Genomic DNA, 56,522 nt, shown 5'->3' on the forward strand with positions numbered 1-56,522 from the left:
AGCTCGTAGCTGGCACAGGCCTGGGTTTCCAGCAGCACCTCATGCACCGCTGCGGCGGTGAACTCGAACGCCGCCACCAGGCTGTCGCCCAGCAGCACCCGGGCCAGGAACAGGCCCGAGGTCAGGTCGCCCACCCCCACCGGCTGACGCGGGAACGCCAGCAGCGGACGCCGCAGGTGCCAGCTGCCTTCGGCGGTCACCAGCAGCATTTCGAACCCCTCCGGCAGCTTGCCCGGGTAATCCAGATGCTTGACCAGCACCGCTTTCGGGCCACGGGCCAGCAATGCCCGGGCCATGGCCAGGCAGTCGAACAGCGATTGCGGCTTGCGCCCGGCGAAGCTGTCCAGCTCCAGCTGATTGGGGCAAAGGAAATCCGCCACAGCGGCCGCCTCTTCCAACAGGAAATCGCTGACCTCTTGGGGCACGATGCAGCCCTTCTCCGGGTGCCCCATCACCGGGTCGCACAGGTACAGGGCCTTGGGATTGATCGCCTTGATCCGCGCCACGCCACTGAGGATCGCCCGCCCCTGTGCCGCGCTCCCCAGGTAGCCGGACAACACCGCGTCGCAATTGCCCAGCTCGCCAATCGCGGCAATGCCTTCCACCAGCGCCGGGATCTGCTGGGGCGGCAACACCTCCCCCGCCCACTGGCCGTATTGCGTGTGGTTGGAGAACTGCACGGTATTGAGCGGCCAGACATTCACCCCGACCCGCTGCATGGGGAACACCGCGGCGCTGTTGCCGGCATGGCCGAAGACCACATGGGACTGGATCGCGAGCAGATGAGGCGTGCGTTTCATTCGGGTCATTCCGTAAAACGATTGAAATTCGAGCCGCGCAGTATGCGACTAAACGCAACCTGTACGACAGACCGAAGACGCAGTTAAGCTGGTGCGACTTCGTTGGAGCGCACCTCATGCTGACCCTTGGAAACATTTTCGTGCTGATGCTGCTGGCGACCGGCGCCGCCTGGCTATGGCACAACCACGGCTTGCGCGAGCGGGCGCTGGAACGGGTCAAGCAGCATTGCGCGCGGCTCGACATCGAGCTGCTGGACGGCAACGTGGCATTGAAGCGCATCGGCTTCGTCAGGGACGCCAGCGGTCGCCGGCGCCTGGCCCGGGTCTACAACTTCGAGTTCACCGTCACCGGCGAGACCCGCCACGCCGGGACCATCACCCAGTTCGGCGCCCATAGCGCGCAGATCGAACTGGCGCCCTACCCGATCGAAACCCCTGCACCACCGCCCGCACCGCCCATCCACAGCGCCGAGGTGATCGAGCTGAGCCAGTGGCGCGAAGGGCGCAGCAAATAGCAGCCGCCGCAACCCTGTAGGAGCGAGGCTTGCCCGCGAAGAATCTCGACGATGACACGGAGTGGCAGATAGAGCGCCGCTTCGCGGCTATCGCGGGCAAGCCTCGCTCCTACAAAAGCATGGGTTGGGTTATTGGCAGCAGGCGGCCAGGGATTGTTGCAGGACAGCCGCGTCTTGCGCCTCGCCGAAGATCAGCTCGATCCGCGAATCGCGGCGCCATTCGCTGGGTTGCCATTGCGGCACGGCGTTATCCAGGGCATTGCCCGACACCCAGCCCCGGGCCCCGTGAATCACCAGCTTGGCCCGCCGCCAGTCGAGGGTCGCCAGCCAGCGCGCCACGCGCTCGACGTCGAACACCACGCTCGGATGCCAGCGCCAGCCGACACTCCAGCCTCCCTCCTGGGCCTGGCTCAGGCAGATGGGCAAGGCCGGATCGCTCCAGACCGCGGGCAATTGCGCCAGCCCCTTGGGGACGTCGAAGTCCGGGGCCGGCCCACCGGCGTGCACGTCCATGCCCGGCAAACGCTCCAGCGGCAACGCCCCTCGGCGGGTCCAGAACACCGGGCAGTCCGGCAGCTGTTCGAGAACCCGCTGTCGCTGCGCCGCGGTCAACCCTTCGTCCTTGTTCAACACCAGCAGGCCGGCGCCGGGCAGCGCCTGCTGCTGGGCTGGCGGCAGCGGCTTGCCGGCGGCCAGCGCCTGGGCGTCCAGGACCAGCACGGCAGGCTGCACCGCCAGGACGTTTTGCCAGGGCGCCTCGCGCAATTGCTGGAGCAACTGCGCCGGATGCCCCAGCCCGGAGGGTTCGATAAACAGGCGGTCGGGCCTGGCCTTGCGCAGCAGCCGCCCGAGGCCGACCTGGAACGGCGCGCCGTTCACACAGCACAGGCAACCACCGGCCACTTCGCCCAGGGCGATACCGTCCGCGTCCCGGGTCAGCAGCGCCGCGTCCAGGCCGATCTGGCCGAACTCGTTGATCAGCACCGCCCAGCGCTCGGCGGCCGGGCGCTGGGCCAGCAGGTGCTGGATCAGGCTGGTCTTGCCGGCGCCCAGGGGGCCGGCGATGACGTGGGTGGGAATGTTCTGCAACATGCCGAGACAGTGGTCCTGAGGGAGAAGGCTATTCATCCTACGCTAAGCGGCCTCTGTAGGAGCGAAGCTTGCTCGCGATAGCCACAAGGCGGCGGTCTTTCCACCACACCGCGTTATCGTTGACGTCGGGCAAGCCGGATCGCCCGCCCGCTTCTACGGAAGAGCACGTGGAATCAGGCCAGCCAGTCCAGGGTGAGGATCAGCCGGCGCTCGCCGGGGGCAAGCTGCGGCGAGCGATGGATCAGGCCGAAACCTTCGTTGCCCAGCCATTTCTCGCCCTTGAACAAGGCCACTTCGCCACTGGCGATCTGCTCGATCGCCGCGGCAGCCGCGGGTTCGGCCGCAGCCTGGCCCAACTGCCGGCGATCCATGGCGCCCTCACGCAACCACTCGCTGCCCACACCGGCATAGGTGGTGATCAGGCGCACCGGCACATGATCGACATGAAAACGCGGGCACATGGCCTTATCCAGCACCCGCAGGCGCAGGCCGATACGCCGGGCGCCCAGCAGGCAGGAAAACGCGCTGACCAGCCAGGCGACATCGGCGATGAAGCCATCGTAACCCTGCAGGTCGCCGAACCCCGACGCCAGGCCGCGCAAATCCGGCTCGTCGTCTTCCGATTCGAGCTCCAGCGACAGCGACTCGGCCAAAGGCTCGTTCAGCGACAGCAGCAAGGCGCCAAAATCGGCGATATGCGCCGGCAGGCGGCGCTGCCACAAGGCCAGGTTGACCTCGTCGTTCAACACCTCGGCGAGGACGATCGGGGCCGTGCCGACAGACTGGCGCCGGCCGCCCTGCGGCCTCGGCGGCAGAAGGATGGTTTCTTGCCCGATCGAACGACGGCCAGCCGCCCGCGCCGGGCTCAGGGGTGGGTAGAGCATCAGGCGGCCGCCTCTTCGTGCCAGGGGCCGAACGGGTCGTGCAGCAGGCGCCAGCCTTCCACGCCCTGGGCCATTTCATCGTCGTTCAACAGGCACGCGTCGAGTTCGGCGGTCAGCCGGGCGAAGTCGATGTTCTGGCCGATGAACACCAGTTCCTGGCGGCAGTCGCCGGTGGCGGCGGTCCAGTTCTGCATGATCGCCGCAGTGCTTTCCTGATCCTGCGGCCAATGCTGTTTCGGCACGAAGCGCCACCAGCGCCCGGCAAAACCGTGGCGCATCAGGCCGCCGGCCTGGGACCAGCTGCCCGCTTCCTGATACTTGCTCGCCAGCCAGAAAAAGCCCTTGGAGCGCAGCAGCTTGCCGTTGCTCCAGGGACGATTGATGAAGTCGAAGAAGCGCTGGGGGTGGAACGGCCGCCGCGCCCGGTAGGCCGTGGAGGCGATACCGTATTCCTCGGTTTCCGGCACGTGTTCGCCCCGCAGTTCCTGCAACCAGCCGGGGGCCTGGGCGGCCCGCTCGAAATCGAAACGGCCGGTGTTGAGGATCTGCTCCAGGGGCACCTCGCCCATCACCATGGGGATGATCCTGGCCTGGGAATTGAGGCGCTCGAGGATCGCGATCAGCTCCTGGCGCTGGTCGCTGCCGATCAGGTCGATCTTGCTGATCAGGATCACGTCGGCGAACTCGACCTGCTCGATCAGCAGGTCGGTGATCGAACGCTCGTCCTCCTCGCCCAGGGTTTCGCCGCGTGAAGCCAGGCTTTCCGCCGCCTGGTAGTCGAGCAGGAAATTCATCCCGTCGACCACCGTGACCATGGTGTCCAGGCGGGCGATATCGGCCAGGCTCTGCCCCGCTTCGTCGCGAAAGGTGAAGGTCTCGGCCACCGGCAGCGGCTCGGAAATCCCCGTGGACTCGATCAGCAGGTAATCGAAACGCCCGTCCCTGGCCAGCTTGCCGACTTCCTCCAGCAGGTCTTCGCGCAGGGTGCAGCAGATGCAGCCGTTGCTCATTTCCACCAGCTTTTCTTCGGCGCGGTTGAGGCTGACATCGCGCTGCACTTCGCTGCCATCGATGTTGATTTCGCTCATGTCGTTGACGATCACCGCCACCCGCAGGTTGTCGCGGTTGCGCAGGACGTAGTTGAGCAGCGTGCTTTTGCCGGCGCCGAGAAAGCCGGACAGCACGGTAACGGGAAGACGGTCGGTCATGGGTGGGTCCTCATCGGGGGCTGGGGGCTGAGTCGGATCGCCGTTGATGGCGTTCGCGCAGCTCTTGGCGTTCTTTGGCTTCGATACACAGGGAGGCGGTGGGCCGCAGCAGCAGGCGCTTGAGGCCGATGGGCTCGCCGGTTTCACGGCACCAGCCGTATTCGCCACGGGCCAGGCGCTCGAGGGCTTCGTCGATCTTGTCCAGCAGCTTCTTTTCCCGCTCCAGCAGGCGCAGCTGCCACTGGCGCTGCTCTTCGGCGCTGCCGATGTCGGCGGGGTCGCTGTGGGGCTCCTGCTCACGCAGGACATCGAACTCACCGGCAATGCGCTCTTGCAGTTCAACGCGCTGGGCCAGCAGCAACTCGCGGAAAAAGGCTTGCTGGGCGTCGTTCATGTAGTCCGCCTCGGGCTGGGCGAGCAGTTGCGCTTCGGTCATGGGGTGTCGAGTCATGGCGGGGATCACGGATCGGGCTTTATTTTATGTTATATTATAACAGTCCAAATAAGCCAATCCTCTCTTGCCGCCCGCGACGAAGGGCGGGATGCTTGAGCGTCCGCCGTCGAGAAAATTCCATGCGCAACGCCCTGAACTACACGCTGCTCGGCCTCTCGTTGCTGATGGCCGACGCCGCCATCGCACAAGTGCCGAGCCCGCTGGCCACCTGCACCCGCAGCGCCAACCTGCTGGCCTGCGTGGACGCCGAAGGCAATGCCTACAGTGTCGCGACCGTGGGCAATACCCTGTACCTGCGCGGCTTCGAGGTGGCCGGCAAGCGCTATTGGGCGCAAACCAGCAGCCGCTACGGGCAACTGACGTTTTTCACCGGCCTGGCCTCCGACGGCGAAGCCTGGGTCGGCTACAGCCAGCGCGTCGGCTGGACCACCCGCAACCGGTTTTCCAGCTCCGGCGGCAGCAGCGCCAAGTTCACCTGCAACCGGATCACCGGCTGCTGAGCCGAGCACCACGTATGAGCACAGCTTGCGTGCGATGAAGGCACCGCGGGGTATCTGACCTGCCGCGTGAGCGTTCATCGCGGGCCAGCCTCGCTCCTACGTCAGACCTGACCTTTTTTCTGTTCCTGCAACCAGGCCATATAGCTGTTCACCGGCGGGTTCTTCTGGAAGTAGCTCTGCAAGCCGGCGAACAGCCCATCGGCAATCGCCTGCTGGTGCCGCGCGGTGACCAGGCGCTGGCTGTCGCGGCTGTTGGAAATGAAGCCGGTCTCCACCAGGATCGACGGCACGTCGGGCGACTTGAGCACCGCGAAACCGGCCTGCTCCACGCGTTTCTGATGCAGGGTGGTGATGCCCGCCAGGCTGCCCAGGATCGTGCTGCCCAATTGCAGGCTGGCGGCGATGGTGGCGTTCATCGACATGTCGAGGATCACCCCGGCGAGCATCGGGTCCTTGTCTTTCAGATTGAGCAGGCTGGTGGCGCCCAGCAGATCCACGCCGTTCTCGCGCTGCGCCATGAAACGCGCCGTGGCCGAGGTGGCGCCGCCTTCGGACAGGGCATACACCGACGCCCCGGACGCCGTCAGGCGCGGTGCCGCATCGGCATGCACCGAGATGAACATGTCGGCCTTGTGCTGGCGGGCGATCTCCACCCGTTTGCGCAGCGGGACGAAGAAGTCGTCGTTGCGCACCAGTTTCACGGTGAAGCCCTTCTCGCGCTTGAGCCGCTTGGCCAGCAACTGGGCAATCGACAGCACCACATCCTTCTCCCGCTCGCCTCGCGCGCCGACCGCTCCCGGGTCCTTGCCGCCGTGGCCCGGGTCGACCACGACGACGATGTCGCGCTTGGGGTGCGCACTGTCCGCCGGCGTTTCACGTTGCAGCGCAGGTGCGCTGGCGGCCGCCAACTGCCGTGGAACAACAGCGGCGTTGCTCAAGTCCAGCACCAGGCGATGGCCCTGGCCATCCTGGGGCGGCAGCAGAAAGCTGTTGAGCCGCACCGGCTCGGCCAGATCGAGCACGATCCGCGTATCGCCCTGGCCGAAATGCCCGGAACGGATCGCACGAATCACCGTATTGCCCAGGGCCAGTTGGGAAAAATCGCCACTGAGCCGGGCCCCGCTCAGATCGATGATCAGCCGTTCCGGCGCGCTCAGGGAAAAGGTCTTGTATTGCACCGGTCCGCTCAGGTCGAGCACCAGCCGCAACTTGTCGCTCGAATTCCACAACCGCGCGTTACGGATCTGGGTGGCGGACACCCCCAGGGGCAGGACCAGGGTTGCGCTGGCCAGCAGCAGGTTGAGCAATTGACGTCTGTGCATGACTTACACCGCAGTTTGGGAAACATCCGTACTCGATAGAGGCGCGATAAAAAACCTTGAGGAAAAGGTTTCATCGTTCGCACCGTTATAATATAACATTTGATCTTTTCCAACGACGGACCTGCTCATGAACGCGCTGACTCTGCCGGATATCGCCGCGCAGGCCGCACGCCAGGCCCTGCCCCTTGAGTGGGTGGGCATGTGCGGCATTGCCTTACCTGTGTTGTTCGATGGCCAGCGGATAGGCGCCACCGCGGATGCCGGGGTCAGCCTCGACGATGGCGAAGCCCGCGGCATTCATATGTCGCGCCTGTATCTGGCGCTGGAAATGCTCGAACAGGAAAACCTCACGCCTCAGCTGATGCGGCGCTTGCTGCAACGTTTTCTCGACAGTCACGAGGGCCTGTCCCACAGCGCCTATCTGCGCATTCATGCCGACCTGCTGCTGAAACGCCCGGCCTTGATCAGCCCGCTGGCCGGTTGGAAAACTTACCCGGTGAGCATCGAAGCACGTCTGCAAAACTCGATGTTCCACGTGGAACTAAAAATCGAGGTGCCTTATTCCTCGACGTGCCCTTGCTCCGCAGCGCTTTCTCGCCAACTGATCCAGCAGCAGTTCATCGAGGACTTCGCCAACCAGCCATTGCAGCATGCAGACGTCCTGGCCTGGCTCGGCAGCCCGAAAGGCATAGTCGCCACGCCCCACAGCCAGCGCAGCAGCGCGCAGCTGCAATTGCGCCTGGACGACTTTCTCGACGAGCTGCCTTTGATAGCCGTGATCAACGACGCCGAAGCCGCCCTCGGCACCGCCGTACAGACCGCCGTAAAACGCGCCGACGAACAGGCCTTCGCCCTCGCCAACGGGCAAAACCTGATGTTCTGCGAAGACGCCGCCCGCCGCCTGAACCTGGCCCTGCAACGCTCGCCGGGCATCCGCGCCTTCCAGGTGCGCGTGGTGCACGCCGAAAGCCTGCACGCCCACGACGCCGTGGCTGAAAGCCGCTGGAACTGGGGGAGCGCATGATCGCCCTGCAAGCGTTGCGCTGGGGCCCGCCCGGGCAACCGTTGACCCCGGCGCTCGACCTGCAGCTGCCCGCCGGCAGCCTGACCGCCGTCATCGGCGCCAACGGCTCCGGCAAAAGCAGCCTGCTGAAAGTCATCGCCGGCCTGCAAAAGCCCCTGGCCGGGAAAGTCACGTTGCAGGTGCCACGCCGCGGCGGCCTGTCTTTCCTGCCGCAGCAGCAATACCTCGACCGACAGTTCCCGATCACCCTGCAAGAGCTGGTGGCGGCGGGTTTCTGGGGCAGTCGACAAAGCTCGCAACAGCGAGCCGAACGCTTGCGCCAGGTGCTCGAAGACTGGTGCCTGGGCGGTCTCGAACAACGCCCGTTGATGGCCCTTTCCGGCGGCGAATTGCAGCGCGCCCTGCTCGCCCGCCTGAGCCTCGGCGAAGCACCGCTGTCGCTGCTGGACGAACCTCATGCGGCCCTCGATGAACTGGGCCAGGCGCTGCTGTGGAAACACATCCACGCCTGGCAGCAACAAGGCCGCACGCAGATCGTGGTCTGCCATGACCTGGCCGCCGTTCGCCAACACCTGCCGCAGGCGCTGCTGATCCGCACCAGCGGCTGCGTGTTCGGCGCCAGCCGCGAACTGATCGCCGCACCGCTGCACACGCAGGTGGCCTGATGCTGATCGCCGCCCAGCTCTGGCAACCCTTCCACGAGTTCGTGTTCATGCGCCGGGCGTTGCTCGGCGGCCTGGTGCTGGCGTGCAGCACCGCGCCGCTGGGGGTGTTCCTGATCCTGCGGCGCATGAGCCTGATCGGCGACGCCGTGGCTCACGGCATCCTGCCCGGCGCGGCGCTGGGCTTCTGGTTCGCCGGGGTGAGCCTGCCGGCGCTGACCCTCGGCGGCCTCGGCGCGGGCCTGGGCATGGCCGGCCTGGCCGCCTGGGTCACCCGGCGTACCGGCTTGCGCGAGGACGCCAGCCTGGCCGCGATCTATCCAATTTCCCTGGCCAGCGGCGTGCTGATCCTCGGCCTCGCCGGCAAGCGCCTGGACCTTTTGCACCTGTTGTTCGGCTCGGCGCTGGCAGTGGACGGGCCGACCCTCACGGGCATGCTCTGGGTATCCGGGTTCAGCCTGGTAGCCATGGCGCTGATCTACAAGGCGCTGCTACTGGACACCCTCGACCCGCTGTTCCTCAACAGCGTCAGCCGCCTCGGCCCCCTCGCCCACGGCCTGTTCCTGACCCTGGTGGTGCTCAACCTGGTGATCGGTTTCCAGGCCATCGGCGCGCTGATGGTGGTCGGCCTGATGATGCTGCCGGCCGCCGCCTCGCGCTTCTGGAGCCGGAGCCTGCCGCTGCTGATCGCCATCAGCGCCGCGTTCGGCTGCCTCTCGGTCTGGCTCGGCCTGCTGCTGTCGTTCCACTACTCGCTGCCCAGCGGCCCGGCCATCGTGCTGGTCGCCGGCGGCCTGTACCTGCTGTCCGTGGTGTTCGGTCCGGTGCACGGCCTGTTGCGCCGTCCGCCTTTGCTCACATCCCCATGAGGTGTTTCCCGATGCGCGCCCTACTTGTGCTCTGCAGTCTGTTGCTGTCGTTGTCCACCGCCCAGGCCGCGGACAAACTCGCCGTGGTCACCAGCTTCAGCATCCTCGCCGACATCACCCGGCAGATCGGCGGTGAGCATGTCGAGATCGCCGACATGGTCGGCCCCGACGCCGATGCCCATACCTACGAACCGACCCCGGACGACGCCAAGGCCCTGCTCAAGGCGCGGCTGGTGATCAGGAACGGCCTGGGTTTCGAGCCCTGGCTGGACCGCCTGGTGGCCAGCACCGGCACCCAGGCCACGCTGGTCACCGCCAGCCGCGGCGTGATTCCGCGCTCCCTGGAGGAAGACGGCGAGACCGTGCCCGACCCGCATGCCTGGCACAACCTGGCGAACATCGAGCTCTACGTGAGCAACATCACCAAGGCCCTGGTCGCCGCCGATCCGCCGCACCAGGCCGACTATGCACGCAACAGCCAGGCCTACCTGAAACGCATCCATGCCCTGCTGGCCGAAGCCAAGGCCAAGCTCGGCTCGCTGCCCGCCGGCAATCGCAAGATCGTCACTTCCCACGACGCCTTCGGTTACCTGGGGCAGGCCTATGGAATCGACTTCATGGCGCCCCAGGGTCTGTCCACCGAACGCGAACCCTCGGCCGCCGAGGTCGCGGCGCTGATTACCCAGATCCGCAACGCCAGGGTCAAGGCGGTGTTCATGGAGAACATCAAGGACGCACGCCTGCTCAAGCAGATCGCCGACGAAAGCGGTGCCCGTATCGGCGGCACCCTGTACTCCGATGCCCTGGCCGCCCAGGGCCCGGCCAGCACCTTCACCGGGTTGTTCGAATACAACCTGAACACCCTGTACGACGCCCTGAGCCAGCCATGACGCCGCGCCCGCCCCTGTCGATGCTCGACCTGGAAAGCGCGCCCATCGGCAGCCGCTGGCCTCTCACCGGCGTACTCGATGCCCTGCCCTGGAACGCCGACGGCCTGATCGCCGCCATCGCCCAGCGGCACGACACCGGCGAGGTGCTGATGCTGGCCTGGATGAACCGCAAGGCGCTGGCCGAGACCCTGGCCAGCGGCCAGGTCTGCTACTGGTCGCGCTCGCGCCAGCAACTGTGGCGCAAGGGCGAAAGCTCCGGGCATCGCCAACGCCTGCGCGAAGCCCGCCTGGACTGCGACGGCGACGCGGTCCTGCTGCTGGTGGAGCAGCAGGGCCCGGCCTGCCACACCGGGCGCCCCAACTGTTTCTACAACGCCATTCGCGACGGCGCGGTGCAGATCATCAGCGAACCGATCCAGGAGCCCACCCCATGATTCGCAAGAACCCTTCCGGCGACCTGCCGGTCATCGCCGAGTCGGCCTATGTCGACAAGACCGCCATCATCTGCGGCAAGGTGGTGATCGGCGAAAACGTCTTCGTCGGCCCTTATGCAGTGATCCGCGCCGACGAAGTCAACGAGCACGGCGCCATGGACCCGATCATCATCGGCGCCAACTCGAACATCCAGGACGGCGTGGTGATCCACTCCAAGTCCGGCGCGGCGGTGACCATCGGCGAGTTCACCTCCATCGCCCACCGCTCCATCGTCCATGGCCCGTGCAGCGTCGGCGACCGGGTGTTCATCGGCTTCAACAGCGTGCTGTTCAACTGTGCGGTGGGCAACGGCAGCGTGGTCCGGCACAACTCGGTGGTCGATGGCCGCGACCTGCCACAGGGCTTCTACGTACCCTCCACCACCCGCATCGGGCCCAACACCGATCTCTCGCAGTTCCCGCCGGTCAGCGTCAGCGCATCGGAATTCTCCGAAGACGTGGCGCGCACCAACGTCGACCTGGTGCGCGGTTACAAAGCCCTGCAGAACGAGTTCTGAAGCCATGAACAGCGTGCTGATTCGTAATGCCCGGCTGGTCAACGAAGGACGCGAGTTCGACGCCGACCTGCTGGTGGACCACGGGCGCATCGTGAAGATCGCCAGCGGCATCGAAGGCGAGAATGCCCGCGTCGAGATCGATGCCCGGGGGCAATGGCTGCTGCCGGGGATGATCGACGACCAGGTGCATTTCCGCGATCCCGGCGCGCCGGAAAAAGGCAGCTTCCACAGCGAGTCGCGGGCGGCCGTGGCAGGCGGCATCACCAGCTTCATGGACATGCCCAACACCCAGCCCGCGACCCTGACCCTGGACGCCCTGGCCGACAAGAAACGCCGCGCGGCGATCAACTCGGTGGCCAACTATGGCTTTCACTTCGGTGTCAGCCGCGACAACCTCGACACCGTCGCCGCCCTCGATCCGTGCCAGGTGGCCGGGGTCAAGGTGTTCATGGGCGCCTCCACCGGCAACATGCTGGTGGACGACCCGCAAGTGCTGGAGCGCCTGTTCGCCGAGGTGCCGACCCTGCTCCTGGCGCACTGCGAACACACGCCGAGCATCCAGGCCAACGAACAGCGGATGCGCGAACGTTTCGGCGAAGCGATTCCCGCCGTCGCCCATCCGCTGATTCGCGACGCCGAAGCCTGTTACCGCTCCTCGTCGCTGGCGGTGGATCTGGCCAGGCGGCACGGCACGCGCCTGCATGTCTTGCACCTGACCAGCGCCCGCGAACTGGCGCTGTTTGAAGACAAACCCTTGGCGCAAAAACGCATCACCGCCGAAGTCTGCCTGCACCATCTGCTGTTCGACGACCGCGACTACGCGCGCCTCGGGCACCTGATCAAATGCAACCCGGCGATCAAGACTCGCGCCGACCGCGACGCCCTGCGCCAGGCCTTGCTCGGCAATCGCCTGGACGTGATCGGCAGCGATCATGCGCCCCATACCTGGGCGCAAAAACAGCTGCCCTACCGGCAAGCGCCGTCCGGCCTGCCGCTGTTGCAACACGCCCTGCCCGCCCTGCTGGAACTGGTGGCCGACGGCGTGCTGCCGCTCACCACCCTGGTGGAAAAGACCAGCCATCGGGTCGCCGAGCTGTTCGCCATTCCCGACCGCGGCTACCTGCGCGAGGGGTACTGGGCCGACCTGGTGCTGATCCAGCCGGAACCCGAGGGCCTGGCCGTGGACCGCCAGCCGATCCTCGCCCAATGCGGCTGGACGCCATTCGCCGGGCGCCGTTTTCGCCACAGCGTCGCCACCACCCTGGTGTCGGGGCAGCTCGCCTGGCACGCCGGGCGCCTGCATGACGATTGCCAGGGACTGCCGCTGCGCTTCACCCGCTGAACCTCTTGCACCGATCCCACCCTCGAAACACCAAGGAACACCCAGATGATCCACATCACCCTCCCCGACGGCTCGCGACGCGAGTACGACCAGCCGCTTTCCGTGTACGAGGTGGCCGCGAGCATCGGCCCCGGCCTGGCCAGGGCCACGGTCGCCGGCCGGGTCGACGATCGGCTGGTGGATTGTTCCTTTGTGCTCGAGGGCGATGCCCGGGTCAGCATCGTCACCGCTCGCGAGCCGGAAGGCCTGGAAATCCTGCGCCACTCCTGCGCGCACCTGCTGGCCATGGCGGTGAAGGAGCTGTATCCCACGGCGCAGGTGACCATCGGCCCGGTGATCGAAGACGACTTCTTTTACGACTTCGCCTACGAACGGCCTTTCACCCCCGACGACCTGCAACACATCGAGGCGCGCATGGTGCGCCTGGCCGCCACCAATCACGCCGTCCGCCGACGCGAACTGTCCCGGGACGATGCCCTGGAGTATTTCGCCAGGCTGGGGGAGCACTACAAGGTCGAGCTGATCCGCGACATCCCGCAGGACCAGGTGCTGTCGCTGTATCGCCAGGGCGATTTCGAGGACCTGTGCCGCGGCCCCCACGTGCCGTTCACCGGGATCCTGCAGGCGTTCAAACTGACCAAGGTCGCCGGCGCCTATTGGCGCGGCGATGCCGGCAACGCACCACTGCAACGGATCTACGGCACCTGCTGGGCCACCCAGAAGGACCTCAAGGATTACCTGACCCGCCTGGAAAAAGCCGGCAAACGCGACCACCGCAAGCTCGGGCAACAACTGGACCTGTTCCACTTCGACGACTGCGCGCCGGGCTCGGTGTTCTGGCACGCCAAGGGCTGGACCCTGTTCCAGCAACTGCTCGGCTACATGCGCCAGCGCCAGGAGCAGGCCGGCTACCAGGAAGTGAACACCCCCGATGTGATGGACCGCGGCCTCTGGGAAACCTCCGGGCATTGGCAGAACTACCGCGACCACATGTTCACCACCAGCACCGAAGACCAGCGGATCTTCGCCCTCAAGCCGATGAACTGCCCCGGCGCGGTGTCGATCTTCGCCCGCGGCCTGAAGAGCTACCGCGACCTGCCGCTGCGCATCGCCGAGTTCGGCAAGGTGCATCGCTACGAGCCCTCAGGGGCGTTGCACGGGTTGTTGCGGGTGCGCCATTTCACCCAGGACGACGCGCACATTTTCTGCACCCCCGCGCAGATGCAGGCGGAATGCGCACGCACCATCGCCCTGGTGTTCGACATCTATCGCGACTTCGGCTTTCACGAGGTCGCGGTCAAGCTCTCCACCCGGCCGGCCCACCGCATCGGCAGCGACGCCACCTGGGACCAGCTGGAGGGCGCGCTCCGCGGTGCCCTGGAGACAATGGCCATCGACTATCGGGTCAACCCCGGCGAAGGCGCGTTCTATGGTCCGAAACTGGAGTTCGTGCTGCGCGATGCCATCGGCCGCGACTGGCAATGTGGCACCCTGCAAGTCGACCTCAACCTGCCGGAACGTTTCGCTATCGGTTACATCGACGAACAGGGCGAGCGCCAGCGTCCGGTGATGCTACATCGCGCCCTGTTCGGCTCGCTGGAACGCTTCATCGGCATCCTCATCGAGCATTACAGCGGTGCCCTGCCAACCTGGCTGGCGCCCCAACAGGCCGTGGTGATCAACATCAGCGAAAGCCAGGCCGACTACGCCAGGGCCGTGAGCGACACCCTGCGCCAACACGGCCTGCGCGCCAGCGCCGACCTGCGCAACGAGAAGATCAGCTACAAGATCCGCGAACACAGCCTGCAGAAAGTGCCCTACCTGCTGGTGATCGGCGACAAGGAAAAGGACGGGGGATTTGTCAGTCTGCGCAGCCGCCATGGCGAGGACCTGGGGCGGCTGACGGTCAGCGAGGTGGTGGAGCGCTTGCGGATGGAGTTGTAGCGGCGGGGTTCGAGCGGACGTCATCGCGGGCAAGCCTCGCTCCTACAGGAGCGAGGCTTGTCCGCGGAGCTTTCAGGCCCTTGGTTTGACCGTCCCGCAATCCTGTCCCAGCCACACCGCGCGGGTGTCCATGCTGCCCTTCTGCTGGAAGCCGGTGGCATTGAAGGTGCCGTTGACGTTGGTGGTGAACTCGCGATCGCTGACGAATTTCGCCACGCCCGAACCCTGGGCTCTCGGGCAGCTGAAGCGGAATTTCCACTGGTTGGACGTCCGGTCGGTGACTTCCTGGCGGCAGCCCGATTGCGGGTCCTGCAGGGGAATGGTGTCGGACTTCACCTGCTCCGGCGTCAGGCAGACGCGGATGCCTTTACCGCCCATGGTGACGCCCTGCTTCTCCAGCTGCGCGCGCTGTTCGGGCGTCAGCTGTTGCTGCAACTGGCCGAGGATCAGCGACAGATCCGGCAGGCTCTGATCGTCGACCTTCATGTTGCTGGTGGTCAGCTCCCACAGGCCCGGTTGCAGCATCTGGGCCTGCGCGGTCAGCGGAAGCGAGACAACGGCAGCCATGGCCAAACCCAGTAGACGAAGCTTCATCGAATGACTCCTAGACAATAGTGGCCGTTAGACGCCAAAAACGCAGCGGCGTTGCATGACGAATTAATTAGCGACAACCGCAGTCGAACATGGTCTGTTAGGGTCTGTGCGAACCGTCGGCGCTGCCGCTTTTTGCCAGATCCCCGGCATTGAATCTTCAGGAGCTGGAACTGCCCCATGGATTATTTTGGCCCACATATCTTCGGTTATCTGATTGCCACGCTGCACGCTCTCGGCCTGATCGCCGCCATCCATGCCGTGCTGACCGTACGGACCGCCCAGGGCGCCATCGCCTGGGCCCTGTCGCTGCTGTTCATGCCGTACCTGACCCTCATCCCCTACCTGGTGTTCGGCCGCAGCACCTTCGACGCCTATATCCAGGCCCGGCGCCAGGCCAACCTGGAAATGCGCAAGGCGATCAACGACCTGAACTGGCGGCCCTGGGTCGAGGAAGCCTTGAGCGCGCGCGCCTCCAGGGCCTACACCTCGCTGCGGGCGATGCCCAAGCTGGGGCGCATGCCCTGCCTGGCCAGCAACCATGTGCAATTGCTGGTCAATGGCGAGGCCACGTTCGAGGCGATTTTCACCGCCATCGAGCAAGCGCGCACCGCGGTGCTGATCCAGTTCTTCATCATCCACGACGACGATCTGGGCCGCCGCCTGCAACAGCTGCTGCTGAAAAAAGCCGGCGAAGGCGTGGCGATCCATCTGCTCTACGACCGCATCGGCAGCCATTCCCTGCCACATTCCTATGTACAACCGCTACGAGACGCCGGCATCCAGGTGCATGCCTTCGCCACCCGCAGCGGCTGGCTCAACCGTTTCCAGGTCAACTTTCGCAATCACCGCAAGATCGTGGTCGTGGACGGCCTGCTGGGGTTTGTCGGCGGGCACAACGTAGGCGACGAATACCTGGGCAAGAAACCGCCACTGGCGCCCTGGCGCGATACCCATGTGGCGGTCAGCGGCCCGGTGGTGGCCTGCCTGCAGGAGTCCTTCGCCGAAGACTGGTTCTGGGCTTCGCGGCAATTGCCGCCGCTGATCCTGCCCGACACCTACCCCGACGACGGCGTGCTGTGCCAGTTGCTCGCCAGCGGCCCGGCAGACCCGTACGAGACCTGTTCGCTGTTCTTTGTCGAAGCCATCCACGCGGCCACCGAACGGGTCTGGCTCACCAGCCCCTACTTCGTTCCCGACGAAGCCGTCTTCTCCGCCTTGCGCCTGGCGGTCCTGCGGGGGGTGGACGTGCGCATCCTCCTGCCGTCGCGTGCGGACCACAAGATCGTCTACGCAGCCTCCAGCCTGTACGCCTTCGAAGCGGTGCGCGCCGGCGTGCGGGTGTTTCGTTACCAGCCGGGTTTCCTGCACCAGAAGGTGGTGCTGATCGACAGCGAAATCAGCGCGATCGGCAGCGCCAACCTGGACAACCGCTCGTTCCGCCTGAATTTCGAGGTGATGCTGCTGACCGTGGACGACGCCTTCGCCAGCGAGGTGGAGCACATGCTCAACCTCGATTTCGAGCGCTCTCGCGAAATCGCCAAGGAAGAAAGCCGGGAAACCCACCGCCTGCAACAACTTGGCATGCGAGTCGCCCGGCTTATTTCACCGATTCTCTAGGCACTGCACGCAGCGCCTGGGGCGCTTCATGGGTAGTACAGGTCGTCGCGGGTCCAGGGCAGTTCGTGGCTGCCATCAGCGTGTGGCTTGAGCGCGAGAATCTGGTGCAGGTTGATCCAGCCGCGGGCAAAGGCGTAGGCGCAGCCGGCCAGGTACAGGCGCCAGATCCGCAGGGCCTGTTCCGGCACCATCCGCGCGGCGGCTTCCAGGTTGTCCTCCAGGCGCTCGCTCCAGTGGTCCAGGGTGCGGGCGTAGTGCAGGCGCAGGCTTTCCACGTCGACGATTTCCAGCCCCGCTTCGCTGATCTCGGCAGAAATCATCGCCAGATGCGGCAGCTCGCCGTTGGGGAATACGTATTTCTCGATGAAGTCGCCGGCGCCGCGGCCCACGGGGCGTCCGTCGGTGTGCTTGGCGGTGATCCCGTGGTTCATCACCAGGCCACCTTCGCGCACCGCGCCGAACAGGGTCTTGCAGTACTGCGCCAGGTTGGCGTGGCCCACGTGCTCGAACATGCCGACGCTCACCACCTTGTCGAAACGGCCGTCCTGGGGCAGGTCACGGTAATCCAGTAACTGCAGCTCCACCTGGTCCTGCAAGCCTTCGGCGACTACCCGCTCCCTGGCCAGCGCCAGTTGTTCCTTGCTCAGGGTGATACCGAACACCTTGACCCCGAATTCCCGCGCCGCATACCGCGCCAGGCCGCCCCAGCCACAGCCGACATCCAGCAGGTATTCGCCGGGCTGCAGGCGCAGCTTGCGGCACAGGTGACGGAACTTGGCTTGCTGGGCCTGTTCCAGGCTCTCGCTGCCGGTCTCGAAATAGGCGCAGGAATAGGCCATGTCGCTGTCGAGCCACAGCTGATAGAACTCGTTGGAAAGGTCGTAGTGATAGGAGATGGCCGCCGCGTCGGTGGCCTTGTCGTGCAGGGTGCGCACTGGCAGGGTGTCGTCCTCGCCTTCCAGCAGCGCCTGGCTCAATTCATCGCAGACCCGGATGACTTCGCTGATCGACCCTTCCAGTTCCAGCTTGCCCTCGACGAACGCCGCCCCCAGCGAGTCGAGAGTGGGATGGGTGAGCTGGCTGACCAGTTGCGGGTCCTTGACCACAATGGTGACGCTGGGCGCCGGCCCCAGGTTGAATTCATGGCCGTCCCAGAGCCGCAGGCGTAGTGGCAATTGCAGATTCTGTAAGGCCGGTGGAAGTTGCGCGAGCATGGAATATCCCCCCTTGTTTCAGACGTCTGAGTGAGGTTAGACCATACTGAAAAAATAGCAGGCTATCGATCTGATAGCCGAAATTCATCAATACCGGTCCTGCAACAATCCCTGTCGACCTCCTGCCTGAGCCAGCCAACCCTGTGGTGAGCCGGCCTCTTCTCAGGGGACCACCAACCCGGCGCACAGTTCTACAAAGTTGCAGCCGGGGCGTTTTCCCTGCCGCACGCGGCTAACGGGGATCGCCCTCCTCGAGCTTGAGCAGCGGCTCCTGGAACCGCAACAGCCGGCCGGCATTGCCCAGTACCAGCAAGGTGCTGAGGTTATGCAGCACCGCCGCGATCATCGCCCCCGCCGCGCCGAGCCAGCCGAACGCGGCGAAGGCGACGATGGCCAGGGTCCAGCCAAGGCCGATGATCACATTCACCTGTAGCGTCTGCCGGCACTGGCGGCTCAGGCGCACACAGGTGCCGAGGCGCCGCAGGTCGCTGCCGATCAGCACCACATCGGCCGACGCCAGGGCGATGTCCGCCCCGCCCGCGCCCATCGCCACGCCGACCACGCCGGCCTTGAGCGCCAGGGAATCGTTGATCCCGTCGCCCACCACCATCGGCCGGAAACCCTTGTCGATTTCCCCCAGCACGCGATCGAGCTTGTCTTCCGGCAGCGCCTGGGCCTCGACCTCGGCGATACCGACCTCCTGCGCCAGGTCATCGGCCACGCTCTGGCGGTCGCCGGTCAGCAGCAACTGGCGCCCCAGGCCCAGACCGCGCAATTCGTCGAGGGCCAGGCGCGCCTCCGGCTTGACGCTGTCGGCCAGCAACAGCCAGGCGAGAAATTCGCCGTCCAGCGCCAGCCCGGCAATCGGCCCGCCATGCTCGGGCACCGCCGTGGTGACGATGCCGAGTTGCGCGAACAGCTCGGGCCGCCCCAGGGCCGCCTCGCCTTGTTCGGTACGCGCCACCACGCCCAGCCCCTGGCGCTCGCGGATGTCCGACAGCAGCAGGAACTGGTCCTGGGTCACCAGAGCGGCCAGTGCCCGGCTGACCGGATGGCTGCTGGCCGAACCGAGGCTGGCCGCCAGTTGCAGCAACCGCTGGCGGTCTTCGCGCGGGCCGTCGATGGCTTGCAGGCGCAAGGTGCCGAAGGTCAGGGTGCCGGTCTTGTCCACCACCAGCGAGGTCAGGTCCGCCAGCTCTTCGAGGAAGGCCGAACTGCGGATCAGGATGCCATGGCGCGCCGCCACGGCGATCCCGGCAATCGCCGTGGCCGGCGCCGACAGCACCAGCGCGCAGGGACAGGCCGCCACCAGCACCGCGAGCATGGCCTGGGCATCGTTGGTGATGAACCAGGTCACCGCCGCCAGCAGCAGCACCAGCACCATGTAGCTGCCGGCATATCGCTCCAGCAGCCGGGTGATCGGCGGCTTGGCACGCTCGGCGCTCTGCATCAGCGCAATGACCTTGCCCAGGGTCGATTCGTGGCCGGTGCGGGTCACCTCCAGGCGCAACAGGCCGTCGAGGTTGATCGCCCCGCCGAACACCTGCATGCCCACTTCGGCTTCCAGCGGCACCGATTCGCCGGTGATCGGCGCGGTGTCGAGGCTGGCCTGCCCGGACAGCACCAGGCCGTCGGCGGGCACCCGGTCGCCGGCGCGCACCTCGACGATATCGCCGGCCTTGAGCGTGGCGTTATCCACTTCCAGGACGCTGCCATCGGCCTGCACCAGCCGCGCATGGCTGCGGGTCAGGCGGCCCAGGGCATGGATCGCCTCCTGGGAGCCGATGACGCTGCGCTCTTCCAGCACATGACCGAAGATCATGATGATCGGCAGCAGCGCCGCGGTCAGCAGATCGCCCGTGGCCCAGGCGCCAAGCATGGCCAGGGCGATCAATTGGTCGGTGATGCCGTGCAGGCTCGGGTAACGCAGGCTGTACCAGGCCGAGCGCATCACCGGCAGCGCCACCAGCAGCGAGGCGAAGCCCAGCAGCAACTGGCTGACGCCGGTCTGTTCCGGGGCCAGCCAGCGCCAGACCAGGCCCAGGCCGAGCAGCCCCAGCGCCAGCATGGCCAGGGTCAGCTGGCGCGCGGCGCTGCGTTGTTCGGCAGAGGTCAGCATGCTCGCCGGGGCGGCATGAGTATGGGCAGTCATGGTTGGGCTCCCTGAATGATCAGCCGGGAATCGTCTTGAGGGTTGACCGTGGTCACCGAGCCCGCCTGGCCGAGGATTTTCGGCAGCCGCTCACGATAAAGGCGCAGCAGCATTTCCGGGTCGGTGCCGTTGCGTTGCGCCAGGGCCAGGCTCTGGATGGTCGCGGTGTCGGCCTGGGCCTTGGCTAGGCGTTCGCCGGCCTGGGCATGGGCCACCTGCAAGGTGCGGTCGGCCTGTTCGTTGGCGCTTTGCGTGAGTTTCTCGGCTTCGGTACGGGCGTTGGCCACCGCCTTGTCAGCCTGTTGGCTGGCGGTCAGCACGGCGTTGAAAGCGCTGACCGCCGGCTCCGGCAAACTCGACTGGACGTCGACCCGGGTCACTTCGATACCGATCCCCTGCCCGGTCGCCGCCAGGTCCGCCAGGCGCTGGTTGATGCCCTGCACCAGGTCGCCGCGCAACCGCTCACGGCGCTCGGCCGCCTGGTTGTCGGCACCGATCAGTTCCGGGCGCGCCACCAGGATGGTGTCGAGATCCCGCGCCGCCGTCAGCGCCAGGGCGCTGCGGGTCACTAGCCGATCCAGCGCGGGCAGCACATGCTCGCCCTGCAATACGAAGGCATAGGGTTCGCTGACTTTATAGAAGACCCGCACATCGAGCTGCACCACTCCGGCGTCGCCGGTCAGCAGGTAACCGGAGCCCGCCAGGGCATCGCTCAACGGCACGGCAAAACTCGCCACCTTGTCCCCTTTCAGCGCCGCCTCGGAACGCAGCAGGCTCTCGACCCGCCGTTCGATCACCCGGTCCGCCGCGGGCAACAGCACCACCTGCTCGAACGGTTGCGGCCAGGCCAGCAACAGGCCGGCGTTCTGGATCCGGTCCAGCGCGCCGAAATGCAATACCACCGCGCGATTCTGCGGGTCGATCTGCCGCACATTGGAAAACGCCCAGGCCAATGCTGCCAGCACAGTCACCGCATACAGGGCGAGAAATGCCAGGCGCCCAGCCTGAATCCAGGGGCTGGAAAGTTCATGTGTTCCACGTGGAACCACACTCATGGTTGCGCCCCGCCGGCTTTGTTGCCGAGTGTCGGCGGGCCGTCCACCAGCACCCGGAACGGCGCGGCGTCGGTGCGCAGGATCAGCTTGGTGCCGGGGGTCACCACCGTGCCCAGGGTGTCCAGCGAGCGCAGCAGGTTATACAGCTGCGGGGCACCTGCGTAGGCACGGCCGTAGATCTGTGCCGCCTGCACCCGCGATTGGGCTTCGATATCCGCTGCCTTTACCGTGGCATCGGCCTGGACGATGCGCGCATCGCGCTCGGCGGCGGAGCGAATCTGCGCCGCCTCGCGCTTGCCGATGGCCGTGCGTTCGGTGGCGATGGTTTCCCGCTCGGCGCGCATGCGGTCGACGGTGGCGGTCAGGGTCACCGAAGGCAGGGTCAGGCGTTCCACACCGACTTGCAGCACCCGCACGCCATAGGTGCTGAGCAATTGCTGCTCGATCTGCTTGCGCAATTGGGCTTCGAAGTCGGCGATACGCACTTTGCCGGCATCGGTATTCACCAGGTTGGCCAGGTCGAAACTGCTGGCGGTGGTTTCCAGGGCCGAGCCGACAAAGGTGCGGATCTGCCGCGCCGCTTCGTCCGGCTGGTTCTGCACCGCACGCATGAAGCGCTGCACGTTGGCCGGATCGCCCTGTACCTGCCACGCCACATAGGCCTGGACGATGATGCGCAGGCCGTCGCGGGTGCCGACATCCTGCAAGCCGCTGGAGGTGGTGCGCAGGCGCAGGTCCACCGGGATCGCCGCTTCGAACGGCGCCGGCCAGCGCCAGCCGAGCCCCGGCTCCAGCAGCACTCGCGCCGGGTTGCCGAAACGGGTGATGACCGTGGCTTCGCCGGAGCGCACCTGCACCAGGCTCGCCGCGGCGATGGCGAACAGCACCAGCAGCAGCGCCCAGGCCATGCGCCGCCAGGGGAAAGGCCCCGCCTCTTCAGGCGCACCGTGATGGTGATGATGGTGATGCCCGTGATGGTGATGGCCACCGTGGCCGTGATCGTGATCGTGGCCGGCGTGATCCTGATGATCGTGGGTATGGGACTGGCTCAATGGACGGCTCCTGGCTGAGCGGTTTTACCCGGCACCGAAGGCTCGGTCGGCAAAGTGAAGGTACGCAAGTCGAGGGTTGGCGCACTGGCGCCTCCCAGGCGGTGGTCGAGTATCAGCAACCGGGCGTTGCCGAGGCCCTGGCTCAATTGGCTCAGGTACTGCTCCAGCACGAACGCCTGGCCGGCGCTGGCGTAGGCTTTCTGTTCGGCGCCAAAACGCAGGTCGGCGGCTTGCGCCGTGGCCTGTACTTCATGAGCCGTGGCCTGGGCCTGGTCCTGGGCGACGCTGGCTTGCAGCTGTGCCTGGTTGGTCTGCTCGCTGGCCGCGCCGCGCTCGCGGGCAATCAGCGCCTGGGCGCCGATCTGCGCCGCCTGGACCCCGTGATAGGCATTGGCGGCACCCGCTGGCGGGTGGATGGCCTCGACCACGGTGGCGAGAATTTCCACGCCGCTGTCGAGCTGGCGCAGGTCGGCCTGCACCGCCTGGCCGATGTCTTGTGCCAGGCGGGTGCGGTCCTCGCCCAGCAGGCCGTCGAGGGTCCGCGCGGCGAAGTCGTGCACCAGGATGCGGCTGGCGGTACTGCGAATCAGCATCGCGATATCGGCGCTGTTGTAGGTCGCCGCCAGCGCGGATTCATCGTCCAGGCCGATGCGATAGACGAAACGCACGTCCATGTTGACGATCTGGAAGCTCTGCTTGTCGGCGCTGCCGCTGGCGATCACCTGGGACTTGTCGTTGACATGGCTGGCGTCCCACAAGCGGTTGGCCACCGTGGGCGGCGGACCTTCGGCCGGCGCCGGCTCGACCGCCACAGGCGCCTCGCCGACGCTGGTGGCCAGCTCGTGGACCACGCCGTTCTCGACGCTCAATACACGCCCCAGCGGCCACGGCAGACCGGCATGCAAACCCGGGCCGAAGACCGTCACCGGTTTGCCGAAACGCTCGTAGATACCCCGCCCCTGCAACGGCACTTCGTGCAGGCCGGTCAGCAACCAGCCCACCCCGAGCACCACCAGCAGCACCGGCCAGAAGGCCCGGCGCATATAAGTGAATGCCCAGATCTGCCGCAGATCGATGCCGAAGCGGTTGTGCAGTTCGTGTTGCAGGGCCAGCAAGGGCCGCGGCGGCCAGCGCAACAGATCGGCGATCACGCTGTGGGCCAGCATGCGCGGCTCCAGTTGCTCGCGGCGCGGGCTGAACAGCGACAGCACCGCGCGCAGCAGAAACTCCAGGGCCACCAGCGCCGGCAACGCCCCGATCGCCACACCCAGGCGCACCGGCCACAGCGCCGTATCGCTGCTGAACAACAGGCACAGCGCCGCCAGCACCAGGCCGATGATCGCCACCCGCGCCAACTGCGCCAGCGTCGCGGCTTCCGGCCATTGGGCGGCGAGTTCCTGGCTCAACTGGCGCTCGAACACCAACAGGGCGAACGCCAGCAACAGCGCCAGCACCGCGCCGACATTGCCCGCCAGGCCCAGGGGCGCCGCGGGCAGGCTCAGGTTCCACGCCTGTTCGACCAGCACCAGTACCAGCAGGGCCCAGCCGCCCAGCCACAAGGTCGGCGCGCCGATCTGCGCCAGCAGGGCGGAACCGCGGCGGCCCATCCCTTCCAGCAGACGTTCGTACCAACCGTCATCGGGTGGCGGTTCGTCCGCCACCGGCGCCGGCGTCGGCGCGCTGTCTGGCGCCTGCAACGCATTCGCCCGCCAGCCGCTGACCCAGCCCGCCGCCTGCAACCCGGCGACCAGCACCAGCAAGGCGGCGGCCAGATTGACCAGCAACGCCGGCCATAAGGACAAAGGGGCGAACAGTTCGATGAAGAACGCCATGACCAGCCCTGCCCCGGCCAATCCCGCCAGCCCGATGCCCCAACGCTTCAGGCGGCGCCCATGAAAGGCCGCGCGCTGAAACCTGGGCAAGGCTTCGACCCCCGCCCCTTCTGTCTCAAGATCGACTTGCATACCACCCCGACGCCGGTCGTTAACCCGTTACGGCCTGTGGATAACTCTTCCACCTGGCCGCTGTTTTTTGTCACATATCGTTACGATATAACAATGGTAGTGAAATTTTCGTCTCACACCTATGCCTTTATTTGCCCTGAGCGCGTCACAAAGCCAGGTAAAACCGGCGCGCCGCAGATGCCAGCCAGGGGCATCTGTGACCATAATTCGCTCGCCTCTTTTTGTGACAAGGAAACGTCCAGCCATGCCTTCGATCTACCAGCTCAAACCGCGCTTCCAGAATCTGTTGCGGCCAGGGGTCCAGCGCCTGTACGACAACGGCACCACGGCCAACCAGATCACCGTGCTGGCGGGGGTGGTGTCCGTGCTGGTCGGTGCCCTGATCGCCTGCTTCGCCAGTCATTCCTGGCTGTTTATCCTGATTCCCCTGTGGATGATCCTGCGCATGGCGCTGAATGCCATCGACGGCATGCTGGCCCGGGAATTCGGCCAGCAATCGCATCTGGGCGCCTACCTCAACGAATTGTGCGACGTCGTGGCCGACAGCGCGCTGATCCTGCCTTTCGCGCTGATTCCCGGTGTCAGCCCGCTGCTGGTCGTCGGCGTGGCGCTGCTGGCGCTGTTCAGCGAATACGCCGGCGTGCTGGGGCCGATGGTCGGTGCCTCGCGTCGCTACGATGGGCCCATGGGCAAGAGCGACCGGGCCTTCGTGCTCGGCGTGCTGGCCACCGGCATCGCCCTGGGCTGGCTCGGCGCCGCCTGGATCAACGGCGTGCTGGCGCTGGTCGCCGCGCTGTTGATCTACACCCTGGTCAACCGGGTTCGCCAGGGTCTGCTCCAGGCACAAGGACAAGAACCAGCGGTACGGCAGCCAGAAGCCGTGCAGCCAAACGCCCCCACAGAATAAGGAAGTTGCCATGCGCGAAGCTCTCCACCAGACCTTCACCACCCACGACGGCGTCGAGCTGTTCTATCGCCACTGGCCGGCCACCGCCACCTCGCCGGAGACCCCGCGCCAGGCGGTGCTGCTGTTCCACCGCGGCCACGAGCACTCCGCGCGTATCGCCCATCTGGTGGACGAGCTGGACCTGCCGCAGTTCGACTTCTTCGCCTGGGACGCCCGGGGCCACGGCCAGTCGCCCGGCGCCCGGGGCGACAGCCCGAGCTTCGCCACCAGCGTGCGCGACGTGCAGACCTTCTGCGATCACTTGCGCAGCAGCCACGGTATCGACGAAGAGCACATCGCCGTGGTGGCCCAGAGCGTCGGCGCGGTGATCGCCGCCACCTGGGTCCACGACTACGCACCGCGCATCCGCGCTCTGGTGCTGGCGTCGCCGGCGTTCAAGGTCAAGCTCTACGTGCCTTTCGCCCGTCCGGGCCTGGCGCTGCTGCGGCGTTTTCGCGGCAACTTCTTCGTCAACAGCTACGTCAAGGCACGCTTCCTCAGCCACGACCCGGAACGCGTGGCGTCCTATGACAGCGACCCGCTGATCACCAAGGCGATCTCGGTGAACGTGCTGCTGGGCCTGTACGAAGCCGCCGAACGCGTGGTGGCCGATGCCCAGGCGATCCAGGTGCCGACCCAGTTGCTGATCTCCGGCGCCGACTTCGTCGTGCATCGCAAGCCCCAGGAGCAGTTCTTCGAGCGCCTGGGCAGCCTGCACAAGGAGAAGCACATCCTGCCGGGCTTCTTCCACGACACCCTGGGCGAGAAGGCCCGGGCGCCGGCCGTGGCCAGTGCCCGGCGCTTCATCCTGCAGAATTTCGCCCGGCCGCTGGAGCGCCCCGCCCTGCTCGACGCCGACCGCCTGGGCCCGACCTGCGCCGAGTCCGAAGCGCTGGCCGCGCCGCTGCCACGCAACTCGCCGCGCGACCTGTACTGGCGCCTGACCCGCGCCAGCATGCGCCTGGGCAGCCAGCTCTCGGCCGGGGTCAAGCTGGGCTTCGACACCGGCTTCGACTCCGGCAGCACCCTGGACTACGTGTACCGCAACCAGCCCACCGGCACCTCGGCCGTGGGCCGGATGATCGACCGCAACTACCTGGATTCCATCGGCTGGCGCGGCATCCGCCAGCGCAAGCTGCATGTGGAAGAGTTGCTGCGCCTGGCCATGGAGAAACTCCGCGACCAGCGCCGCGAGGTGCGCATCGTCGATATCGCCGCCGGCCACGGGCGCTACATTCTCGAAGCCTTGCAGGGCGTCAGCCCGCTGCCCGAGTCGATCCTGCTGCGCGACTACAGCGACATCAACGTGCGCGACGGCAGCGCCCTGATCGCGGAGAAGGGGCTGGGCGAGATCGCCCGCTTCGTCAAGGGTGACGCGTTCGACCGCCAGGACCTCGCCGCCCTGGAGCCCAAGCCGACCCTGGCGGTGGTCTCCGGGCTGTACGAGCTGTTCGCCGACAACCAGATGGTCGGCGATTCCCTGGCCGGCCTGGCCGCCGCCGTGGAACCGGGCGGCTACCTGGTCTACACCGGGCAACCGTGGCACCCGCAGCTGGAACTGATCGCCCGCGCCCTGACCAGCCACCGCGCGGGGCAGGCCTGGGTGATGCGCCGCCGCACCCAGGCCGAGATGGACCAGTTGGTGGAAGCCGCGGGCTTTCGCCGGATTACCCTGCGCGTCGATGAGTGGGGTATTTTCAGCGTGTCGCTGGCGCAGCGGGTGCAATGATGGCCACCGCCGCCACCGCCCCTCGCGAGCCGGGGCTGCTGAAACCCGCGGTGCTCTGGCTGCTGCTGTTGGCGCCGCTGTTCTTCGGCACCTATGGCTTCGCCACCTGGGTCACCGCGCAGCGCGCCGACGTCGGCAGCCTGGTGTTCGACTGGGAACGGCAAATGCCGTTCTGGGCCTGGACCATCGTGCCCTACTGGTCGATCGATCTGCTGTACGGCTTTTCCCTGCTGTTGCCCAACAGCCGGCAAGAACTCAAGCGCCATGCCTTGCGCCTGTTGACCGCCCAGGTCATCGCCGTCAGCTGCTTCCTGCTCTGGCCGTTGCGCTTCACCTTCCAGCGGCCGGAGCTGGACGGGGTGTTCGGCTGGCTGTTCGAGGTGCTGGCCGGCTTCGACAAGCCGTTCAACCAGGCACCGTCGCTGCATATCGCGCTGCTGGTGGTGCTCTGGACCTGCTACGCGCGCCACACCCGGGGCGCCTGGCGCTGGCTGGTGCACGGCTGGTTCGCGTTGATCGGGGTTTCGGTGCTGACCACTTATCAACACCACTTCGTCGACGTGCCTACCGGCGCCCTGGCGGGCTGGCTGTGTGTGTGGCTGTGGCCGCTGGAGCGTCCCGGCATGCTCCAGGGCCTGCGCCCCGCGCGCGATCCTCAGCGCTGGCGCCTGGCAGCCCGCTACGCCGTGGGCGCCCTGGCGTTCGCCGCGGTGGCGGACTGCCTCGCCGGGGCCTGGCTGTGGCTGTGGTGGCCGGCGCTGGCCTTGCTACTGCTGGCGCTCAACTACGCCCTGTTCGACGCCCGGGGTTTCCAGAAAGGCCCCGACGGCCGCCTGGGCAGCGCCACCCGCTGGCTGCTGGCACCGTATCTGGCGGCGGCCTGGGGCAACTCCCGCTGGTGGACCCGCAAGCATCCACAGCCCGACGAGGTTGTGGATAACGTCTGGCTGGGGCGCATCCCGCCCCCGGGCGAGCTGCGCGACAGCCCGTTCGGTGCCGTCGTCGACCTGTGCGCCGAGCTGTCCGTGGACAGTCGCCGGGTGGCCTACCGCTGCATACCGGTGCTCGACCTGATCGCTCCCACCACCGCGCAATGCCGCGAGGCCGCCGAAGCCATCGAAAGCCTGCGCGCACAGGGCCCGTTACTGGTCTGCTGCGCCCTGGGCTATTCGCGCAGCGCCACTGCGATCGCCGCCTGGCTGTTGTCCACAGGCCGCGCCGCCAGCGTCGATGCGGCCATCGTGCAGATCCGCCGCGCGCGCCCGCAGATTGTCCTGCAACCCGCGCACCGGCTGGCCCTGGAGCCGTTATCCACAGCCTCGGGAAACCGTCATGAGCACTGACATGGAATTGCATGCGGTGGCGAGCCTGTTGCGCCGCGGGCATTCGCTGGACCTGTTATCCACAGGCCTGGCCTTGCTCGGTGCCCTGCTCGGCCTCGGCCAATGGCTGCTCGGCGCCATCACCCCATGGGCCATCGCGCTGAGTGTTGCGCTGCTGCTCCTGGGGCTGCTGCAAAAATACTGGGCGCTGCGGGTGGCCTTCGACGCCGAGCTGTTCCAGCGGGTCGCCGACAGCCCCCTGCCGCTGGCCGAACGCACTGTCGCCCTGGACCAGGCACTGGCGGCGCTGGGCCTGCAACCGGCGAGCGCCGGTGGCCGGGCCTGGCCCCAGCGCAGCCGCGGCGCCCTCGACCTGCTACGCCGCCAGGCTCTGCTGCTGGCCGCGCAAACCATACTGACACTGGGTTTCATCCTGGCCAGCCCGTGGCTGGCCATCGCCGGATAAGGACTTCTCATGCTCGAACCGCTGGTCGCCACGCTTATCACCTCCGCCGCCCGCACCATCACCGGCGCCCGCAGCCTGTGGCTCGGTTGCGGGCCGCAACCGGTGCAACGCATCTACTACGCCAACCACAGCAGCCACGGCGACTTCGTGCTGCTCTGGGCCTCGCTGCCGCCGGCGCTGCGCCGCATGACACGGCCGGTGGCCGGCGCCGACTACTGGCAAGCCAGCCCGTTGCGGCGCTACCTCATCAACCGGGTGTTCAACGGCGTGCTGATCGACCGCGAGCGCAAGGAGCCTGTGGATAACCCCTTGCAGCCGATGCTCGACGCCCTGGCCGACGGCGATTCGCTGATCATCTTCCCCGAGGGCACGCGCAATCTGCAGGAGGACGGCCTGCTGCCATTCAAGAGCGGCCTCTACCACCTGGCGAAAAGTTACCCACAGGCCCAGGTGATTCCGGTGTGGATCGCCAACCTCAACCGCGTGATGCCCAAGGGCCGTTTCCTGCCTTTGCCATTACTGTGCACCACCAGCTTCGGCACGCCGCTGTTCCTCGAGGACGGCGAAAGCAAGGAGCAATTCCTCGAACGCAGCCGTGTCGCGCTGCTGGCCCTGGCCCCGGAGCATGCCTGAGATGGATAGACAGACCCTGATGTTGTTCGGCGGGATCGGCGCGGTACTGGTACTGGCATCGCTGATCGGCTTCCTGCTCAAGCTGCGCACCCGCGGCGCGGCGAACTCGGTGATCGACAACCTCAACGCGCGCATCAACGCCTGGTGGGTGATGGTGCTGGTGATCGGCCTGGCCTTCTGGCTCGGCACCAGCGCGGTGATCCTGCTGTTCTACGCCGTGTCCTTTTACGCCCTGCGCGAATTCATGACCCTGATGCCGACCCGGCGCAGCGACTACCCGGCACTGGCGGCGGCGTTCTACCTGGCCCTGCCGCTGCAATACCTGCTGATCTACTTCGACTGGTATGGGCTGTTCTCGATCTTCATCCCGGTCTACGTGTTCCTGCTGCTGCCGATCCTCGCGTCCCTGGGCGGCGACAGCACGCACTTCCTGGAGCGCGCCTCCAAGGTGCAGTGGGGCCTGATGATCGCGGTGTTCTGCGTGTCGTTCGTGCCGGCCCTGCTGACCCTGGATATCGCCGGCTACGAAGGGCGCAACCTGCTGTTGATCGCTTACCTGGTGATCGTGGTGCAGATGTCGGACGTGTTGCAGTACGTCTGTGGAAAACTCTTCGGCAAACGCAAGATCGCCCCGCGCCTCTCGCCGTCCAAGACCGTGGAAGGTTTTGTCGGCGGCATCCTGCTGGCGTCGATGATCGGCGGCGCGCTGTGGTGGATCACTCCGTTCAGCCTCTGGCAGTCGTTCTTCATCGCCCTGCTGATCAACCTGCTGGGCTTCGCCGGCGGCATCGTCATGTCGGCGATCAAGCGCGACCGCGGGGTGAAGGACTGGGGCCACATGATCGAAGGCCACGGCGGCATGCTCGACCGCCTGGATTCGGTGTGCTTCGCCGCGCCGATCTTCTTCCACCTGGTGCGCTACTGGTGGACCTGAATCCCCTCTGACACCCGAACCTGTAGGAGCAGCCGGTCGACGCTCGATTGCTCGCGATAGGGCCAACGCGGTTTATCTGCAAGACCGCGTCGATGCCATCGCGAGCAAGCTTCGCTCCTACAGGGGATGTGAACGCCTTTGCTTGACCGCTCGGCTTTCGCACGCTCATATTACGGTCATAATTTTTTGATCGGCTTCCTTTGCACTCTTCTTTCCGACAGCAGGAGAACAAGCCATGAGCAGCTACGACGTCGTCATCCTCGGTGGGGGCCCCGGCGGTTACAACGCCGCCATTCGCGCCGGCCAGCTGGGGCTCAAGGTCGCGTGCGTCGAGGGCCGCGACACCCTCGGCGGCACCTGCCTGAATGTCGGCTGCATGCCGTCCAAGGCCCTGTTGCACGCTTCGGAGCTGTACGAGGCAGCCATGGGCAAAGAGTTCGCCGATCTGGGCATCGAGGTCACGCCGAGCCTCAACCTCGCGCAGATGATGAAGCAGAAGGACGACAGCGTGGCCGGCCTGACCAAAGGCATCGAGTTCCTGTTTCGCAAGAACAAGGTCGACTGGATCAAGGGCTGGGGGCATATCGACGGCCCCGGCCAGGTCACGGTGACCGACAGCAGCGGCGGCCAGACCCGCTTGCAGGCCAGGGACATCGTGATCGCCACCGGCTCCGAGCCGACGCCGCTGCCCGGGGTGGAGATCGACAACCGGCGCATCCTCGACTCCACCGGGGCCCTGTCCCTCGGCGAAGTACCCAAGCACCTGGTGGTGATCGGTGCCGGGGTCATCGGCCTGGAGCTGGGCTCGGTGTGGCGGCGCCTGGGCGCCGAGGTGACGGTGGTCGAATACCTGGACCGGATCTGCCCCGGCGTCGACGCCGAGGCCGGCAAGACCTTGCAGAAGGCCCTGGGCAAACAGGGCATCGCCTTCCACCTCGGGGCCAAGGTCACCCGCGCCACCCCCTCGGAAAGCGGCGTGCAGTTGAGCGTCGAGCCGGCGGCGGGCGGCAACGCCGAGCTGCTGGAGGCCGACTACGTGCTGGTGGCCATCGGGCGCCGCCCCTATACCCGCGGCCTGGGCCTGGAGAATGTCGGCCTGGCCACCGACTCGCGCGGCCTGCTCGCCAACCGCCAGCACCGCACCGAGGCCCCGGGCGTGTGGGTGATTGGCGACGTCACCTCCGGACCGATGCTCGCCCACAAGGCCGAGGACGAGGCCATGGCCTGTATCGAGCAGATCGTCGGCAAGGCCGGCGAGGTCAATTACGCGTTGATTCCCAATGTGATCTACACCCGGCCCGAGCTGGCGAGCGTCGGCAAGACCGAGGAACAGCTCAAGGCCGAAGGCCGCGCCTACAAGGCCGGCAAGTTCCCCTTCACCGCCAACAGCCGGGCCAAGATCAACCATGAGACCGAAGGATTCGCCAAGGTCCTGGCGGACGCCCAGACCGACGAGATCCTCGGCGTGCATCTGGTAGGACCGAGCGTCAGCGAAATGATCGGCGAATACTGCGTGGCCATGGAGTTCTCCGCCTCGGCCGAAGACATCGCCCTGACCTGCCACCCCCATCCGACCCGCTCGGAGGCCTTGCGCCAGGCGGCGATGAATGTGGAAGGGATGGCCACGCAGATTTAGCCTGGCGGCGCCCGCGAGCAAGCTCCAGTTCTTGTAGGAGCGAAGCTTGCTCGCGATGGTCTCGACGCGGTCTTTTCCTTGAACCGGGTTGATCCTATCGCGAGCAAGCTTCGCTCCTACGGGGTCCCTTTCAGGCCGGCAGATGCCCCAGCGGTAGCGCTCCCGGGGTTTTCACCGTGTGGATCGCGAAGTTGCTGCGGATATCGCTGACGCCCGGCAGCTTCAACAGGCTGCCGGTGAGGAAACGGTCGTAGGCGCGCAGGTCCGGCACCACCACTTGCAGCAGGAAGTCCGACTCGCCGGACACCAGGAACGCCGAGATCACCTCCGGCAACGCAGCCACCGCCCGGTGAAAAGCCTCGGAATGCTCGTCGGTGTGGCGTTCGACCCTGACCCCGACGAACACCGTCAGGCCCAGGCCGACCTCATCGCGGTCGAGATTGGCCTGGTAACCGCGAATCACCCCGGCCTCTTCCAGCATCCGTACCCGGCGCAGGCAGGGCGAAGGGGACAGGCCGATCTCTTCCGCCAGCTGCACGTTGCTCAGGCGGCCATCGCGCTGCAGGGCGGCGAGGATCTTGCGGTCGTAGGCATCGAGTTTCATTTTTGGCATATCTCTAGGGAAGTGGCGTCTTCAAATGGAAGATTATGCCAATTTGCGCACCGATACTGGCTGAATACGCAAGCACTTGCCCTGCCCTCCGGCCCTAGAATCACCTCACCGACTCGACAACGAAAGGGCTGGCAAGGTGACGCAACTCTGGCTGTTTTTCCTGGCATTGGCGGTGGTCTATCTGCTGCCCGGCCCCGACATGATCCTCCTGCTGCAAACCGGCGCCCGCCAGGGACGGGCCCTGGCGCTGGCCACGGCGGTGGGCCTGGCGATCGCCCGCGGCTGCCATGTGGCCCTGGCGGCGCTGGGCCTGGCCACGCTGTTCAAGGTCGCGCCCTGGACCTTCGAGGTGGTGCGCCTGGGCGGCGCGGCCTACCTGTTGTGGCTCGGGGTGCAGTGCCTGCGGGCCAACCTGTTGCCCAGCCTGCAGGCGGGCGAAACCGTGACGGCCCTGCCCTGGAGCGCGGCCATCCGCCGCGGCCTGCTGACCAACCTGCTCAATCCCAAGGCGCTGCTGTTCTGCTCGGTGCTGCTGCCGCAGTTCATCGACCCGCAGGCCGGCCCCGTGGCGGTGCAGTTCGCCAGCCTGGGCCTGCTGCTGGTGTTGGTGGGGTTGCTGTTCGACAGCGCCTACGCCCTGGCCGGCGCCTGGATCGGCCGCTGGCTGGCGCACAGCCACACCGCCCAACGGGTCCAGCAATGGCTGTTCGGCAGCCTGCTGATCGGCTTCGCCCTGCGCCTGACCTTCGTGCAACAGGCCTGAAGCCCCAGCTTCAAGCCGGCTTACGGGCGATGATGACCTGGCTCTTGGCGACCACGGCGTCCAACGCGTGCTTGATCTGCACCCCGCGCGGCGAGTTGAGGATGGTCTGCCAGGTGTTGGCCCACTGATCGAGCAACGGGTGGTCGGGGTTGCTGAATTCGACCTTGGCTTCCCAGAACAGCAGCATCCACAGCGACCAGTAGAAGCCGTATTGGCTATGGCTGAGCACTTCCAGCCCGGCATCGCCGACCATCTGCTTGAACTGCTCTTCGCTGATGATGCGGATGTGGTTGGGCTTCTGGAAATACTCGGGCGCGGCGATGTCCTTCTGCAGGTCCTCGGAGCTCGGGTGCGGCACGCTCAGCAGGTACAACGCGCCCGGCTGGCCGACCCGCACCAGCTCGGAAAGAAACTGCGCCGGATCGTCCACGTGCTCGATGACCTCGGTGGACACCACGCGGCTGGCGGTGCCATCGGCGATCGGCAGCGGATTGCAGTCGGTGACATGGCATTCGACGCTGCGCGCCGGGGTGTCGCTCAGGCGCTGGCGCGTGGCCTCGACCTTGGCCGCGTCGATATCGGCAATGATGATCTTCGCCCCGCGCATCGCGCAGTAATGCACGTTGCCGCCATCGCCGCAGCCGACGTCGAGCAAGGTGTCCTCGGCCGTCACCGGGAAGCCGGTGAACAGCTCGCCGTTTTCCTGGTTGAACCAGCCGCTGAGCATCGCGTCCTGCAGGCCCAGCATGTATGGGTCGACCTTGGCCGGCGGCGGTGTATCGGGCGTTACGGCCGCAGGAGCGCTCGCCGTGAGTTTTTTCAGAAGGCTCAGCATGAAGTGACTCCAGTGGAAGGAACGGGAGAACGGGATGACCCCAGGCGTTGCACCAGCTCGGCACCCCGATTGCGCAGGGGCAGCTCGACGATCCGGTAATTGAGTTCGCTCAGCAACAGCAGCAGGCCCGCGGCGCAGCCCAGCGCCAGCAGCGGTTGCTCGGCCAGCCCGGGCGTGCCCGAAGGCGCCAGGCGGAACCAGGCTTCGCGCACCAGCAGGAACACCGGGATGTGGATCAGGTAGAGCCCGTAGGAACGGCTGCCGACCCAGGCCAGCAGGCTTTTCAGCGGACCGCGGGGCAACAGGTAGTCGCGGTTGTAGGAGGCGATCCACACCAGCAGCGCGCACAGCACAGCCAGCGCGCCGACCCGGTAATGGGTGATCGCGAAGCCGTCGGTGGCCAGCCAGCCCAGGCCCAGGCCAGCCAGGAGCAACAGCAGCGGGCCGAGCCCCGGATGGCGCCCCAGCCACTTCGGTTCGCAGTACCGGTAGCTGGCGCGGGCCGTCCACAGCGCCAGCAGCACGCCCAGGGCCATGGCATCGGTGCGGATGACCATCAGCAGCGGCGTGCGCATCGTCAGGACTTGCACCAGCACCAACGCCAGCAACACCCAGGCCAGGTATTTGCGACACAGCAGTACCAGCAGCGGCAGCAACAGGTAGAACTGCTCCTCCAGCGCCAGGCTCCAGTAGACGAAGCTGGCGCCGTACTCGTAGTGGAAGAAGCTGTCGGCAAAACGCAGATTGGCGAACTGCAACAGACCGGCCACGGTGGCCCACAGGTTGGCGTGCAGGCTGCCGAAGGCCCCCGAGCGATTGAGCGCCAGGCTCGCCAGCAACGTCAGCAGCAGCCACAGCCACGCCGAAGGCAGCAGGCGAAAGGCGCGGCGAATCCAGAAGTCGCGGGTCCGTTGCCAGGCCTGCGCGGTGTTGCTGCAGGCGCGCAATTGCGGGATCAGGCTGCGGGCGATGACAAAGCCGGAGATGGCGAAGAACAAATCCACGCCCCACCAGAACTGGCCGTAGGCCGCGACGCTGCCCAGCCAGGCAAGCCCGTCGGGAAACAGATTGCCCTGCAGATGGTGGAACACCACGCCCAGCACCGCGATGCCGCGCAGCAGCTCGATGTCCAGGATCCGCTTGTCGTTCAAGACGGCTGCGCCAGGGGCTTGCGCGCGATGATGACCTGGCTTTTGGGCATGAAGCCGTCCAGCACCTGCTTGATCGCCAGCCCGTCGGGCTGCGCCAGCAGCTCTTCCCAGGTCCGCGCCCAGCCTTCCATCAGCGCCGGGTACGGCGCCTGGATGCGGTCGCGCACCGCGCCCGGCGGTTCGCGCCCCGCGGCCCGTTCGCTGGCCCAGAAAAAGATCATCCCCATGACCCAGAAAAAGCCCGTGGCCTGGCGGTGCTCGATGACCAGCCCGGCGTCCTCGACCAGCCGGGCAAAATCCTCGCGGGAAAAGATCTGCACATGGTTCGGCGCGCGGTAATAGCCGGGCGGCGCGATGCCCTTCTGCAAATGCTCGCCCACCGGGTCCGGAACGCTGATCAGGTACTGCGCGCCCGGGCGGCCCATGCGCACCAGCTCGGCGAGGAACGGCTCGGGCTGTTCGATGTGCTCCAGCACTTCCATGCACACCACCTTGCTGGCGCAACCCCCGGCCAGCGGCAACGGCAGGCTGTTGCTGACCAGCCCCAGGGCCGGCACCTGCGATTGCTCGCGCACCTGCCGGGCCAGCTCGCGCACCTTGGCGAATTCGCTGTCGGTGAAAATCACCGAGGCGCCCTGGCGCATGGCGAACAGGGTCGCCACGCCTTCGCCGCAGCCGACATCGAGCAGGGTGTCGTCGGCGCTGATGGCAAAACCCTTGAGCAGCTCCCCCGTCTCGGCGCGGAACCAGCCATCGAGCATGGCGTCGCGCAAGCCGCAGTCCCGGGGCGAAACCGCAGGCCTGGGCAGTTCGGCTGCCAGCGCCACAGGCGACGGCGCGCTCCCGAGCAACCGCCGCAGCAACGCCCGCATCACGCCGGCAGCCCAGGCGCGGCCAGCGCCGCACGCTGCTCCAGCACCTGCCGGAAAAACTCGCCCAGGCGCTGTTCGGCCGTGGCCTGGCTGCAAAAGCGCCGCAGGCTTTCGATGGCATGCGTCGACATCCGCGCATAACGCGCCGGATCCTGCTGCGCGACCTCGTAGCTGGCGCGATAGGCCGCGCACAGCGAATCCCAGTTGGTGATGTAGCGCAGGGTCCGGTAGGCGGCCCGGGGATCGTGGGGCCAGGCGCTCAGTTCGTCGGTGGAGTCGACGATAAAGCTGTTGTCGGCGTCGATGTAGTCGGCCATCGCCGTGTTGCACGGCGCCACCGCCGGCTTGCCGCAGGACATGAACTCCATCAGCGGCAGGCATTGCCCTTCGCCGAACGAGGAATTCACCACATAGCTGGTGGCCTCCACCAGGCGCTCGTAGTCCGCATCGGCCAGGAAGCCGTGGATCAGCACGATCCGGCAGCGATAGGACTGGTTCTTGTACAGGTGGTGCAGCATGTCGCCCAGGGCGTTGCCGATATCGTGGTGGGTCAGCTTCAGCACCAGCGTGGCGTCTTCGCAGTCGCGGAAGGTGGTGCAGAACGCACTGATCATGTCCTGCCAGTTCTTGCGTCCGTCGTAAGGGTTGAACACCGAGGTGTAGATCACCCCGTCGAGCTGCAGCTGGCAGTCGCGGGCCCGGGTATCGAGCGTCAGCGGCGAACTTTCGCTCAGGGTCTGCGGGCCGTAGGCATCAAGGTCCAGGGTCCGGCTGTCGAGCAGCAGGCCATGCAGGTTGAGGGTCACGCCAGAGGCCCGCGCCTGCTTGCCCAGTTGCTCGCCACGGCGGGCGAAACGATCCCAGACCGGCGCCGGGATCGCACAGATCGGGTAGTCCTCGCCCATCACATCGCGCACCGCGCGCACGGTGAAGCTGGAATGGGTGATCGCCGCGCCCGAGGAGCCCAGCACCCGCCGCCAGTCATGGCGCGGTTCGCCCTGCCAGCTTTCGGTCGGGATCGTGCTGAACTCCCAGGCGAACACCGGGATGGTCGGGCAGGCGTAATGGTCGGGCGTGCGATGAGGGGGCGAGAACGACAGGAAAATGCACGCCTCGCCGCGGCTCTGGCAGTCGCGATACAGGCGGTCCACCAGCTCGTCGGGGTGGCTGATCTCCAGCACCTGGCCCAGGCGCTCCAGCACCGGCCGGAACTCCTTGAGCACGAAGTAATAGCTGTACTCGGGGCGGCCCAGGTTCTGCTGGATGTTGCTCTTGTTGGTTTCCGAATGAATGAGGATCAGCATCAGGCGTTACCCGCTACGGCCAGGGAGGATGCGTCGCCGGGCTCGGCCAGCGGGTCCAGGGCGAGGAAGTCCCGCAGGCGCGCCTGCACGCCGGCGAAGCTGCTGTAGTCCTGCATGCGCCGGGCCGCGGCCAGGGACATGGCCTGGTAGCGCTCGGGGTTTTCCCGGGCCATGCGATAGCTGTCCTGGTAGGCGGTCTTCAACGACCCCCAGTCCGGGCGATGCCGCAGGGTGCGAAACAGGATGCGCGAGTCCTGCGGCCAGATCGCCGGCTCCTGGCTGGACTTGACGATGAAGGCCACGTCCTCGTCGATGTAGTCCTGCATGGCGGTATGTCGCGGCGCGATCGCCGGCTTGCCGCAGGCCATGAATTCCATCAGCGGCAGGCACAGGCCTTCGCAGCGCGACGCATTGACGTAGAAACTCGCCGCGCCGTACAGCCGGGCGAATTGTTCGTCGTCCAGATAACCGTGCACCACCACTACCCGGCAACTGAACGGCGACAGTTGCGAGAGCAGGGTGAGCATTTCGACGTAATAGGTCGACAGGTCGTTCTGGGTCATCTTCAACACCAGGGTGGCGTCGTCGATGTCGCGCATCGCCCAGCAGAACGCCGTGATCAGCTGATGCCAGTTCTTGCGACCGTCGTCGGGGTTGAACACGCTGACGTAGACCACGCCGTCGACCTGGCACTCGACCTGCTGGTCGGTGGCCGGCAGGCTGGCCTGGGGATGCTCGGGCTGCGCCGCGGGCGGCGGTGCGACCGGTGCGGCAGGCAGCGGCGCCTGTTCCGCCGGGCGCCCCTTGGCCATCAGTGTCCGTACCTCTTCGGGCACCAGGTCGCGCAGCCCCTCGCGATAACACTCGCGCACATAGTGCTTGCTGATGAACAGCGGCCGGCGCCATTCGCCGCTGCGCAGGGCCCGATACCATTCGCGCAGGTAGTGCTTGGCGATGAACAGCCGGCGCCCGACCGTCAGCGGCGGCGCCTCGACGACAATCGGAGTGGCCACGGGCACAGGTGCTGGTTCAGGCGCGGGCGCCGGCTCCTCCGGCAGCACCGGCGCAATCAGCCCGTCGGCGCACAGCCCCAGGGTCCGGCTGTCGATGATGCAGCCCTTTACCTGCAGGCTGGTGCCGGCGTTGACCGGAACATTGGGGTATCGGCTGCGCACGCTGTCGAAGCGCTCCCACAGCGGTGCGGGCAGCACCAGCACCGGAAAGTCCTCGCCGAGCACCCGACGCACCGCCCGGGCGGTATGGCTGGACAGGGTGATCACCCGGCCATGGCGGCCCAGGGTGCGGCTCCAGTCCTGGCGCGGATCGTCATCCCAGTGTTCGTCGGGGATCGAATCGAACTCCCAGGCCACCACGCAGAGGGTCGGGCAATCCAGGTCGGTCGGGGTTTTCTGGGGTGGAGTGAAGGACAGGAACAGGCAGTCTTCGCCCTTGAGCCGCAGCTCGTGATACAGCCGGTCGACGTCGTCGGGCCGGTGCGCCACATGCACCTGCCCCAGGCTTTCCAGCACCGGGCGATAGGCCTTGAGGACGAAGTAGTAGCTGTATTCGGGACGCCCGAGGCTCTGGCTGATGGAGCCGTCGTTAACGTCCGAGTAAAGAATGAAATTCATGGCATCTCACGATGAAGCCACCATCCTGGCACCTTCACACAATGACGGTAGAGCCATGGCGACACCCCTGCTGCGGGAGGGCGCGTCCATCGTTCTCATGCCCGTCTACGTTCTTGTTCTGTTGGTCAGTTTTGCATGGCCCGGAAACAGCCATCCTGATCGCTTGTGGGTCGAGACGAGGGGCATTCTAAACACATCCTTTGAAGATTCGGGAACCTCTCTTCCAGATATTTCCTATGCTAGAAAACGAGAACTTACCGGTCACGGTAGGACTTGTTGAAATTCCAACGCAATTGGCACAGATTGGCTGCCAAACAACTACAACAAACTTCGTCAATAGGAAGGCTCTGCTCATCTAGCTGAGTTTTCATATTTTTCACATGATCAATGTGTCAAAGCATTGCCGAAGTCTCCGTGTAAGGGGCTGCTGTTTGAAAAAGCGTCTGTTTGTAACGGGCCTGAATGGATTCGTGGGACGTCATCTCCAACACCGCTTGAGTTCCGCCGACGCCGGCTGGGAATTGTTGCCTGCGCCCCCCTTCGACCTGACCCAACCGCAAAGCCTGCAAGACCTCTGGCCCGAGTTGCCGGACGCGGTGATTCACCTGGCCGGCCAGACGTTCGTCCCCGAAGCCTTCCGCGATCCCGCCAGGACCCTGCAGATCAACCTGCTGGGCACCTTGAACCTGTTGCAGGCCCTGAAAGCCCGTGGTTTCAACGGCACCTTCCTGTATGTCAGCTCTGGCGACGTCTATGGCCAGGTCGGCGAAGATGCCCTGCCCATCGACGAGCACCAGCCGCCCTGCCCGCGCAACCCTTATGCGGTGAGCAAGGCCTCGGCCGAACTGTTGTGCCTGCAATGGGGCATGAGCGAAGGCTGGCCCATGATGGTCGCCCGGCCGTTCAACCATATCGGCCCGGGGCAACTGGACAGCTTCGCCGTCGCCAGCGCCGCCCGCCAGATCGCCAGGATCAAGCTCGGCCTGCAGGCGCCCAGGCTGGAAGTCGGCGATATCGATGTCACCCGCGACTTCCTCGACGTCCGCGACGTGGTGGACGCTTACCTGGCCCTGCTGCGCAGTGGGGCCGCGGGCCAGGTCTACAACATCTGCTCCGGCCGGGAGCACAGCATCCGCAGCCTGATCCAGCAGTTGGCCGACATCGCTCAGGTCGAAATGGAACTGGTCCAGGACCCCACCCGCCTGCGGCGGGCAGAACAGCGGCGCGTGCGCGGCAGTCATGCCAGATTGCAACAAGCCACTGGCTGGACACCTGAAACCACACTAGAACAATCCCTGCGGGCGATCCTGTCCGACTGGGAGTCACGGGTACGACAAGAATGACAAAAAGTGCACTGATCACAGGGATTACCGGGCAGGACGGCGCCTATCTGGCCAAGTTGCTGCTGGACAAGGGCTATCGGGTCCACGGGCTGGTGGCGCGGCGCAGCAGCGACTCGCGCTGGCGCTTGCGCGAAATGGGCATCGAAGACCAGATCCTCTACCTGGACGGCGACATGGCCGACGCCTGCTCCGTGCAACGGGCCGTGATCAAGTCCGCTCCGGACGAGGTCTACAACCTGGCGGCGCAAAGTTTCGTCGCCGCCTCCTGGGACCAGCCGGTGACCACCGGCATCGTCGACGGGCTGGGGGTCACCCATCTGCTCGAAGCGATCCGCCAGTTCAGCCCGCACACCCGCTTCTACCAGGCCTCCACCAGCGAGATGTTCGGCCTGATCCAGGCCGAGCGGCAGGACGAGAGCACCCCCTTCTACCCTCGCAGCCCCTACGGCGTGGCCAAGCTCTATGGTCACTGGATCACCGTGAACTACCGCGAGAGCTTCGGCCTGCATGCCAGCAGCGGCATCCTGTTCAACCACGAGTCGCCGCTGCGTGGCATCGAATTCGTCACCCGCAAGGTCACCGACGCCGCCGCCCGGATCAAGCAGGGCAAGCAGCAGGAACTGCGCCTGGGCAACATCGACGCCAAGCGCGACTGGGGATTCGCCGGCGACTATGTCGAAGCCATGTGGCTGATGCTGCAACAGGACAAGGCCGACGATTTCGTGGTCGCCACCGGGGTAACCACCACGGTGCGCGAAATGTGCCAGATCGCTTTCGAGCATGTCGGCCTGAACTACCGTGACTACGTGAAGATCGACCCGGCGTTCTTCCGTCCTGCGGAAGTCGATGTGCTGCTGGGCAATCCGGCCAAGGCCCAGCGGCTGCTCGGCTGGAAACCCCGGACCGATCTGGACACCCTGATCCGCATGATGATGGATGCGGACATGAAACGCGTCGCCAAGGAGTAAGGCATGCTGATTCCAGTGATTCTTTCCGGCGGTGCCGGGACTCGCTTGTGGCCGGTATCGCGCGAAGGTCATCCCAAGCCCTTCATGACCCTGCCCGACGGGCAGAGTCTGCTGGGCAAGACCTATCGGCGCGCGGCCACGTTGCTGGCCGGTAGCGGCGACATCGTTACCGTGACCAACCGCGACCACTACTTTCAAAGCAAGGATCACTTCCAGGCCGCCAGGCTGGATCGGCATCATGGACACTTCATCCTCGAACCCACCGGGCGCAACACCGCCCCGGCGATAGCCGTCGCGGCCCTGGCCGCGCAGGCCCGGCACGGCGACCAGGCGACCCTGGTGGTGATGCCGGCGGACCATCTGATCCGCAATGAAGAGGCGTTCAAAAACGCCGTCGCTCACGCCGCGCAGCTGGCCGAAACCGGGCATCTGGTCACCTTCGGCGTCACCCCGGACGCGCCGGAAACCGGCTTTGGCTATATCGAGTCAGGCTCCGCCCTCGACGATCGCGGCGCCGCCAGGGTCGCGCGCTTCGTGGAAAAACCCGATCTGAAGACCGCCCTGGGCTATCTCGAGAGCGGCCGTTTCCTGTGGAACTCGGGCATGTTCTGTTTCACCGTCGCCACGCTGCTGGCCGAGCTGCAACAGCACGCCCCCGAGCTGCTGGAACGGGCTCGCGCCTGCCTGGCCGCAAGCGCGCCGGTGGAAACCGGCCGCATCACCCAGCATGAGCTGTCAGCGGAGCATTTCGCCGAGATGCCGGACATTTCCATCGACTACGCGCTGATGGAGGTATCGGGCCAGGTTGCCGTGGTGCCGGCGCAGTTCGATTGGAGCGACATCGGCTCCTGGGGCGCCATCAGCGCCCTGGTGGACGCCGATGCCCAGGACAACCGCGCCAGCGGTGAAGCGCTGTTCATCGACAGCCACGGCAACTTCGTCCAGAGCGAAGGCCGCATGATCGCCACCGTGGGCGTCGACAACCTGATCGTGGTCGAGACCGCCGACGCCATCCTGGTGGCCCACGCGGACCGCGCCCAGGATGTGCGCCAGGTGGCCCGCCAGCTCAAGGACCGCAATCACGAATCCTACCGCCTGCACCGCACGGTCAGCCGGCCCTGGGGCAGCTACACCGTGCTGGAGGAAGGCCCGGGCTTCAAGATCAAGAAGATCGTGGTCAAGCCGGGGGCGGCGCTGTCGCTGCAGATGCACCACCATCGCAATGAACACTGGGTGGTGGTCAAGGGCACAGCCATGGTCACCAACAACGGCGACGGCTCGCATCTGGTCAACAGCAACGAATCCACCTTCATCGCCGCCGGGCACAAGCATCGGCTGGCCAATCCGGGAGTGATCGACCTGGTCATCATCGAAGTGCAGAGCGGCGAATACCTGGGCGAAGACGACATCGTGCGCTTCGAAGACCAATACGGCAGGACGGCCTGATGCTGCTCAATCTGTACCGCTCGCTGCGCGGCTATCGGGGCTTCATCCTTGGTAGCGTGCAGCGCGAGTTCCAGGCGCGCTATCGCAACTCGCTGTTCGGCGCCCTGTGGACCGTGCTCAATCCGCTGTCGATGATCGTCGTCTACACGGTGATCTTTTCCCAGGTGATGCGCGCCCGCCTGCCCGGCGTGGAAGACGGCCTGGCCTACAGCGTCTACCTGTGCGCCGGACTGCTGACCTGGGGCCTGTTTTCCGAGCTGACCCTGCGCAGCCAGAACATGTTCCTGGAAAACGCCAACCTGCTGAAGAAGATCAGCTTCCCGCGCATCTGCCTGCCGGTGATCGTGCTGCTCAACGCCGGCATCAACTTCGCGATCATCCTCGGCCTGTTCCTCGGCTTCCTGTTGATCACCGGGCGCTTGCCGGGCCTGGCGCTGCTGGCGCTGGTCCCGCTGCTGCTGTTGCAGGTGCTGTTCTGCGCCGGCCTGGGCATGATCCTCGGGGTGCTGAATGTGTTCTTCCGCGATGTCGCGCAGTTCTACGGCATCTTCCTGCAGTTCTGGTTCTGGCTCACACCCATCGTCTACCCCATCGGCATCCTGCCCGAGTCGATCCAGCGCCTGCTGGCGCTCAACCCGCTGACCGCGCTGATGCACAGCTACCAGAACCTGTTCCTGTACGACCAATGGCCACAGTGGAGTTCGCTGACACCGCTGCTGGTGATCAGCCTGTTGTTCTGCGCCATGGGGCTGCGGCTGTTCCGCCAGCGCGTCGGTGAAATGGTGGATGAGCTCTGATGGGACATATACGCGTCACCGGCCTGGGCAAGGCCTACAAGCAGTACCCGAACCGCTGGAGCCGGCTGTTCGAATGGCTGATTCCGTTTTCCGCGCCGCGCCATCAGTTGCACTGGGTGCTGCAGGGCGTCGATTTCGAGATCGAGCCGGGCCAGGCCGTGGGCATCGTCGGGGTCAACGGCGCCGGCAAGAGCACCCTGCTGAAGATGATCACCGGCACCACCCAGCCGACCTGCGGCGAGATCCGGCTGCAGGGCCGGGTCGCGGCGCTGCTGGAGCTGGGCATGGGCTTTCATCCGGACTTCACCGGACGCCAGAACGTGGTCATGGCCGGCCAGTTGCTGGGCATGCAGGTCGAGGAAATCGAAGCCCTGATGCCGGACATCGAAGCCTTCGCCGAAATCGGCGAGGCCATCGACCATCCGGTGCGCACCTATTCCAGCGGCATGCAGATGCGCCTGGCGTTCAGCGTAGCCACGGCGCGCCGCCCGGACATCCTGATCGTCGACGAGGCTCTATCGGTGGGCGATGCCTATTTCCAGCACAAGAGCTTCGAACGCATCCGCAGCTTCCGCCGTGCCGGCAGCACCCTGCTGATCGTTTCCCATGACCGCTCGGCGATCCAGTCGATCTGCGACACCGCGATCCTGCTGGAGCAGGGCCGCGTGGCCCTGCATGGCAAGCCGGAAGAAGTGATGGACTACTACAACGCCATGCTCGCCGAGCGCGAGGGCCAGACGGTGCGCCAGGAAATGCTGGCCAACGGTCAGGTGCGGACCATTTCCGGCACCGGCGAGGCCGGGATCCTCAGCGTGCACCTGCGCGACGAACGCGAGCGCTCGATCGAGGTGGCCGAAGTCGGCCAGCCGGTGGTGCTGGAAGTGCAGGTCGAGGTGCGCCAGGCCATCGAGCGGCTGGTACTGGGCTTCATGATCAAGGACCGCCTCGGCCAGCCCATGTATGGCATCAACACCCATCGCCAGGACCAGGCCCTGACCGACCTTCACGCCGGCGAACACGTCACCTTCCGCTTCGCCTTCACCATGGGTCTGGGCAAGGGCAACTACTCGGTGGCCCTGAGCCTGTCGCGGCTGGATTCGCACCTGGACCGCAACTTCGAGTGGCGCGACTACGGCCTGGTCTTCCATGTCATCAACAACCGCCAGGAAGATTTCGTCGGCTGCTCCTGGCTGCAGGCGCGGACCAGCATCGTCCGCGAGCCCCTGAAGTCCCCCGAACCGATGACCCAGCGAGTGGCGCCATGACCCGACTGTTGATCGAATGCACCTACGTGTTCGAACACCCTGAAACCAACTCGGGCATCCAGCGCGTGGTGCGCAACGTCATCCGTGAACTGCCGGCGGCCGACGCCTCGGCCGAGTGCATCCCGGTGGTCATGCTCAAAGACAAGCTCTATCGGGTCTTGAGCCTCAAGCCGTTGAAGGCCGAACGTTGGAACCTGATGGGGCTGCGGGTACGCCTGGAACAGATGGCCAACGTCTTCTGGGTACGCCACCGGGCCCTGGAGCGGCGTAAGCCTTTCACCTCGTACCTGCCACGCCGACTGCTCTATGTGGCTTGCCGCCTGACCGCCCTGGTCTGCTTCAGCATTCCGCTGCGATTGTGCAACCGGCTTTTGAATACTCGGCAGATCCCTCAACGCTGCATTCCCCTGCAGCATCAACCGGGCGACCAGCTGGTGTTGCTGGACTCCTCCTGGCACGCCGATTTTTTTCCCCTGGCCGAACAGCTCAAGCGCGACGGGGTAGGCATCGTCTCGGTGATCTACGACCTGATTCCGCTGACTCATCCCCAGTTCTGCGACGCCGGGCTGGTCCGGGTGTTCAACCACTGGTTCGACTGGATCGCCCGCACCGCCGACGGCTACATGGCGATTTCCGCGACCATCCGCGACCAGGTCCGCGAAGAGATGCTGCGCCGGGTGGGCGACGAGCAGGTGGCGCAACGCTGGTTCGACTTTTTCCACCTCGGCTCGGAACTGGATCTGTGCAGCGAAAACTCGCGGATCGACCCGGCGCTGACGCAGCTGTTCAAGAACCGTGCACCGGTGTTCCTGATGGTCAGCACCATCGAACCACGCAAGAACCATGGATACCTGATCGATGCCTTCGAGCGTGTCTGGGCTGCCGGGTCCCAGGCGCGCCTGTGCATTGCCGGGCGTATCGGCTGGAAATGCGAGGCACTGATCGAGCGGATTCGTCGTCATCCCGAACTGAACCGACGTCTGTTCATGTTCAACGCCCTGGACGACAACAGCCTGGAGTACGCCTATTCCAAGGCCACGGCCCTGGTATTCCCCTCCTATGTCGAAGGCTTCGGCCTGCCCCTGGTAGAGGCCATGCAGCGTGGCCTGCCGGCCATGGGCAGCGATATTCCGGTGTTTCGCGAAATCGGTGGGGAGTTCATGGCCTATTTCGATCTGAATGACTCGCAAAGCCTGGCCGACCTTGTCATCGAGCATGAAACCAGCGGCGTGTTTCCCGCCGCCCGCCATGTCGATGAATGGCGCTGGCTGGGCTGGCGCGAAGCCAGTGCGCAACTCGTCGAGCGTATTGCCTACCACCGCAACCATGCCCCTTCCGTCATGGAGACGCATGATGCGGATAGCCCTTAACGCCCGCATTCTCCAGGCCCCGCGGACCGGCATCGGCCAGTATGTGGCCGAACTGGTCTCGGCGCTGGTGGACGAACAGGATCTCGAACTATCGCTGTTCCATGGTTGGGGCTGGGGCCGCGAACTGCCTGCCGCCGCCATGCCGGGCTATTCCCGGCTGGCCCCCTGGCTACGACGGATCCCCGGAGCCTACCGGGCCCGACGCTGGCTGGAGCAGCAGCGCTTCAACGGCAGCCAGTCGCCAGCGGTCGACCTCTATCACGAGCCCAGCCTCTGGCCACTGGAATTCGACGGCCCGACCGTGATCACCCTGCATGACTTGACCCACCTGCATTACCCCTCCACCCAGCCGCCGGCACGCTTGAAGGAAATCGAGCGACGCCTTGGTGCAGGCGTAGAGCAGGCAAGGCTGATCCTGACCGATTCGCAGTTTGTCGCCGATGAGGCCCAGGACTATTTTGGCCTGCCCCGGGACCGCTTCGTGGTAGCCCCGCTGGGGGTCGCCGCGCGTTTCCATCCACGGGAGCATGCCGAGCTGGAACACAGCCTGGCCCCCCACGGCCTGCAACCTCGTGGCTATTTTCTCTGTGTCGGTACGCTTGAGCCCCGCAAGAACTTGTCGCAAGCCCTCGAAGCCCACGCACGGATGCCATCCACACTGCGTCAACGCTATCCATTGCTGATTATCGGTATGGCCGGCTGGGAACAAGGGCAGTTCAGCGAGGTGCTGCAAAAAGGCCTGGCCAGCGGCCATGTGCGCCTGCTCGGCTACTTGCCGGACGAACAGGTGGCGCAATGGGTGGCAGGGGCCAGGGCGCTGGTCTTTCCGTCACTGTATGAAGGTTTCGGCCTTCCGGTCCTGGAGGCCATGGCCAGCGGCACCCCCGTGGTGCTGACACGGCGCTCGGCGATGCCGGAAGTCGCGGGAGCGGCGGGCAATTATGTCGAGCCCGGCGACGTGGAAGGCTTATCCACTACCCTGCTACGCCTGATCGACGACGAGCCCCACTGGCAAACATGCCGCGAGGCTGGATTACAACAAGCCGGGCTTTTTTCCTGGAAGCACTGCGCGCAAATCACCGCGCGCACCTATCGCCAGGCCATGGGAGGCTGATATGCGCGTCTTGCACTTCTTCAAAACCTATCTGCCCGATTCGGTCGGCGGCATCGAACAGGTCATTTTTCAGCTATGCGAAAGCGGTGCCCTGCACGGCACCGACGGCCAGGTCCTGACCCTCAGTACCAACCCGCAACCCAGGGTGCTGAAGCTCGGCCACCATGAGGTACACCGCGCCAGGCTGGACATCCAGTTCGCCTCCACCGGCTTCTCCTACAGCGTGTTCAAGCAGTTTCGCGAGATGGCCGCCGAGGCCGACGTGGTCAATTACCACTTCCCCTGGCCGTTCATGGACGTGGTGCACTTCATGAGTGGCCTGGACAAGCCCTGCGTGGCCACCTACCACTCCGACATCATTCGCCAGCGCCACCTGCTCAAGCTGTACCGCCCCTTGATGAACCGCTTCCTGGGCAGCGTCGACCGGATCGTCGCCGCCTCGCCGAACTACCTGCACACCAGTGATGTGCTGCAACGCTTCCGGGACAAGACGCGGGTCATCCCCTATGGCCTGAACAAGGCCGGTTATCCACAGCCCGACAACGAACGCATGAATCACTGGCGCCAGCGCCTGGGCGAACGCTTCTTCCTGTTCGTCGGGGTGATGCGCTACTACAAGGGCCTGCACATCCTGCTCGACGCCCTCAAGGACGTGGATTATCCGGTGGTGATCGTCGGCGCCGGCCCGCTGGAGGCCGAACTGCATGCCCAGGCCGCGGCGCTGGGCCTGCGCAACCTGCATTTCCTCGGCCGCCTGGGGGACGAAGACAAGGTCGCCCTGCTGCAACTGAGCTATGCGATCGTCTTCCCTTCGCACCTGCGCTCCGAGGCATTCGGCATCTCCCTGCTCGAAGGCGCGATGTACGGCAAGCCGATGATCTCCAGCGAAATCGGCACCGGCACCAGCTACATCAATATCCATGGCGAAACCGGCCTGGTGGTGCCACCGAGCGATCCCCTGGCCTTCCGCGCCGCCATGCGCCAGCTCTGGGACAACCCCGGACAGGCCGCGCAGATGGGGCTCAAGGCCGAAGCCCGCTACCGGCAACTGTTCACCGCCGACGACATGGGCCGCAAATGGAACGAGCTGTACCACGAGCTGCTGGAGGAAAAGGCCCTGTCCTACGCCTGATCCTCCAAACGCCAATCTGTAGGAGCGAAGCTTGTTCGCGATACAGACACCGCGCGAGATCAGGTACGGCCCTTTCGCGGGCAAGCCTCGCTCCTACGTCTGATCCGTCAGGTGCCAACGCAGGGCCAGGGCAGCCGGGCGGCGCACCAGCTGTTCGACCTCGACGTGCCACAGGCGCTCGGCGCCGGGGAAAGTGGCGATGTGCGGGCCATCGAGAACCACTTCGGCACGGCCACTGAGCTGTAGCAGGTCGCCGCGGCTGAAGTCGATGAACAACAGGCCGGCGCGAGGGTTGAGCGAGAGATTGCCCAAGGTGTTGAAGTGCAGGTTGCCGGCGAAATCCGGAATGCTCAGCCGGTTGCCTTCGACCCGCACGAACCCCGTTGGGCCGCCCCGATGGGATACATCGACCCAATATCGGCCCTCCACCTCCACATAACTGGCGACAAAGAACGTATCGGCGGTGCGGATCATGGCCCGCGCTGCCGCGTCCAGGCCATCCAGGCGCTGCACGGGCCGATTCGCCGCCAGCGGCACCGACTGGAACTGGCGCAACTGGATATAACGCGGGCAATTGCCGAACGACTGCTCGACACCCAGCGCAAAGCCCTGCTCGTCCAGTTGCGTGATGCGCCCGTTGAGGCGGTTGCGCCGCCGGGTGTGTAGCTCGATGCCCAGCAGGCCGATGGCCGCGCCTGCCGCCACCTGCGCCGGATCCTCGGCGGCGGGCAGGCTGTCGAGCCGCAACACCCCGGGCGTGGGCGAGTGGGCAAAGCCCTCAGGCCCCTCCAGCACGCTGGCCCAGGGGTTGCCCTGGTTATCCACAGCCCCCAGCAGCATGAACGGCAGCTGCTGGAAAAACTGCCGGTGCTGATCGGGCATCTCGCTGCGGATCACCTTGCGTCCGAAACCTTCCATGCGTTCGGCGACGCCGACATGGCGCTGCAAGCGCTTTTCGCCCGCATGCCAGGGGGAATCGGTGTTCATGCTGCTCTCCCCTGCGTCGCCGACGCAGCGTTACGGGTTCAGGCGCTTTGCAGGCCTGCCGCCGTGCGCGGCATGCCGACGAAACCAGGCAAGGCTTCGATACGCGCCAGCCAAGCGCGCACCTGTGGATAATCCGCCAGCGACACGTTGCCTTCAGGGGCGTGGGCGATATAGCTGTAGCCGGCGATATCGGCGATGGTCGGTTCGTTGCCCGCCAGGTAAGAGCTGGCGGCCAGCTCCTGCTCGACCACCTTGAGCAGCGCATGGGAACGGGCGATGACTTCTTCGGCGTTATGCTGCGCGCCGAATACCGTGATCAGACGCGCCGCCGCCGGGCCGAAGGCAATCGGCCCCGCCGCTACCGACAGCCAGCGCTGGACCCGCGCCGCGCCCACCGGATCGCTGGGCAGCCAGCGACCCTGGCCATATTTCTGCGCCAGGTACACCAGGATCGCGTTGGAATCGGCCAGCACCACGCCCTGATCGTCGATCACCGGCACTTGGCCGAACGCATTCAACTTGAGGAACGCCGCTTGTTTGTGCTCGCCTTTCGCCAGATCGACGAAGATCAGCTCGAAAGGCAGCTCCAGCAGCGACAGCATCAGCTCGACGCGATGGGCATGACCGGAACGGGGAAAGTTGTAGAGCTTGATGGCTTGCATGGCAGACTCCGTCGGGCAAGGGTGCCGCTCACCTGAGCAGCACGAACGGCCATCATCTTCCCTCGCCCCTCGGAACAACAGAATCCCCAGAAAACACAATCCATCATTTCAGCCAGTGAAATGATCGCCCTAGGGTTGCAACGCCGGGTGCTCGCGCAGCGCCTGCACCGCAAAATCGACGAAACTGCGCACCCGCGCCGACGCCTTGCGCCCGCCCTGGTACACCACATGGATCGGCAACGGCGCCAGCTCGTATTCCGCCAGCACGATCTCCAGTTCTCCGGCCGCCACCTTGTCCGCCACCTGATACGACAGCACCCGGGTCAGCCCCAGCCCGCGGCAAGCGGCGTTGATCGCCGCCTGGTTGGCGGTGACCACCAGCCGTGGCTCCGCCCGCACGCTCAGGGGCGTGCCAGCGTCGTCGAACAGCCAGCTTTTCGACTGGCCGATCGAGGACGGCGCGATCACCGTCGCCTGGCGCAGTTCCTGGGGATGTCGCGGCCGGCCATGGCGAGCGAGAAACGCCGGAGCGGCACAGACCACCCGGCGCACCTCGCCGACGCGCATTGCGTGCTGGCCGCTGTCGGGCAACTCGCCGATACGCACCGCGACATCCACGCCCTCCTCGAGCATGTTCACCACCCGGTCGACCAACAGGGCGTTGATGCTGACCTCGGTAAAGCGCTGCAGGTAATCCACCATCAGCGGCGTGACGAACAACTCGCCGAACAACACCGGAGCGGTAATTGTCAGCGGCCCCCGCGGCAGGGCATGAATGCCGGCGGCCGAGGCCTCGGCGTCCTGCAACTCGGCGAGGATGCGCCGGCTGTCTTCCAGGTAACGCTGGCCGGCTTCCGTCAGCAGCACGTTACGCGTGGTGCGGGTCAGCAAGGGGGTGCCGATGCGCTGTTCCAGCGCCGCCACCGCGCGGGTCACGCTGGGCGCCGACAACCCCAGGCGCCGGGCCGCGGCAGCGAAGCCCTGCTCCTGGGCAACGCTGATGAACACCTGCATTTCCTGGAATCGGTCCACGGGCGCTGCTCCGGATCAACGAGGCCACAGCTTATCCGCATCCTGCCGCTCACCACAAAACGCAGGCGAACGGAAATCTCCAGCGAGGGCGAGGATAGGAGCAACTTGTGGATAAGTTGACGGTGGCCCGGACGGGGCGCACCGAGCCAGGTCATGGCTAGGGAAGGGAAAAACGCAAAGGCGGCACAAGGTTCGATAGCTGAAGATCGAACCTTGCGCCGCCTTGTGGATAACTTATTCCACCGTTACCGACTTCGCCAGGTTGCGCGGCTGGTCGACGTCAGTGCCCTTGAGCACCGCCACGTAGTACGACAGCAATTGCAGCGGCAGGGTATAGAGGATCGGCGAGAGGATGTCGTGGATGTGCGGCATGTGGATAACATGCGTGCCTTCGCCATTGGCCATGCCAGCCTTCTCGTCGGCGAACACGATCAGCTCGCCGCCACGGGCACGGACTTCCTGCAGGTTGGACTTGAGTTTCTCCAGCAGCTCGTTGTTCGGGGCCACGGTGACCACCGGCATATCGTTATCCACAAGCGCCAGCGGACCGTGCTTGAGCTCGCCGGCCGGGTAAGCCTCGGCGTGGATGTAAGAGATTTCCTTGAGCTTGAGCGCCCCTTCCATCGCTACCGGGAACTGCGCGCCACGGCCCAGGAACAGGGTGTGATGCTTCTCGGCGAACAGCTCGGCGATTTTTTCCACCGTGCTGTCCATCGCCAGGGCCTCGCCCAGGCGAGCCGGCAAGCGCCGCAATTCTTCCACCAGGGTGGCTTCGACATCCGCGCTCAAAGTGCCGCGCACCTGGCCCAGGGCCAACGTCAGCAGCAACAGGCCGACCAGCTGGGTGGTGAAGGCCTTGGTGGAAGCCACGCCGATCTCGCGACCGGCCTGGGTCAGCAGGGTCAGGTCGGATTCGCGCACCAGCGAGCTGATGCCGACGTTGCAGATCGCCAGGCTGGCGAGGAAACCCAACTCCTTGGCGTTACGCAGGGCGGCCAGGGTGTCGGCGGTTTCGCCGGACTGGGAAATGGTCACGAACAGGGTGTCGGGTTGCACAACCACCTTGCGGTAGCGGAACTCGCTGGCCACTTCGACTTGACACGGGATCCCGGCCAGTTCTTCGAGCCAGTAACGGGCAACCATGCCGGCGTGGTAGCTGGTGCCACAGGCGACGATCTGTACATTGCGCACCTTGGCGAACAGCTCGGCGGCTTGCGGGCCAAAGGCCTGGACCAGCACTTGGTTCGGGCTCAGGCGGCCTTCCAGGGTGCGTTGCACCACGGCAGGCTGCTCATGGATTTCCTTGAGCATGTAGTGGCGGAACTCGCCCTTCTCGGCCGCTTCGGCACCGTCGCGGTACTGCACGGTTTCACGCTCCACGGCTTTACCGTCGACATCCCAGATCTGCACGCTGTCGCGGCGGATTTCGGCGATATCGCCTTCTTCCAGGTACATGAAACGGTCGGTCACCTGACGCAGCGCCAGCTGGTCGGAAGCCAGGAAGTTTTCCCCCAGGCCCAGGCCGATCACCAGCGGGCTGCCGCTGCGGGCTGCGACCAGGCGGTCCGGCTGGCTGGTGCTGATCACGGCCAGGCCGTAGGCGCCATGCAGCTCCTTGACGGTAGCTTTCAGGGCGGCGGTCAGGTCGCCCAGGTCCTTGAGCTTGTGGTTCAGCAGGTGGGCGATGACTTCGGTGTCGGTGTCCGAGGTGAACACGTAGCCCAGGCCTTTGAGCTGCTCGCGCAGCACTTCATGGTTTTCGATGATGCCGTTGTGCACCACCGCCAGGTCGCCGGAGAAATGGGGGTGGGCATTGCGCTCGCAGGGCGCGCCGTGCGTGGCCCAACGGGTATGGGCAATGCCCAGGCGGCCAGCCAGCGGCTCGTCGGCCAGGGCCTGTTCCAGTTCGCTGACCTTGCCCGGACGGCGCATGCGCTCGAGCTTGCCGTCATGGGTGAAGACCGCCACGCCGGCGCTGTCATAACCGCGATATTCCAGACGCTTGAGGCCTTCGAGCAGGATGGCCGTGATATTCCGTTCAGCAACGGCGCCAACAATTCCACACATGGTTTCTCTCCTAGATGACTGCCGCGCAAATCAATGTGATACCGCGGGCCTGAATCTGGTCGCGGGCCTCTGCAGGCAGGCGATCATCGGTAATAAGGGTATGGACGCTGCTCCAGGGCAGCTCCAGGTTGGGAATCTTGCGGCCGATCTTGTCGGCCTCGACCATCACCACGACTTCCCGCGCCACTTCGGCCATCACCCGGCTCAAGCCGAGCAGCTCGTTGAAGGTGGTCGTTCCGCGCACCAGGTCGATGCCATCGGCGCCAATGAACAACTGGTCGAAATCATAGGAGCGCAGCACCTGTTCGGCGACCTGCCCCTGGAACGATTCAGAATGCGGGTCCCAGGTGCCGCCGGTCATCAACAGCACCGGCTCGTGTTCCAGTTCGCTCAGGGCATTGGCCACATTCAGTGAATTGGTCATCACCACCAGGCCCGGCTGCTGGCCGAGCTCGGGAATCATCGCCGCGGTGGTGCTGCCGCTGTCGATGATGATGCGGGCGTGTTCGCGGATGCGCGCAACCGCCGCGCGAGCGATGGCCTGCTTGTAGCGCGACACGGGCTGGCCGATATCGCTGACCAGTTCCTGGGGCATGGTGATGGCGCCACCGTAGCGGCGCAGCAGCAGGCCGTTGCTTTCCAGGGCTGCCAAGTCCTTACGAATCGTAACTTCGGAAGTTTCGAAACGCTTGGCCAGATCGTCCACGCTCACCTCGCCCAACTCATTGAGCAAGGCCAGGATGTTGTGACGACGCTGGGGAGTGTTGCGTTTCGACATGAGCACTTTAAGTTTCGATTCGAAAGATAACGGACGCAATCAAAACCTATCGCCGGAAATTCGTCAAGGCAGCGCAAGAAAAAAATCTATGGATAAAAGCATCGCGGGCAAGCCTCGCTCCTACAGGTATGAGCGAGGCTTGCCCGCGAAAGCTTCGAGAGCACCGGCCACTGCGTTGTGGATAACTCAGTTCTTGCTGATCTTCACCGGGCGCTTCCAGCCATCGATGTTCTTCTGCCGGGCACGGGCCACTGCCAGCTGGGCCTTTTCCACCGTCTGGTTGATGGTCGAACCCGCCGCCGTGGTTGCGCCGTCGTGGATATCCACAGGCGCCACCAGGGAGTTGTTGGAACCGATGAAGACATCCTCACCCAGCACCGTGCGATGCTTGTTGGCGCCATCGTAGTTGCAGGTGATGGTGCCGGCGCCGATATTGGTGCGGGCCCCGATATCGGCATCGCCCAGGTAAGTCAGGTGGCCAGCCTTGGCGCCCTCGCCCATATGGGCGTTTTTCAGCTCGACAAAGTTACCCACATGGGCGCGGGCTTCCAGTACGGTGCCCTGACGCAGGCGGGCGAACGGGCCGGCATCGCTGCCCTCACCCAGCACCGCGCCTTCGATATGGCTGTTGGCCTTGATCACCACGCCCTTGCGCAGGGTGCTGTCCTTGATCACGCAATTCGGACCGATCACCACGTCGTCCTCGATCACCACCCGGCCTTCGAGAATCACGTTGATGTCGATCAGGACGTCGCGGCCGACGCTGACTTCGCCGCGCACGTCGAAACGCGCGGGATCGCGCAGGGTCACGCCCTGGGCCATCAGGCGGCGCGCCGCACGCAACTGATAGTGGCGCTCCAGCTCGGCCAGCTGCTTGCGATCGTTGGCGCCCTGCACTTCCATGGCGTCGTGCGGTTGCTCGGTGGCCACCAGCAGACCGTCGCTGACGGCCATGGCAATCACGTCGGTCAGGTAGTACTCGCCCTGGGCATTGTTATTCGACAAGCGACTCATCCAGTCGCCCAGGCGATTGGCCGGCACCGCAAGAATGCCGGTATTGCCTTCGGTAATCGCCCGTTGCGCTTCGTTGGCGTCCTTCTGCTCGACGATGGCAGCCACCTTGCCCGCGGCGTCGCGCACGATGCGGCCATAACCGGTCGGGTCGGCCAGCTCTACGGTCAGCAGGCCCAACTGTTCCGGGCCGGCTTGCTTGAGCAGGCGTTGCAGGGTTTCCACTTCGATCAGCGGCACATCACCGTACAGAATCAGCACGGTATCGGCGGTGATGAAAGGGACGGCCTGGGCCACGGCATGGCCAGTGCCGAGCTGCTTGTCCTGCAGCACGAAATTAAGGTCGTCTGCCGCCAGGCGTTCGCGAACCGCGTCGGCGCCATGGCCGATGACCACATGAATGCGTTGTGGATCGAGTTGTCGCGCGCTGTGGATAACATGGCCAAGCATGGAGTTACCCGCCACCGGGTGCAGGACCTTGGGCAACGACGAGCGCATGCGGGTACCTTGACCGGCAGCGAGAATAACGATTTCAAGAGACATGACTGGCTACCAATCCTGGGTGGTCAGCGGATGTGACCAAGAGATGAATTGCAAAAAATAAAAAGGGTAGCCGAGGCTACCCTTTTTAATCAATCACGCGGAAATCCCGCGGCTTAGCCGCCGAATTTCTTGCGGATCTGCTGGACGGTGCGCAGCTGGGCTGCGGCCTCGGCCAGACGTGCAGCGGCAGAACCGTAGTCGAAATCTGCGCCTTTTTCATTCAGGGCCTTCTCAGCAGCCTTTACGGCTTCCTGAGCGGAGGCTTCGTCCAGGTCGGCAGCGCGCTGCACGGTGTCGGCAAGAACCTTGACCATGTTCGGCTGAACCTCGAGGAAACCACCGGAGATGTAGAACACCTCGGCTTCCCCGCCCTGCTTGATCAAGCGGATCGGACCTGGTTTCAGATTAGTGATCAGCGGCGCGTGACCCAGGGCGATACCAAGATCCCCAAGCTCGCCGTGTGCGATCACCATCTCGACCAGACCGGAGAAGATTTCCCCTTCCGCACTGACGATATCGCAATGGACTGTCATAGCCATCTGCTTGCCTCAACCTAAATTAGCGCCCGTTGCCGGGCGCCGGGATTACAGTTTCTTGGCTTTCTCGATCGCTTCTTCGATGCCGCCGACCATGTAGAACGCTTGTTCTGGCAGGTGGTCGTAGTCACCGTTGAGGATGCCTTTGAAGCCAGCGATGGTGTCTTTCAGGGAAACGTATTTGCCTGGAGAACCAGTGAAGACTTCAGCCACGAAGAACGGCTGCGACAGGAAGCGCTGGATCTTACGAGCGCGGGATACCAGTTGCTTGTCGGCTTCGGACAGTTCGTCCATACCCAGGATCGCAATGATGTCCTTCAGCTCTTTGTAACGCTGCAGCACGTACTGAACGCCGCGAGCGGTTTCGTAGTGCTCGTTGCCGATCACGTTCGGATCCAGCTGACGGGAAGTCGAGTCCAGTGGGTCGACCGCTGGGTAGATACCCAGGGAAGCGATGTCACGGGACAGTACGACGGTGGCGTCCAAGTGGG

General features: G+C 65.5%; 52 protein-coding genes and 1 pseudogene (2 of these 53 only partly in view). 27 read left to right on the forward strand and 26 right to left on the reverse strand.

The genetic code is table 11. The annotated features are described in order from the left end of the window. A protein-coding gene (gene pdxY, locus TO66_RS31320) for a pyridoxal kinase PdxY (protein WP_044465848.1) crosses the window boundary here: on the reverse strand, positions 1–800 show its 5' portion. Its footprint begins 73 nt before the window's first position; the window shows 800 of its 873 coding nt (coding positions 1–800); its start codon is at positions 798–800; the stop codon falls past the left edge of the window. A gap of 116 nt (positions 801–916) precedes the next feature. Between pdxY and TO66_RS31325 the strand changes: the two genes are divergently transcribed. Continuing rightward, the gene (locus TO66_RS31325; protein ID WP_044465849.1) at positions 917–1,315 is read left to right on the forward strand and encodes a DUF3301 domain-containing protein; all 399 of its coding nucleotides are present in this window, start codon (positions 917–919) and stop codon (positions 1,313–1,315) included. A gap of 129 nt (positions 1,316–1,444) precedes the next feature. Here the strand turns inward: TO66_RS31325 and TO66_RS31330 are convergent, their stop codons facing one another. The 4 genes from TO66_RS31330 to dksA all read right to left on the reverse strand — a co-directional run bounded on the left by TO66_RS31330 (position 1,445) and on the right by dksA (position 4,935). After that, complete coding sequence (locus TO66_RS31330) at positions 1,445–2,407, reverse strand: GTP-binding protein (protein ID WP_044465850.1); 963 nt, start codon at positions 2,405–2,407, stop codon at positions 1,445–1,447. Positions 2,408–2,580: 173 nt separating this feature from the next. Further along, positions 2,581–3,294 carry a DUF1826 domain-containing protein gene (locus TO66_RS31335; protein ID WP_409077207.1) on the reverse strand — a complete coding sequence of 238 codons (714 nt, stop codon included), beginning with the start codon at positions 3,292–3,294 and terminating at the stop codon, positions 2,581–2,583. Then, positions 3,291–4,499 carry a zinc metallochaperone GTPase ZigA gene (gene zigA / locus TO66_RS31340; protein WP_044465851.1) on the reverse strand — a complete coding sequence of 403 codons (1,209 nt, stop codon included), beginning with the start codon at positions 4,497–4,499 and terminating at the stop codon, positions 3,291–3,293. Before zigA ends, TO66_RS31335 begins: the two co-directional genes overlap by 4 nt. Before the next feature lie 10 nt (positions 4,500–4,509). Beyond that, the gene (gene dksA, locus TO66_RS31345; protein ID WP_044465852.1) at positions 4,510–4,935 is read right to left on the reverse strand and encodes an RNA polymerase-binding protein DksA; all 426 of its coding nucleotides are present in this window, start codon (positions 4,933–4,935) and stop codon (positions 4,510–4,512) included. Positions 4,936–5,072: 137 nt separating this feature from the next. On the opposite strand from dksA, the gene TO66_RS31350 reads away from it, so the two are divergent. Further along, positions 5,073–5,453 carry a hypothetical protein gene (locus TO66_RS31350; protein ID WP_044465853.1) on the forward strand — a complete coding sequence of 127 codons (381 nt, stop codon included), beginning with the start codon at positions 5,073–5,075 and terminating at the stop codon, positions 5,451–5,453. A gap of 101 nt (positions 5,454–5,554) precedes the next feature. On the opposite strand, the gene TO66_RS31355 is transcribed toward TO66_RS31350, so the two are convergent. Continuing rightward, on the reverse strand, positions 5,555–6,775 hold the full coding sequence (locus TO66_RS31355) for an N-acetylmuramoyl-L-alanine amidase (RefSeq protein WP_044465854.1): 1,221 nt from the start codon (positions 6,773–6,775) through the stop codon (positions 5,555–5,557). Between the two features lie 127 nt (positions 6,776–6,902). On the opposite strand from TO66_RS31355, the gene folE2 reads away from it, so the two are divergent. Genes folE2 through thrS form a run of 8 tightly spaced genes read left to right on the forward strand, consistent with a single transcriptional unit; the run spans position 6,903 to position 14,497 of the window. Continuing rightward, positions 6,903–7,799 (forward strand): GTP cyclohydrolase FolE2, encoded by an 897-nt coding sequence (gene folE2 / locus TO66_RS31360; RefSeq protein ID WP_044465855.1) that lies wholly within the window; start codon positions 6,903–6,905, stop codon positions 7,797–7,799. After that, positions 7,796–8,464 (forward strand): metal ABC transporter ATP-binding protein, encoded by a 669-nt coding sequence (locus TO66_RS31365; RefSeq protein WP_044465856.1) that lies wholly within the window; start codon positions 7,796–7,798, stop codon positions 8,462–8,464. Before folE2 ends, TO66_RS31365 begins: the two co-directional genes overlap by 4 nt. Then, on the forward strand, positions 8,464–9,330 hold the full coding sequence (locus tag TO66_RS31370; protein ID WP_044465857.1) for a metal ABC transporter permease: 867 nt from the start codon (positions 8,464–8,466) through the stop codon (positions 9,328–9,330). Before TO66_RS31365 ends, TO66_RS31370 begins: the two co-directional genes overlap by 1 nt. 11 nt (positions 9,331–9,341) lie before the next feature. After that, a complete protein-coding gene (locus tag TO66_RS31375; protein ID WP_044465858.1) occupies positions 9,342–10,220 on the forward strand; it encodes a metal ABC transporter substrate-binding protein in 879 nt (292 codons plus the stop codon). Next, entirely contained in the window at positions 10,217–10,654 is a 438-nt protein-coding gene (hisI, locus tag TO66_RS31380; RefSeq protein WP_044465859.1) for a phosphoribosyl-AMP cyclohydrolase, read from the forward strand. The genes TO66_RS31375 and hisI overlap by 4 nt, the downstream gene beginning before the upstream one ends. Further along, the gene (locus TO66_RS31385) at positions 10,651–11,211 is read left to right on the forward strand and encodes a carbonate dehydratase (RefSeq protein WP_044465860.1); all 561 of its coding nucleotides are present in this window, start codon (positions 10,651–10,653) and stop codon (positions 11,209–11,211) included. Before hisI ends, TO66_RS31385 begins: the two co-directional genes overlap by 4 nt. Positions 11,212–11,215: 4 nt before the next feature. After that, on the forward strand, positions 11,216–12,553 hold the full coding sequence (locus tag TO66_RS31390) for a dihydroorotase (protein WP_044465861.1): 1,338 nt from the start codon (positions 11,216–11,218) through the stop codon (positions 12,551–12,553). Positions 12,554–12,598: 45 nt separating this feature from the next. After that, on the forward strand, positions 12,599–14,497 hold the full coding sequence (thrS, locus tag TO66_RS31395; RefSeq protein WP_044465862.1) for a threonine--tRNA ligase: 1,899 nt from the start codon (positions 12,599–12,601) through the stop codon (positions 14,495–14,497). 72 nt (positions 14,498–14,569) lie between these two features. On the opposite strand, the gene TO66_RS31400 is transcribed toward thrS, so the two are convergent. Next, the gene (locus tag TO66_RS31400) at positions 14,570–15,091 is read right to left on the reverse strand and encodes a DUF3617 domain-containing protein (RefSeq protein ID WP_044465863.1); all 522 of its coding nucleotides are present in this window, start codon (positions 15,089–15,091) and stop codon (positions 14,570–14,572) included. A gap of 177 nt (positions 15,092–15,268) precedes the next feature. Between TO66_RS31400 and cls the strand changes: the two genes are divergently transcribed. Then, positions 15,269–16,708 (forward strand): cardiolipin synthase, encoded by a 1,440-nt coding sequence (gene cls, locus TO66_RS31405; RefSeq protein ID WP_044465864.1) that lies wholly within the window; start codon positions 15,269–15,271, stop codon positions 16,706–16,708. A 26-nt stretch (positions 16,709–16,734) separates the two neighbouring features. On the opposite strand, the gene cfaB is transcribed toward cls, so the two are convergent. The 5 genes from cfaB to hflK (TO66_RS31430) form a co-directional block, all read right to left on the reverse strand. Continuing rightward, the gene (cfaB, locus tag TO66_RS31410) at positions 16,735–17,922 is read right to left on the reverse strand and encodes a C17 cyclopropane fatty acid synthase CfaB (protein ID WP_044465865.1); all 1,188 of its coding nucleotides are present in this window, start codon (positions 17,920–17,922) and stop codon (positions 16,735–16,737) included. Positions 17,923–18,154: 232 nt separating this feature from the next. After that, positions 18,155–20,074: a heavy metal translocating P-type ATPase gene (locus tag TO66_RS31415; protein ID WP_044465866.1), complete on the reverse strand. Its 1,920-nt coding sequence runs from the start codon at positions 20,072–20,074 to the stop codon at positions 18,155–18,157. After that, positions 20,071–21,129, reverse strand: a complete 1,059-nt coding sequence (hflK, locus tag TO66_RS31420; RefSeq protein ID WP_044465867.1) for a protease modulator HflK — start codon at positions 21,127–21,129, stop codon at positions 20,071–20,073. The genes TO66_RS31415 and hflK (TO66_RS31420) overlap by 4 nt, the downstream gene beginning before the upstream one ends. Further along, complete coding sequence (hflC, locus tag TO66_RS31425) at positions 21,126–22,181, reverse strand: protease modulator HflC (protein ID WP_044465868.1); 1,056 nt, start codon at positions 22,179–22,181, stop codon at positions 21,126–21,128. Before hflC ends, hflK (TO66_RS31420) begins: the two co-directional genes overlap by 4 nt. After that, the gene (gene hflK / locus TO66_RS31430; RefSeq protein WP_044465869.1) at positions 22,178–24,145 is read right to left on the reverse strand and encodes a protease modulator HflK; all 1,968 of its coding nucleotides are present in this window, start codon (positions 24,143–24,145) and stop codon (positions 22,178–22,180) included. The genes hflC and hflK (TO66_RS31430) overlap by 4 nt, the downstream gene beginning before the upstream one ends. 244 nt (positions 24,146–24,389) lie before the next feature. Between hflK (TO66_RS31430) and TO66_RS31435 the strand changes: the two genes are divergently transcribed. The 7 genes from TO66_RS31435 (at position 24,390) to lpdA (ending at position 31,811) form a co-directional block, all read left to right on the forward strand. After that, positions 24,390–25,052, forward strand: coding sequence for a CDP-alcohol phosphatidyltransferase family protein (locus TO66_RS31435; protein ID WP_044465870.1), 663 nt, complete (start codon positions 24,390–24,392; stop codon positions 25,050–25,052). A 10-nt stretch (positions 25,053–25,062) separates the two neighbouring features. Beyond that, on the forward strand, positions 25,063–26,820 hold the full coding sequence (locus TO66_RS31440; RefSeq protein WP_044465871.1) for a bifunctional alpha/beta hydrolase/class I SAM-dependent methyltransferase: 1,758 nt from the start codon (positions 25,063–25,065) through the stop codon (positions 26,818–26,820). Next, positions 26,817–28,163, forward strand: coding sequence for a phosphatase PAP2/dual specificity phosphatase family protein (locus TO66_RS31445; RefSeq protein WP_409077163.1), 1,347 nt, complete (start codon positions 26,817–26,819; stop codon positions 28,161–28,163). Before TO66_RS31440 ends, TO66_RS31445 begins: the two co-directional genes overlap by 4 nt. Continuing rightward, on the forward strand, positions 28,153–28,608 hold the full coding sequence (locus TO66_RS31450; RefSeq protein ID WP_044465872.1) for a hypothetical protein: 456 nt from the start codon (positions 28,153–28,155) through the stop codon (positions 28,606–28,608). Before TO66_RS31445 ends, TO66_RS31450 begins: the two co-directional genes overlap by 11 nt. Positions 28,609–28,617: 9 nt before the next feature. Further along, entirely contained in the window at positions 28,618–29,241 is a 624-nt protein-coding gene (locus TO66_RS31455; RefSeq protein WP_044465873.1) for a 1-acyl-sn-glycerol-3-phosphate acyltransferase, read from the forward strand. Position 29,242: 1 nt separating this feature from the next. Continuing rightward, entirely contained in the window at positions 29,243–30,175 is a 933-nt protein-coding gene (locus TO66_RS31460; RefSeq protein WP_044465874.1) for a phosphatidate cytidylyltransferase, read from the forward strand. 235 nt (positions 30,176–30,410) lie between these two features. Beyond that, a complete protein-coding gene (gene lpdA, locus TO66_RS31465) occupies positions 30,411–31,811 on the forward strand; it encodes a dihydrolipoyl dehydrogenase (protein ID WP_044465875.1) in 1,401 nt (466 codons plus the stop codon). Positions 31,812–31,941: 130 nt separating this feature from the next. Here lpdA and TO66_RS31470 read toward each other — a convergent pair whose 3' ends face one another. Next, on the reverse strand, positions 31,942–32,415 hold the full coding sequence (locus tag TO66_RS31470; protein ID WP_044465876.1) for an Lrp/AsnC family transcriptional regulator: 474 nt from the start codon (positions 32,413–32,415) through the stop codon (positions 31,942–31,944). Positions 32,416–32,560: 145 nt separating this feature from the next. On the opposite strand from TO66_RS31470, the gene TO66_RS31475 reads away from it, so the two are divergent. Further along, complete coding sequence (locus tag TO66_RS31475; RefSeq protein WP_044465877.1) at positions 32,561–33,187, forward strand: LysE family translocator; 627 nt, start codon at positions 32,561–32,563, stop codon at positions 33,185–33,187. A gap of 10 nt (positions 33,188–33,197) precedes the next feature. Here the strand turns inward: TO66_RS31475 and TO66_RS31480 are convergent, their stop codons facing one another. From TO66_RS31480 to TO66_RS31500, 5 genes are read right to left on the reverse strand one after another with little or no spacing between them, the layout of a single operon-like run. Next, positions 33,198–34,022: a class I SAM-dependent methyltransferase gene (locus TO66_RS31480; RefSeq protein WP_044465878.1), complete on the reverse strand. Its 825-nt coding sequence runs from the start codon at positions 34,020–34,022 to the stop codon at positions 33,198–33,200. Beyond that, positions 34,016–35,173: an acyltransferase gene (locus tag TO66_RS31485; RefSeq protein ID WP_044465879.1), complete on the reverse strand. Its 1,158-nt coding sequence runs from the start codon at positions 35,171–35,173 to the stop codon at positions 34,016–34,018. Before TO66_RS31485 ends, TO66_RS31480 begins: the two co-directional genes overlap by 7 nt. Then, positions 35,170–36,036 (reverse strand): methyltransferase domain-containing protein, encoded by an 867-nt coding sequence (locus TO66_RS31490; RefSeq protein ID WP_409077208.1) that lies wholly within the window; start codon positions 36,034–36,036, stop codon positions 35,170–35,172. Before TO66_RS31490 ends, TO66_RS31485 begins: the two co-directional genes overlap by 4 nt. An 8-nt stretch (positions 36,037–36,044) precedes the next feature. Continuing rightward, the gene (locus TO66_RS31495; RefSeq protein ID WP_044465881.1) at positions 36,045–37,349 is read right to left on the reverse strand and encodes a glycosyltransferase; all 1,305 of its coding nucleotides are present in this window, start codon (positions 37,347–37,349) and stop codon (positions 36,045–36,047) included. Further along, a complete protein-coding gene (locus TO66_RS31500; protein ID WP_044465882.1) occupies positions 37,349–38,980 on the reverse strand; it encodes a glycosyltransferase in 1,632 nt (543 codons plus the stop codon). Before TO66_RS31500 ends, TO66_RS31495 begins: the two co-directional genes overlap by 1 nt. 431 nt (positions 38,981–39,411) lie before the next feature. Here TO66_RS31500 and TO66_RS31505 point away from each other — a divergent pair, with 431 nt between their 5' ends. The 8 genes from TO66_RS31505 to TO66_RS31540 are packed head-to-tail and all read left to right on the forward strand — an operon-like array spanning position 39,412 to position 48,415. Next, the gene (locus tag TO66_RS31505; RefSeq protein WP_044465883.1) at positions 39,412–40,323 is read left to right on the forward strand and encodes a GDP-mannose 4,6-dehydratase; all 912 of its coding nucleotides are present in this window, start codon (positions 39,412–39,414) and stop codon (positions 40,321–40,323) included. Continuing rightward, a complete protein-coding gene (gene gmd, locus TO66_RS31510) occupies positions 40,320–41,291 on the forward strand; it encodes a GDP-mannose 4,6-dehydratase (protein WP_044465884.1) in 972 nt (323 codons plus the stop codon). The genes TO66_RS31505 and gmd overlap by 4 nt, the downstream gene beginning before the upstream one ends. Positions 41,292–41,294: 3 nt before the next feature. Then, the gene (locus TO66_RS31515) at positions 41,295–42,737 is read left to right on the forward strand and encodes a mannose-1-phosphate guanylyltransferase/mannose-6-phosphate isomerase (protein WP_044465885.1); all 1,443 of its coding nucleotides are present in this window, start codon (positions 41,295–41,297) and stop codon (positions 42,735–42,737) included. Beyond that, complete coding sequence (locus tag TO66_RS31520) at positions 42,737–43,534, forward strand: ABC transporter permease (protein WP_044465886.1); 798 nt, start codon at positions 42,737–42,739, stop codon at positions 43,532–43,534. The genes TO66_RS31515 and TO66_RS31520 overlap by 1 nt, the downstream gene beginning before the upstream one ends. Beyond that, positions 43,534–44,799: an ABC transporter ATP-binding protein gene (locus tag TO66_RS31525; protein WP_044465887.1), complete on the forward strand. Its 1,266-nt coding sequence runs from the start codon at positions 43,534–43,536 to the stop codon at positions 44,797–44,799. The genes TO66_RS31520 and TO66_RS31525 overlap by 1 nt, the downstream gene beginning before the upstream one ends. Continuing rightward, the gene (locus TO66_RS31530) at positions 44,796–46,169 is read left to right on the forward strand and encodes a glycosyltransferase family 1 protein (RefSeq protein WP_044465888.1); all 1,374 of its coding nucleotides are present in this window, start codon (positions 44,796–44,798) and stop codon (positions 46,167–46,169) included. The genes TO66_RS31525 and TO66_RS31530 overlap by 4 nt, the downstream gene beginning before the upstream one ends. Further along, positions 46,153–47,283: a glycosyltransferase family 1 protein gene (locus tag TO66_RS31535; protein ID WP_044465889.1), complete on the forward strand. Its 1,131-nt coding sequence runs from the start codon at positions 46,153–46,155 to the stop codon at positions 47,281–47,283. Before TO66_RS31530 ends, TO66_RS31535 begins: the two co-directional genes overlap by 17 nt. A gap of 1 nt (position 47,284) precedes the next feature. Beyond that, positions 47,285–48,415 carry a glycosyltransferase family 4 protein gene (locus TO66_RS31540; RefSeq protein WP_044465890.1) on the forward strand — a complete coding sequence of 377 codons (1,131 nt, stop codon included), beginning with the start codon at positions 47,285–47,287 and terminating at the stop codon, positions 48,413–48,415. A gap of 114 nt (positions 48,416–48,529) precedes the next feature. On the opposite strand, the pseudogene TO66_RS31545 reads toward TO66_RS31540, so the two are convergent. From TO66_RS31545 to atpD, 8 genes and pseudogenes are all read right to left on the reverse strand, one after another. Further along, positions 48,530–49,402: pseudogene (locus TO66_RS31545) on the reverse strand (pyridoxamine 5'-phosphate oxidase family protein); the annotation flags it as partial. Between the two features lie 38 nt (positions 49,403–49,440). Continuing rightward, a complete protein-coding gene (locus tag TO66_RS31550) occupies positions 49,441–50,064 on the reverse strand; it encodes a glutathione S-transferase family protein (protein ID WP_044465892.1) in 624 nt (207 codons plus the stop codon). A 129-nt stretch (positions 50,065–50,193) separates the two neighbouring features. After that, the gene (locus tag TO66_RS31555; protein WP_044465893.1) at positions 50,194–51,096 is read right to left on the reverse strand and encodes a LysR family transcriptional regulator; all 903 of its coding nucleotides are present in this window, start codon (positions 51,094–51,096) and stop codon (positions 50,194–50,196) included. A 234-nt stretch (positions 51,097–51,330) separates the two neighbouring features. Further along, positions 51,331–53,163, reverse strand: a complete 1,833-nt coding sequence (gene glmS / locus TO66_RS31560) for a glutamine--fructose-6-phosphate transaminase (isomerizing) (protein WP_044465894.1) — start codon at positions 53,161–53,163, stop codon at positions 51,331–51,333. Positions 53,164–53,173: 10 nt separating this feature from the next. Next, positions 53,174–53,941: a DeoR/GlpR family DNA-binding transcription regulator gene (locus tag TO66_RS31565; protein WP_044465895.1), complete on the reverse strand. Its 768-nt coding sequence runs from the start codon at positions 53,939–53,941 to the stop codon at positions 53,174–53,176. 186 nt (positions 53,942–54,127) lie between these two features. Beyond that, positions 54,128–55,495, reverse strand: a complete 1,368-nt coding sequence (gene glmU, locus TO66_RS31570) for a bifunctional UDP-N-acetylglucosamine diphosphorylase/glucosamine-1-phosphate N-acetyltransferase GlmU (RefSeq protein ID WP_044465896.1) — start codon at positions 55,493–55,495, stop codon at positions 54,128–54,130. A 113-nt stretch (positions 55,496–55,608) separates the two neighbouring features. Further along, on the reverse strand, positions 55,609–56,034 hold the full coding sequence (locus TO66_RS31575) for a F0F1 ATP synthase subunit epsilon (protein WP_009041460.1): 426 nt from the start codon (positions 56,032–56,034) through the stop codon (positions 55,609–55,611). Between the two features lie 45 nt (positions 56,035–56,079). Then, positions 56,080–56,522 carry the final stretch of a F0F1 ATP synthase subunit beta gene (atpD, locus tag TO66_RS31580; RefSeq protein ID WP_044465897.1) on the reverse strand. The gene runs 934 nt beyond the window's last position, so 443 of the gene's 1,377 nt are visible here — the last part of the coding sequence; its start codon lies off the right edge, out of view; it ends in the stop codon at positions 56,080–56,082.

It is taken from the genome of Pseudomonas sp. MRSN 12121 (genome assembly GCF_000931465.1).
In the GTDB taxonomy this organism is placed as follows: domain Bacteria; phylum Pseudomonadota; class Gammaproteobacteria; order Pseudomonadales; family Pseudomonadaceae; genus Aquipseudomonas.

Excerpts from the sequence above, each read along its gene's own strand:
- TO66_RS31435 (WP_044465870.1), top strand. The coding sequence starts at position 24,390 with ATGCCTTCGATCTACCAGCTCAAACCGCGCTTCCAGAATCTGTTGCGG.
- TO66_RS31460 (WP_044465874.1), top strand. The coding sequence starts at position 29,243 with ATGGATAGACAGACCCTGATGTTGTTCGGCGGGATCGGCGCGGTACTG.
- TO66_RS31480 (WP_044465878.1), bottom strand. The coding sequence starts at position 34,022 with ATGCTGAGCCTTCTGAAAAAACTCACGGCGAGCGCTCCTGCGGCCGTA.
- TO66_RS31445 (WP_409077163.1), top strand. The coding sequence starts at position 26,817 with ATGATGGCCACCGCCGCCACCGCCCCTCGCGAGCCGGGGCTGCTGAAA.
- gmd (WP_044465884.1), top strand. The coding sequence starts at position 40,320 with ATGACAAAAAGTGCACTGATCACAGGGATTACCGGGCAGGACGGCGCC.
- hflK (WP_044465869.1), bottom strand. The coding sequence starts at position 24,145 with ATGCAAGTCGATCTTGAGACAGAAGGGGCGGGGGTCGAAGCCTTGCCC.
- TO66_RS31355 (WP_044465854.1), bottom strand. The coding sequence starts at position 6,775 with ATGCACAGACGTCAATTGCTCAACCTGCTGCTGGCCAGCGCAACCCTG.
- TO66_RS31550 (WP_044465892.1), bottom strand. The coding sequence starts at position 50,064 with ATGCAAGCCATCAAGCTCTACAACTTTCCCCGTTCCGGTCATGCCCAT.
- TO66_RS31565 (WP_044465895.1), bottom strand. The coding sequence starts at position 53,941 with ATGTCGAAACGCAACACTCCCCAGCGTCGTCACAACATCCTGGCCTTG.
- TO66_RS31500 (WP_044465882.1), bottom strand. The coding sequence starts at position 38,980 with ATGAATTTCATTCTTTACTCGGACGTTAACGACGGCTCCATCAGCCAG.
- TO66_RS31530 (WP_044465888.1), top strand. The coding sequence starts at position 44,796 with ATGACCCGACTGTTGATCGAATGCACCTACGTGTTCGAACACCCTGAA.
- folE2 (WP_044465855.1), top strand. The coding sequence starts at position 6,903 with ATGAACGCGCTGACTCTGCCGGATATCGCCGCGCAGGCCGCACGCCAG.
- lpdA (WP_044465875.1), top strand. The coding sequence starts at position 30,411 with ATGAGCAGCTACGACGTCGTCATCCTCGGTGGGGGCCCCGGCGGTTAC.
- TO66_RS31350 (WP_044465853.1), top strand. The coding sequence starts at position 5,073 with ATGCGCAACGCCCTGAACTACACGCTGCTCGGCCTCTCGTTGCTGATG.
- cfaB (WP_044465865.1), bottom strand. The coding sequence starts at position 17,922 with ATGCTCGCGCAACTTCCACCGGCCTTACAGAATCTGCAATTGCCACTA.
- dksA (WP_044465852.1), bottom strand. The coding sequence starts at position 4,935 with ATGACCGAAGCGCAACTGCTCGCCCAGCCCGAGGCGGACTACATGAAC.
- cls (WP_044465864.1), top strand. The coding sequence starts at position 15,269 with ATGGATTATTTTGGCCCACATATCTTCGGTTATCTGATTGCCACGCTG.
- TO66_RS31515 (WP_044465885.1), top strand. The coding sequence starts at position 41,295 with ATGCTGATTCCAGTGATTCTTTCCGGCGGTGCCGGGACTCGCTTGTGG.
- thrS (WP_044465862.1), top strand. The coding sequence starts at position 12,599 with ATGATCCACATCACCCTCCCCGACGGCTCGCGACGCGAGTACGACCAG.
- TO66_RS31330 (WP_044465850.1), bottom strand. The coding sequence starts at position 2,407 with ATGTTGCAGAACATTCCCACCCACGTCATCGCCGGCCCCCTGGGCGCC.
- TO66_RS31455 (WP_044465873.1), top strand. The coding sequence starts at position 28,618 with ATGCTCGAACCGCTGGTCGCCACGCTTATCACCTCCGCCGCCCGCACC.
- hisI (WP_044465859.1), top strand. The coding sequence starts at position 10,217 with ATGACGCCGCGCCCGCCCCTGTCGATGCTCGACCTGGAAAGCGCGCCC.
- TO66_RS31370 (WP_044465857.1), top strand. The coding sequence starts at position 8,464 with ATGCTGATCGCCGCCCAGCTCTGGCAACCCTTCCACGAGTTCGTGTTC.
- TO66_RS31390 (WP_044465861.1), top strand. The coding sequence starts at position 11,216 with ATGAACAGCGTGCTGATTCGTAATGCCCGGCTGGTCAACGAAGGACGC.
- TO66_RS31375 (WP_044465858.1), top strand. The coding sequence starts at position 9,342 with ATGCGCGCCCTACTTGTGCTCTGCAGTCTGTTGCTGTCGTTGTCCACC.
- hflK (WP_044465867.1), bottom strand. The coding sequence starts at position 21,129 with ATGAGTGTGGTTCCACGTGGAACACATGAACTTTCCAGCCCCTGGATT.
- TO66_RS31520 (WP_044465886.1), top strand. The coding sequence starts at position 42,737 with ATGCTGCTCAATCTGTACCGCTCGCTGCGCGGCTATCGGGGCTTCATC.
- TO66_RS31525 (WP_044465887.1), top strand. The coding sequence starts at position 43,534 with ATGGGACATATACGCGTCACCGGCCTGGGCAAGGCCTACAAGCAGTAC.
- TO66_RS31535 (WP_044465889.1), top strand. The coding sequence starts at position 46,153 with ATGCGGATAGCCCTTAACGCCCGCATTCTCCAGGCCCCGCGGACCGGC.
- TO66_RS31385 (WP_044465860.1), top strand. The coding sequence starts at position 10,651 with ATGATTCGCAAGAACCCTTCCGGCGACCTGCCGGTCATCGCCGAGTCG.
- TO66_RS31415 (WP_044465866.1), bottom strand. The coding sequence starts at position 20,074 with ATGACTGCCCATACTCATGCCGCCCCGGCGAGCATGCTGACCTCTGCC.
- TO66_RS31365 (WP_044465856.1), top strand. The coding sequence starts at position 7,796 with ATGATCGCCCTGCAAGCGTTGCGCTGGGGCCCGCCCGGGCAACCGTTG.
- zigA (WP_044465851.1), bottom strand. The coding sequence starts at position 4,499 with ATGACCGACCGTCTTCCCGTTACCGTGCTGTCCGGCTTTCTCGGCGCC.
- TO66_RS31450 (WP_044465872.1), top strand. The coding sequence starts at position 28,153 with ATGAGCACTGACATGGAATTGCATGCGGTGGCGAGCCTGTTGCGCCGC.
- TO66_RS31575 (WP_009041460.1), bottom strand. The coding sequence starts at position 56,034 with ATGGCTATGACAGTCCATTGCGATATCGTCAGTGCGGAAGGGGAAATC.
- TO66_RS31470 (WP_044465876.1), bottom strand. The coding sequence starts at position 32,415 with ATGAAACTCGATGCCTACGACCGCAAGATCCTCGCCGCCCTGCAGCGC.
- glmS (WP_044465894.1), bottom strand. The coding sequence starts at position 53,163 with ATGTGTGGAATTGTTGGCGCCGTTGCTGAACGGAATATCACGGCCATC.
- TO66_RS31325 (WP_044465849.1), top strand. The coding sequence starts at position 917 with ATGCTGACCCTTGGAAACATTTTCGTGCTGATGCTGCTGGCGACCGGC.
- TO66_RS31540 (WP_044465890.1), top strand. The coding sequence starts at position 47,285 with ATGCGCGTCTTGCACTTCTTCAAAACCTATCTGCCCGATTCGGTCGGC.
- TO66_RS31495 (WP_044465881.1), bottom strand. The coding sequence starts at position 37,349 with ATGCTGATCCTCATTCATTCGGAAACCAACAAGAGCAACATCCAGCAG.
- TO66_RS31400 (WP_044465863.1), bottom strand. The coding sequence starts at position 15,091 with ATGAAGCTTCGTCTACTGGGTTTGGCCATGGCTGCCGTTGTCTCGCTT.
- TO66_RS31440 (WP_044465871.1), top strand. The coding sequence starts at position 25,063 with ATGCGCGAAGCTCTCCACCAGACCTTCACCACCCACGACGGCGTCGAG.
- glmU (WP_044465896.1), bottom strand. The coding sequence starts at position 55,495 with ATGTCTCTTGAAATCGTTATTCTCGCTGCCGGTCAAGGTACCCGCATG.